This window comes from Streptomyces fulvoviolaceus, from assembly GCF_000718165.1.
GTDB classification, from domain to species: Bacteria; Actinomycetota; Actinomycetes; order Streptomycetales; family Streptomycetaceae; genus Streptomyces; species Streptomyces fulvoviolaceus.
In genome coordinates this window covers 57,672-114,166 of sequence record NZ_JOEY01000030.1, presented here as the reverse complement: position 1 = coordinate 114,166, position 56,495 = coordinate 57,672, and the positions used below count along the sequence as shown (strand labels likewise).

Sequence of the window (56,495 nt, the reverse complement as noted above, 5' to 3'; positions counted from 1 at the left end):
CACTGATCGGGCAGAGCGGACGGGTCGAGTCCGAGCCCAGCGAGGAAGGCCCTGTAGAACTCCGGCTCGATGGCGCCCACGGCGACATGGCGGCCGTCCTGGCAGGTGTAGGTGTCGTAGAACGGAGCGCCGCCGTCGAGCAGGTTGACGCCCCGTTCGTCGGACCAGGTGCCCTGGCCGCGCATCGTCCACATCATCTGGAGCAGCACGCTGGTGCCGTCGACCATCGCCGCGTCCACGACCTGGCCCTCGCCCGAGCGTTCCCGTTCCCACAGCGCGGCAAGAACGCCGGTCAGCAGGAACATCGAGCCGCCGCCGAAGTCGCCGACGAGGTTGAGCGGGGGCACGGGCCGCTCGCCGCGCCGTCCGATGGCGTGCAGGGCGCCGGTGAGGCTGATGTAGTTGATGTCGTGCCCGGCGCGCTGGGCCATCGGCCCTTCCTGGCCCCACCCGGTCATCCGCCCGTACACGAGACGGGAGTTGACCCGGTGGCAGTCCTCCGGACCGACCCCGAGGCGCTCGGCGACCCCGGGCCGGAATCCTTCGATGAGCACGTCGGCCCGCTCCACCAGACGCAGCACCACGTCACGGCCCCGCGGTGTTTTGAGGTCGGCCGCCACTGACCTGCGCCCACGCAGCAGGTGGTCGGGCTTGCCGCTGGTGAGGTCGAGCGTTCCTTGCGGGCGTTCGACGCGTACGACGTCGGCGCCGAGGTCGGCCAGGATCATCGCCGCGTGCGGACCGGGTCCGATCCCGCCGAGCTCCACGACGCGCAGTCCTGTCAACGGTCCCGTCATGCCCGATCACCTCAGCCGAGGCCGGCGAGCCGCGTGACGAACGCGCGGGCCCGGGCGGGGTCGTAGGAGCGGGCGATCTGCATCTTCTCGGCTTCCAACGAGCCTTCGGCATGAGTCGCCAGCACGGCCTGGTAGCCGCCGTAGTCACGAGCGGTCAGATCGCCGATGAAGTTGAGCATCCGCAGTCGCTGCTCGGCGGGGACGGCGGCGGCGTAGTACTTCTCGAGTACCGCGCGGATGTCAGGGTCGTCCCAGTCCTCGCCGCCGGGGCCCGTGATCAGCAGACCGCCGGAGAGGTCCATCAGTTTGGCGACGGCGTCGTGGTAGCCGTGGGCGAAGGTGTACTTGGCGGTGTTGACCGCGAGCGGGTCGGGCTGCTGGATTCCGTGCTGCCCCGGCCGCGACCGGACCGCGGCAAGCTCGGCGAGTCCGCGGACGGTCTCGGCGTAGGCGATCAACTGGGCGATCTTGTCCCGGACGTGGCCGGCTCGGCTGATGCCGTTGTACTCGGCGATGAGCGAGGCCGCCCCGACGAGGATGTCCAGCAGCGGCAGCTTGTAGTTGATGGCGGTGAAGCGGTGGTAGTCGACGAACGCGATCGCCAGCGGGCCGGCCAGCTCTGGGCGGCGGTCGAGGAAGACGCGCTCCTTGGGCACCCGTACGTTGTCGAACACCGTCAGGCTTTCGAGCAGCTTGTGCTTCGACGACAGCGGGAACTCGAAGTCGTTTCGCTCCCCGGCCGAGTACGGCGAGACGTACAGGTGCAGGCCGGGTGTGTCGATCGGGATGGCGAACGAGATCGCGTAGTCCCGGTCCTCCGGCCCCATGGCGCGGGTGGGGAGCACGATCAGTTCGTCGGCGTTCGCCGAGAAGGAGGTGTGGCACTTGGCCCCGCGCACCGTGATCGACTCAGCGTCCTCGTCGACGACGTGGAGGTAGAGGTCGGGGTCGGCCTGCTGGTGCGGGGGAAGTGAACGGTCACCCTTGACGTCCGTCTGCGCCACCGCGAGCGCCAGGTCCTCGTCGCACACGCGCTGGTGATACGCCCGCGCCTTCTCCAGGTCGACGCCGTCCAGCGACCGCAGCAGGGCGAACAAGGCGTCGCTGCCCACCTCCTTGAGCACGATCGTGCCGGCTCCGAGAGTGGACACGGTCTCGATGAGCTCACCCCGGGCGCGCAGTTCCTCCGCGTTCCGCGGAACCTGGTAGAAGGCCGAGTAGGCACCGGTGGGCCCCTGGGCGACGGCGAGTTCCGGGTGGGAGTCGGCGATGCCGTAGCAGAGTGCCGAGTGGTCGACCGCGGCGGACAGCTCGGGATCGTGGACGACGTCGGGGACGCGGCGGCCGCGGTAGAAGACGGACCTGCCGTCGCGCAGCCCTTCGCGGTACTCCTTGACGGTACGCAAGGTCATTGGATCGCTCTTTCTGAGTCGAGGAGAAAGGTTGCTTGCGGAGGGGATCGCCTAGAGGCGTTCGATGACGGTGGCGTTGGCCAGACCGCCGCCCTCGCACATCGTCTGCAGGCCGTACCGGCCTCCGGTGGCCTGGAGGTGGTGCACCAGCGTGGTGAGCAGCCGGGTGCCGGAGGCGCCCAGAGGGTGGCCGAGGGCGATGGCCCCACCGCGTGGGTTGAGGCGTTCGGGGTCGGCGCCGAACTCGCGCTGCCACGCCAGTGGTACCGGCGCGAAGGCCTCGTTGACCTCGTAGGCGTCGATCGCGTCCAGCGACAGGCCGGAGCGTTCGAGCACCATGTGGGTCGCCGGGATCACGCCGGTCAGCATCAGCAGAGGGTCGCTGCCGGTGACGGCGAAGGTGTGGAAACGAGCCTTGGGACGCAGCCCCAGAGCCTCGGCCCGTTCCTCGCTCATGATCAGCACGGCTGACGCGCCGTCGGTGAGGGGAGAGGAGTTGCCGGGGGTGACCTGCCAGGTGATCTCCGGGAAGCGCGCACTCAGCGTCTCGTCGCGGAACGCGGGCTTGAGGCCGGCCAGCCCCTGGGGCGTGGTCCCGACGCGTACCGTCTCGTCCGCGGTGACGTTGCCCTTGTCCGTCGGGACCGGGACGATCTCGGCGGCGAATCCACCGGAGGCGGCGGTGGCCCAGGCACGGGCGTGCGAGCGGGCCGCGTACTCGTCGAGCGTGTCGCGGTCCAGCTTCCAGCGTGCCGCGATCAGTTCGGCCGCCACCCCCTGGTTGACCAGTCCCTCGGGGTAGCGGGCCGCGACGGCCGGCCCGAAGGGGTCGCGGCCGAGCGCGGCGCTGCCCATGGGGACCCGGCTCATCGACTCCACACCACAGGCGATGGCGATGTCATACGCGCCGGCCAGCACACCCTGCGCGGCGAAGTGGGCCGCCTGCTGGCTGGAGCCGCACTGCCGGTCGACGGTGGTCGCCGGTACGTGCTCGGGAAAGCCGGCGCCCAGGACCGCGCTGCGGGTGATGTTCGCCGTCTGCTCGCCCGCCTGGCCGACGCATCCGCCGATGACGTCGTCGACGAGGCCCGGGTCGATGCCCGTGCGGTCGACGAGTGTCCGCAAGGTGTGGGACAGCAGGGCGGCCGGGTGGATCGCTGAGAGTTGGCCGCCCGGTTTGCCCCTGCCGGACGGCGTGCGAACGGCGTCCACGATGACTGCACTGGTCATGGTCGTTCCTCGGTGCCAGGGCGGCGGGCGGATGCCGGTGCCGCCGACATATCTAACGATCGATATACGGGTCGGAGCCTGTCAAGGCTTCCGGGTTCGACGAGACATCCATCACGATACTATCTATCGATCGATATAGAACGTCTAGTGTGCCGGGAGCATTGCAGGAACGGAAAGGAACCTTGCCATGGTGCGTACACGGTTCTGTGACGTGTTCGGAGTGGAGTATCCGATCGTCCAGGGCGGAATGCAGTGGGTGGGCCGGGCCGAGCTGGTCTCGGCGGTGGCCAACGCCGGAGGACTGGGCTTCATCACGGCGCTGACCCAGCCGACGCCGGAGGATCTGGCCAAGGAGATCGCCCGCTGCAGGGAGATGACGGACAGGCCCTTCGGAGTGAATCTGACGATCCTGCCCTCGATCAGCCCGCCGCCCTACGCGGAGTACCGGGACGTGATCGTCGAGGCGGGCGTGCCCGTGGTGGAGACGGCCGGGGCCAATCCTGCCGAGCACCTGCCGGTGTTCCACAAGGGCGGGGTCAAGGTCCTGCACAAGTGCACCAGTGTCCGCCACGCCGTGAAGGCGCAGGAGCTGGGCGTGGACGGGATCTCGATCGACGGCTTCGAGTGCGCCGGGCATCCCGGGGAGGACGACATCCCCGGACTGGTGCTGATTCCCGCGGCGGCGAAGGAGATCACCATCCCGATGATCGCCTCCGGCGGGTTCGCCGACGCCCGCGGGCTGGTCGCGGCACTCGCCCTGGGCGCGGACGGGATCAACATGGGCACCCGGTTCCTGGCCACCGCCGAATCGCCCGTCCACGAGAACGTCAAGCGGCGCCTGGTGGCGGCGACCGAGCGGGACACCGACCTGATCTTCCGGCCGCTGGGCAACACGGCGCGGGTGGCCCGCAACGCGGTCAGCGAGCAGGTCGTCTCGATCCTCGACGAGGGCGGGAAGTTCGAGGACGTACGGGAACTGGTGGCCGGCGTACGCGGCCGGAAGGTGTACGAAGTCGGCGATGTCGATCTGGGCATCTGGACCGCCGGAATGGTCCAGGGACTCATCCACGACGTCCCGACCGTCGCCGAGCTGATCGCCCGCATCGTGAGCGAGGCACACGCACTCATCAAGGGCCGACTCGTCGGCGTACTGGCGTAGCGACGAAGGAGAGAGAAGAGATGGACATCAGCAACGCGGTCGCCCTGGTGACCGGTGGAGCTTCGGGACTGGGGCTCGCGACCGTACGTGAACTGCACGCGCAGGGTGCGAACGTTCTCATCGTCGACCTGCCGTCCTCCGACGGCCACGCTGTCGCCAAGGAGCTGGGCGCGCGAGCCGCCTTCGCCCCGGCCGACGTGACCAGCGAATCGGACGTGGCGGCGGCAGTCGAGGCCGCCGGTGAACTCGGCCCCCTGCGCATCGCGGTCAACTGCGCCGGCATCGCGAACGGCATCAGGACGGTCGGCAAGAAGGGCGCGTTCCCGCTCGCCGACTTCACCAGGGTCATCAACATCAACCTGATCGGTACCTTCAACGTGATCAGGCTGGTCGCTGAGCGCATGGCCGCGACCGAACCCGTGGGCGAGGAACGCGGCGTGATCGTCAACACCGCCTCCGTGGCCGCCTTCGACGGCCAGATGGGACAGGCGGCCTACTCCGCCTCCAAGGGAGGCATCGTCGGGATGACCCTGCCGATCGCCCGTGATCTCGCGAGCCTGAAGATCAGGGTGGTCACCATCGCTCCCGGGCTGTTCCACACGCCGCTGTTCGACAGCCTGCCCGAGGAGGCGGTGAAGTCACTGGGTGCCCAGGTGCCGCATCCGTCGCGGCTGGGCTACCCGGGGGAGTACGCCGCGCTGGCGCGCCATATCGTCGAGAACCCGATGCTGAACGGCGAGACCATCCGCCTCGACGGCGCCATCCGCATGGCACCCCGCTGACGGGACGTCAGGGCGGCGGTTCAAGCGGCCGCTGCCCTGCATAGGTATCGAACGTCTTCGAACGGACGGTCACGCCGACCTGAGAAGATGGCCCCATGGCACGCACCCTGCTCACGCGACGGGAATTCTTCGAAGCCGCGAGTTCGATCCTGGCCGACGAGGGGGTCGACGGGCTCAACGCCGTCGCTCTCTGCGCGCGTCTCGGTGTCACCCGCGGCTCGTTCTACCATCACTTCGACAGCCTCGCGGTATTCAAGGACGCCTACCTCGACCACTGGGAGAACGTCGTCAGTCAGGAGCGACTCGACCTCGTGGACCGAGAGTTGGGGTTCGACGCGCGCAGCGACGTGTCGATCCGGAACGCGGAGAGCGCCGAATTCCGCACCGAGATGGCGTTTCGGGCCTGGGCGGTGTCCGACTCCGCGGTCCGGGACATGCTGCAGCGGATCGACCGCCGCTCGGTCGAGGTCGTACGAACGTCGCTCCTGAGAGCGGGAATGACCTCCCGGCAGTCGACGGTGTACGCCAACATGGCGGTCTCGATCTACGCGGGACTGGGCGGCCGCGAACAGGGCGGTGACGCCCGGCTGATCCGGGAGATGTTCAACGAACTGAGGTGGGCGGCGCTGCAACGCGTCGCGTCCAACTGACGAGCAGGGGGCGGCTGCCACCGGATGGCGGCAGCCGCCCCCTGCTTCGGCTTCGTACCGGAGTCGGCTACTTCTTGCCGAAGTCGGTCGGCTTGCTCGCGTCGTGCGAGTCGAAGGTCGCGCTCCGCAGGCCCTGCTTCTCGGCCAGCACCGCGGTCACGCGGTGGAACATGTTCTGGAACGGGTCGCCCTCGGCCGCTCGCGCCCGCATCCGCCGCTGCTGTCCCGGCCTGCGGTCTGCCCAGCTGGTGAGCCGTACGAGCGCCCCGCCCACGGTGCGGTACACCGTGCCGTACCTCCGCAGCTGCGAGCGGCTGAACCCGGACGTCCCGGCGGTCTGGTATCCGACGGGGTCGCCCCCGATGTCGACGATCATGCCGCAGTAGAGCGGGAAGAACGTCTTGTCCACGAGACGGTTCACCAGCCCGGAGTCCGAACTGGTGAACGCTTCGCGGGTGTACCTGAGCAGTCTCTCCGCGATCGCCTCGGACCACTGGCTGGGCTTGCCGAGGGTCGACAGGATGTAGTCGAACTGCTGGATCGCCTCGATGGCGTTGCGGGGCAGGATGTCCGCTGAAACCCCGAAGCGGTACGCGGTGTAGCTCCAGTACATGTTGACGGCCTCAAGGTCCGCCATTGTCACGCGAGCGCCCAGCAAGGCGTCGACGAGCAGGTTGACGACACCATAGGCCGGCACCCCCAGCGACATGTCGGTGTTGGAGATGGGGTCGCCGTGGTGGGCGTAGCCGTCCGCTCCCCACCTCCGCCGCAGGCCGTGCCGTACCTGCGCGTGCATGAGGCGCACGCGGACCGTCGTCTTGAACGTGTCCGAGAAGCGGTCCAGGGCGTCCGGCAGGGGTACCTTGCGGAAGAAGTCCTGGGTCTCCAGCTCCCGGCGGTAGAGGTCGCGCTCGACCCGGCCGGTGGCACCTGTGGCGGAGGACACCGCCTCGCCGTACGCCGTCATGATGACGTTCACGATGCCGCCGCCGAGCTTTCCGAACGGCGTGCCGTTGGCCATCAACACGCGGCCCCGCTCGTACAGTTCGGCGTCGAACCAGTCGGGCCTGCCGCAGAGCTGCTCGAACAGTGCGGTGAGTTCCTCGGGGGGAGAGTCGACCGTCTCGATGCCGTGCTCCAGAACGGTGTCGAGGAGCGACCTGAACTTCTCCGCGCCGACCCGCCGCGAGAGTTCCGCGACGGCGTCCATGAGCTCGTCGCCCTGCCAGAGGTGGTCCTGGAGGCGGCGGATGAGGGGGGTCTCCTCCGGGACCTCACGCACCTTGATCCAGGGGGAGAAGAGGCGCCGGCGCATGTGAAGCCACTCGGGGCTGTTCCCGGCCCGGGGCGGCGCGGGTCGCAGTTCCATGCCGGGGCGGTAGTAGTAGTCGTACGGGTGCTGTCGGCTGTCGCTGTGCGCGGTGGTGGCGATTGTCTCGGTCATCGTGTTTTCCCTTGTCACGCGTTCAGCCAACGGGCGCTTGCGTAGATGGACTTGTACTCCAGGTAGCTGTCGAGTCCTTCCGGGCCGAACTCGCGGCCGATGCCGCTGTCCTTCATGCCGCCGAAGGGTGCTCCCAGGTCGGTGCTGTAGTAGTTCACGCCGACCGTGCCGGTCCGGATGCGTCGCGCGATGCCGATGCCGCGCTCCTCGTCGGCGGTCCATACGGATCCGGCGAGGCCGTAGTTGCTGTCGTTGGCGATCCTGACCGCGTCCTCGTCCGTGTCGAACGGCATGACGGCGATGACCGGGCCGAAGACCTCCTCCTGGGCGAGGGGGCTGTGGTTGTCGACGTCGGCGAACACGGTCGGTGCCACGAACCAGCCGCGGTCCTGGCCGGCTACCCGTCCGCCGCCCGCCACCAGGCGGGAATCGGCCTTGGCCTGCTCGATGTAGCCGAGGACCCGCTGCTGGTGACGCTCGCCGGCCATGGGGCCGCACTGGACCGTCTCGTCCAGCGGGTTCCCCACTCGCAGCCCGGTGGCGTAGGCCGCCAGGGCATCGACCACCTCGGCGTAACGCGAGCGATCCACCAGCACGCGCGACTGTGTCGTGCACGTCTGGCTGTTGTTCTGGAAACTGGACGACGACAGACCGCCGAGGAAGGTGTCGAGGTCGCCGTCCCGCAGGAAGACGGAAGCGGACTTGCCGCCCAGTTCGAGCGTGCACCGGCGGATCAGCCGGCCGCACTCGGCGCCGACGACGCGGCCGGCCTCCGTCGAACCCGTGAACGCGATCTTGTCGATCTCGGGGTGGCGGACCAGGGCCATGCCGGCCTCACGATCGGCCAGGACGATGTTGAGGACACCGTCCGGAAGGCCGGCCTCGACCGCGGCGTCCGCGAGGAGGTAGCTGTCCAGCGCGGTGTCCGGGGACGGCTTGAGAACGAGGGTGCAGCCGGCCGCCAGCGCCGGCGCGACCTTGGACATGGCCAGGGCCAGCGGGTAGTTCCAGGGCACGATCGCGCCCACGACACCGACCGGCTCGCGCCGCACGATCGTCGAGCCCAGCGCCGCCGGCCGCGCCGCCTCCAGCGGAGTCTTCTCGATCAGATCGGCGTACATGCGCAGGAGCGCGGCGGGCGCGCCGCCGTTGAACGCACGGGACAGGCCGATCGGCATGCCGTTCTCGCGGCTGACGAGCACGCTCGCCGCCTCGGACCGTGCCTCGAGGGCGTCCGCGAACCGGCGCATGACCGCGGCCCGCTCAGCGGCGGTCGTCGCACCCCACGGCCCGTTCAGGGCGGTGCGGGCGGCGCGGACGGCGCGGTCGACGTCCACCTCGTCGCCCAGTGCCGCGACAGCGATCTGCTCGCCCGTCGCGGCCTCGACGACGCTGTGCCGCCCAGTGCCGTGGGGCGTCTGCCACGCCCCGCCGATGAAGAAGTGGACGCGGTCCGGGATCTCGGTCGCGCTGATGGGTGCGGAATCGATTGTGGTCATCTTTGACCTCCTGTGGAACGCGGCGGCTGCCTGTGGCCCTTCGAGGACCACGGCGCTCGGCCGTTGAGGAAGCGAAGCGAACGCTCTGGCTCGACTTCTATATAACGTTCGCTAACATACAGGCGTGTACGCTCGGCTTAACATACACCGGTGCATGTCTCAGTCAAGGGGTACGGAATGGACGACGGGTCCTTCGAAGTCCTGCTGGCGAAGTCGGGGCGTACCGTGCGGGTGCCACGGGGTGAGTCGGTGCTCGACGTTCTCGAAGCGCACGGGGTGGACGTGCAGTGGCTGTGCCGGTCGGGTATCTGCGGGACCTGTGAGACGGCTGTCCTCGCAGGAGAACCCGAGCACCACGACAGCGTGCTGTCGGGCGCCGAGCGCGCTTCCGGGCGCGTGATGATGGTGTGCGTGTCCCGAAGCCGGTCGGCGAAGCTCGTCCTCGAACTCTGAGCCCGGTGTGAGCCGGAGTCACTGAGACGGCTGGAAGCGCATCAGGTCCAGCGCGAACTGCACGTACTCGGCGGCGACCCCCTCCGGGGAGAGCTCGCCACCGGGCCGGTACCACTGGGAGAGGGCCGTGCACATCGTCACCACGGCGCGGGCCGCCTCGTGGGGGTGCCGGGTCCGGAACAGGCCGGCGGCGACAGCCTCACCGACCTCGTGGTCGACCATCGACTGCTGCTCGGTGCGCAGGCCGGCGATGATCCGGTGACTGTCCGGCTCCAGTGACCGCATCTCGCTGGCGCCGACGAACCCCAGTTCGCGGCGCCGGGTGTGGAACAGGGCGAGGTTCTCGACCAGCAGACAGAACCGCTCGGCGGGACCGCGGCCCTCGGCCCGCGCGGCGCGGGAGCGGCGCAGCAGGTCGGTCATCGTGAGGTCGAGTATCCGCCGCAGCATCTCCTGCTTGCTGGCGTAATGGTGGTAGAGCCCGGCGACCGACATGCCGCAGCGCTGAGCGATGCCGCGCACCGAGGTGCCGTGGTACCCGACCTCCAGGAACTCGGCCAGCGCCGCCTCCAGCACCGGATCGAAGGGGTGTGGCGGGTAGCTGCGCCAGTCCGGGTCCTCCTGGGCGTGCGCGGACCGCGACGTCGCCGTGGCTTGTCGGGGTGTCCGCGTCGGCGGCGCTACCGGTGTGGCGCCGTCGATCAGATCGCCCACGGTGGTCCCGAGCACCCGGGCGATCTCACCGAGTCTGCTGACGGACAGCCCGGTGCGCCCGAGCTCCACCTGGCTCATGGTCGCGGGGCTCACACCGATCCGGCCGGCGAGCGCCCGCAGACTCATCCCGCGGGCCTTCCGGGCCGCTCGCAGTCGGGCGCCCACCTGCTCCTGTGACGAAGTCTCCATTCAGGAATCCTAAACACTTCTTGAGCGGTGAGGGCAAGATCTGGCCCTTGCCCTCTTGCTTTTGCTGCTGAAAGGTTAAGAACATATGTCTGTTCGTGTACCGGCCGAACGATCGCTCGGCATCCGGGCATCGTCCGCTGAGTGGAGCAACCGATGACTTCGATCTACGACCAGCGCCCCTGGCTCGCCCAGTACGACACGGGTCGGCCGCACGACATCGTGCCCGAGTATGCAAACGCGCTGGAGATGTTCACCGCGTCGGTGCGACGCACGCCGGACGCGCCGATCATCCGCTACTTCGACGGTGTCATCACGCTGCGGGAACTGGACGCGCTCTCCGACGAGTTCGCCTGCGGCCTGCTCGCCGCCGGAGTGGCAGGCGGTGACCGGGTCGCGCTCTACCTGCAGAACGTGCCGCAGTACGTCATAGCGCTTCTCGGGGTCTGGAAGACCGGCGGGATCGCGGTGTCGGTGAACCCGATGTACAAGCAGCGCGAGGTGAACGAGCTGCTGCGCGACTCCGGAGCGAGCGCGGTCGTGTGCCTGGAGAACCTGTACGGCAACGTCCGCCCCGTCTTCGACGGCCTGGTGATCACCACCTCGGAGCTGCGCCACCAGAGCCGCAACGACCCGCGTGCCTTCGGGGGCGTCGATTCCGTCGCCTGCCCGGGCGCGCGGGACATGGGTGAACTGATCGCCGGGTTCGCGGGGCAGCGCCCTCCGGCGGTGTCACCGCAATCGGGCGATGTGGCGGTCCTGACGTACACGTCGGGCACCACCGGTCCGCCGAAGGGTGCGTTGATCACCCATGGCAACGTGGTGTTCAACGCACAGACGTACCGGGACTGGATGGGCGTGGGTGCCGACGACGTGGTGTTCGGCGTGGCACCGCTGTTCCACGTCACGGGCCTGATCGGGCACATCGGAGTCTCACTCCTGACGGGCGCGCCCCTGGTGCTCTTCCACCGCTTCGAGCCCACCCTGGCGATCGACATGATCCGTGAGACCGGGGCGACCTTCACGGTCGGTTCGATCACCGTGTTCATCGCGTTGATGAACGCGCCGAATGCCGACCGGGACGCCCTGGCCACGCTCATCAAGGTCTACTCCGGTGGCGCGCCGATCCCCCCGAGCACCGTGAAGGCGTTCGCGGAGCAGTTCGGCCCGTGCATCCGCAACATCTACGGGATGACCGAGACCACCTCTCCTTGCCACGCGGTGCCCCTGCACGCCGACGCCCCGGTGGACCAGGCCTCCGGCGCGCTGTCGGTCGGGGTACCGGTCTTCAACACGGTGGTGCGCATCGTCGGCGAGAACGGCGAGGAACTGCCGCAGGGAGAGGTGGGCGAGATCGTCGTCTCGGGCCCACAGGTCGTGGCAGGGTACTGGAAGAAGCCGGAGGAGACGGCCCGGGCGATCCGAGCCGGCGCGCTGCACACCGGCGACGTGGGCTACATGGACGCCGACGGCTGGTTCTACGTCGTCGACCGTAAGAAGGACCAGATCAACGCCGGCGGGTACAAGGTCTGGCCGCGTGAGGTCGAGGATGTTCTGTACGAGCACGAGGCGGTGCGCGAGGCCGCCGTGGTCGGCGTGCCCGACGCGTACCGCGGCGAGACCGTCAAGGCCTTCGTCAGTCTGAGGCCCGGCAAGGAAGTGACTCCCGAGGAGCTCATCGACTTCTGCAAGGCCCGGCTGGCGGCGTACAAGTATCCGCGTGAGGTGGAGTTTCTCGAGGAACTGCCGAAGACCGGCAGCGGCAAACTGCTGCGGCGTGAGCTGCAGGACCACGGACGACTACGTAGTGGCGCGTGAGCTGGAAGACGCGGACAGCGGACCGTGAGAGTCGGCGGGCCTGCACCGTGACCTTGTCCGAAGCTCCGGGTCGTGAGCTTCATTACTGGAGCCTGTCTTGGTGCGGCAGCAAACATCCACAGTGCGCGGCCACTTGGGCTGGGCCGTACCGGCCAGTCAGGTTGGTTGATCCTTACGCGGCTGCCTGATTGGCCGTTGCGAGGGCGCCGGGGGTGGGGTGCTGCGGGTCAGGGGCAGGCCGGTGCCGTGGTTGGTGTGGGGCGATGATTCGGCAGGCGCGCCGAGTGCCTGTATGCCGCCGGCCGGGTCTTCTGTGTCCCTGCGCATAACGGTGTCGAGACCGTGTACGAGTGACCAGGGCACAGCGAGGCTCAGCTCGGTGGCGCCCCACGGGCGAACCGGCCGTCGTTGGGTTCCGACCATGCCAACGCTGGCGCGATGGCCTCAACGCGGGTGGTTTCGCGGGGGCTGCCATCCATTGTGTTGTGTATTGCCGAAGTAGCTGCCTCCGAACATGCCGACGGATCCGTTCGCCCCGGGGAGTGCCCCACCTGACGACGGTGTCGTATCCGTCGCTTTCCCCGAGGGTGTAAGGCTCCCGGTCACCGTCCCGGGCGAATCGGCCCCTGACGTCCTGGCCGACGACCATGAATCCGCGCTTCGCCCTGCTGACCGGATCGACGGAGGAAAGCGTGCCGGGCTGGTACTTCCCATAGGGCAGACGGACCAGGAGCACCGGTCATGGGCCGCCCGAACCGGGCCGGTAGACATCGGCCCTCAATGGTGCAGCCGCGCAACTTGGCGTGCCTCCCAGAACACCGGTACACCCGGTCGGGGTACCCGGCCTTGGGGCAAGCTCCCCGTATGACATCTTCTCCCTGCCGTACGCGGAGCAATCGCGCTGGCGCACCCAGCGCCGCCCTCAGCATGCCGCCGCTCCGATGGTGGCTGACCTCGCACAGACCGGCTGAGGGCCCTTCAATGTCCGCGGCGAGCTTCTCGCCGACCTCGGCCCGCGGCCGGTGAAGATGACGCTCGCACCTTCTCGTACGGCAGTCTGCATGATGCCCGCGCCGACGCCCTGGCTGCTGCCGTTGACGAGGACGACCTTGTCCTCAAGCAGAGGGGTCTCAAGCAGCCTGCGCCCGCCTCGCGTACGTCGGCATCGACAACCGCGCGGCGGGCGCCACCGCCGCCTACCTGCTCGGCCAGTGGCTCGGCAACCGCCCCGGCAACGTGCTCACCACCATCAGCCGCAGCTCCTTCCTCGGCGAGGAGGAGCGCGAGATGGGCTTCCGCAGCGCCATGCGCCGCGCCTGCCAGATCATCATGCGTGCGCACAAGGCACTGCCCGAGGACGGCCCTTCCCTGCCCTCGGCGATTCAGGTGGTCACGCCGCTCAACATGCCGTCAGGGGCCCCGTCCGTGCCGATCGTCGACTGAATCCGTTGGTGACTACCGAGATTCCGTTTTTTCGACGGACACCCTGACGATCTCATCGATAAGGCGCGTGGGATCGGTCCCGGCCTCGTGTGACCAGTGAAAACGCTAATTACCCGGCCTTGGGTCAAGGCCCCCATGTCGGGGCCGCCGCGCCGACCCAGACATCGAACCGTGCGTGCTCAGCACCACCATGGAGGTGTACGGGGAAGTGGGTTGAGCCGGGTCCACCATGGACCTGGTGGTGCGCCGCGCCTGCGTGGGCAAGGCCGCGCTCTACCGGAGGTGGCCCACCAAAGAGGAGCTCATCGCGCCGCGCTCGAATCCCGCCTGGTGCCGGCCGAACTCCTCGACACCGGATCCCTGCGGGGAGACCTGCTGGTGGTGGCCAAGGGGATGCTCGCGAGGTATTTCGGCTCGGACGGGATCGTCCGCCTGCGCGCGATGATCGAGGCCAAGATCTACCCGGACCTGTTCGGTCAGGCACTGGGGGACCTGGAAAAGGAGGAGACGCGGCTGGAGCGCGAGGTTGTGCCGCCAGCCCTCCAGACGAACAGTGGCCGCTACGCCGAGCGCGTGGTCGGCTTCGTTCTCGGCGCGGCCAGTCACCGGCCCCAAGCCGACGGAACCATCCGCGCGCCTGGAGCCTGCCCCTCCCGCGAATGTCTCCCGTGGGCATCGTGCTGCACCGGAGGCTTCGCCGGCGGCCTTCGTCCCGATCACATGTCTTCCCTTGGCAACGGGCAGGCCGTCATGACGGCCCGCCCGAGCACCGGCGGTCCCATACATGGCACGCGCAACAGCAGCTGGCTGACGTGGGCCGTCTAACCGGCGGTGTCGGCACGCACCGCGTGCAGGAACAGATCCAGGAACTGTTCGCGGACGCCGTACGCGCTGACGCCGCGAAGCCGGGCGATGTGCGTGCTGAAGCCCGCGAGTGAGTTCGCGAAGGTCTCGGCGGCCACGGTTCGGTCAATGCCAGTGCGCAGTTCGCCGCGTTGCTGTGCGTCGTAGAGGACGTCTTCGACGACGGCGAGGGGCTGGTCGATGCAGTCGCGCTGGAACATCGCATAGAGCTCGGGGTAGTCCGGCAGTTCCAGGGAGCAGCGGGCCGCGATCAGCCACCGGGGGCTGTCCAGGGCGTCGGCGGTCTCGTCGAACAGGAGTCGCAGGTCGCGTTCGAGGCTGCCGGTGCGTGGTGAGCGCAGATGGACGCAGAGGGTGGACAGGCCCGCCAGGATCAGGTCGTCCCGCTCGGTCCAGCGGGTGTAGAGGGTTCGCTTGGCGACCTTGGCGCGGGCGGCGACGGAGTTGATCCGGAAGCCGGCGACCCCGGTCTCGGCGAGTTCGTCGACGACCGCCTGGAGGATGCGGTCGTCTGCGCCAGGGTCGCGGGGGCGCCCAGGCTTCGCCGCGACCGGTGATGTGCTTGCCATGTGTGTCTCCCACGTCTGCTCCCGGTCCAGTTTCGCAGGTGGAGCAAGGGAGCAGAGACGGCCGGAGTGGCCGGCCAGTTGTGCAGTGGGGCCTGTGGATGCCGCGTGACCTATTCCACTACCGAAACGGTTTCGTATTCATAGGGCTTCGGGTTACGGTCTTCTCGTACGAAACCGTTTCGTTCGAAGGAGGGGTCAGGGATGACAGCCGTGACTGGACGTACGACCTCGGCTGCTCCGGTGGAACCGCGGCCTGCGACAGGGGTGCGTCGCTCTCGCCTCACCCCTGAGCGCGAGGCCGAGTTGTACGAAGCGGTCCTTGTCCTGCTGCGGGAAGTCGGTTACGACGCAATGACCATGGACGCCATTGCCACGCGCACCCATTGCAGCAAGGCCACCCTCTACCGTCAGTGGACCGGCAAGCCGGAGCTGGTCGCCAAGGCGCTGCGCCACAACAAGGCCGTGGACCTCGCCGACATCGACACCGGCTCCCTGCGCGGTGACTTCCACGAGATGGTGCGGATGGACAACGGGCGGCTGGAGAAGGACTCCGCGCTGATGCGGGGCCTGATCCACGCCGTGAACTCCAACCCCGATCTCCTTGAGGCGTTGCGGCATCTGCTCATCGATCCCGAGCTGACCGGACTCGACGCACTGCTGCGGCGGGCAGTCGGCCGAGCTGAACTCCGTGCGGACACTCCCGCCCTGGAGTACGTCCCCCACATGCTGATCGGCGCCTTTTTCGCCCACCCGTTGACCGAGGCGCAGCCGATCGGTCCACCCTTCCTCCGCCGCTACATCGACGCCGTGGTCCTCCCCGCCCTCGGCCTCTGATCCTCCGTACACCGGCGTACGGCCCCCTCAGAACCTTCTTCAAGCCCTACCTGGCGCACCGCTCACGTCGTCGGGCTGATACCCCATGCCTTCTTTTGCTCCGAACGACCTGACCGGGAGTACGCACTCGTGGCCACCTTCCTCTACAAACTCGGCCGGTTCTCCTACCGCCGTCGACGACTCGTCGCCCTGCTCTGGGTGGCACTGCTCGCCGTCGTCGGAATCGGCGCCGCCAGCGCCAACACCACCGGCAACAACAGCTTCTCCATCCCCGGCACCGAAGCGCAGAAGGCCTTCGACCTGCTGGACGAACGCTTCCCGGACCTGCACGCGGACGGCGCCCAGGCCAACATCGTCTTCCGGGCTCCGGACGGACAGAAGATCACGGCCACCGACAACAAGGCGGCCGTCGAGGAGGCCGTGACCGAGCTCGGCCGCGGAAACAAGCAAGTCACCAGTGTCCTGGACCCGTTCAAGGCTGGCGCGGTCAGCGAGGACGGCACTACCGCCTACATCGCGGCGACGTACTCGGTGCAGTTCAACGAGTTGTCCGACACGTCAAAGGACACCCTCGACACGGTCCTCGAACAGGGCCGCGACGCCGGGCTGACCGTCGAGGCCGGCGGCACCGCGATGGCAGAGGTGCCGGAGACCGGTTCCGCCGAGATCATCGGGCTCGCCATCTCTGCTCTCGTCCTGGTCATCGCCTTCGGCTCGTTGGTCGCAGCCGGACTGCCGCTGCTCACCGCGATCATCGGTGTCGGTGTCGGTGTCGGCTTCATCATGGCGCTCACGGAGGTCCTCGACCTCTCCAGCACCACCCCCACGCTCGCCTCGATGATCGGCCTGGCGGTCGGTATCGACTACGCCCTGTTCATCGTCTCCCGCTATCGGGGCGAACTCGCCGAGGGGCGTGAGCCGCAGGAGGCGGCGGGCCGGGCGGTCGGCACCGCGGGTTCGGCTGTGGTCTTCGCCGGCCTGACGGTCGTGATCGCGCTGGTCGGCTTGTCCGTCGTCGACATTCCCATGCTCACCAAGATGGGGTTCGCCGCCGCGGGCACGGTCGCCATCGCCGTGGTCATCGCCCTCACCCTCATCCCTGCCCTGCTCGGCTTCGCGGGCAGGCGTGTGCTCAGCGGCAAGGCGCGCAAGAGGACCGACCAGGCCGTCGACCAGGACGGCAAGCCGAACATGGGCACCCGCTGGGCCAACTTCGTCATGCGCCGCCCGGTGACAGCGCTGCTGACCGCCGTGGTCGCCCTCGGGGTGATCGCCATCCCCGCCGCGAGCCTGAAGATGGGCCTGCCCGACGACGGCACACAGCCCACCAGCACCACCCAGCGCAGGGCCTACGACATGCTCGCCGACAGCTTCGGCCCCGGCGTCAACGGCCCGCTCCTCGTCACCGTCGACGCCGCGGACGGCGGCAATGTGAAGACCGAGGCTGCACAGGTGAGCAAGACCCTCACCGGGTTGAAGAACGTCTCCGCTGTCACCCCCGCCACGTACGACAAGGCCGGGACGACCGCCATCCTGACGGTCGTCCCGGGTACCGGTCCCGAGAGCACCAGGACCGAGGATCTGCTCGCCGGCATCCGCGACCAAACAGGCGACAACGTCATGGTCACCGGCCTCGCGGCCATGAAGGTCGACGTGTCGCAGAAACTCAACGACGCACTCGTGCCCTACCTCGGGCTCGTCGTCGGACTAGCCTTCGTGCTGCTGATGCTGGTCTTCCGCTCGATCCTGGTTCCGCTCAAGGCGGCGCTCGGCTTCCTGCTCTCGGTGATGGCCGCGCTCGGTGCCGTCGTCGCGGTCTTCCAGTGGGGCTGGCTCGCCGGCCTGATAGGCGTCGAGGAGACCAGCCCGATCATGAGCATGATGCCGATCTTCATGGTGGGCGTCGTCTTCGGCCTAGCCATGGACTACGAGGTCTTCCTGGTCACCCGGATGCGGGAGGCGTACGTCCACGGCGAGAGCCCGGGGCAGGCCATCGTCACCGGCTTCCAGCACGGGGCACGGGTCGTCACCGCCGCCGCACTCATCATGATCAGCGTCTTCGCCGGTTTCATCGGGTCGAACGAGGCGATGGTCAAGATGGTCGGCTTCGGCCTCGCCGTGGCGGTCCTCTTCGACGCCTTCGTCGTCCGCATGACGATCGTCCCGGCCGTGCTCGCCCTGCTCGGGCACCGTGCCTGGTGGCTGCCGAAATGGCTCGCCAAGGCACTGCCCAACGTGGACGTGGAAGGCGAACAACTGACCAAGCACCTGAGCGAATCATCCCAGGACCTGGGTCAGGGCCCGGACGAGAAGCGCGAGTTGACGCGCGTCTGAGTCCCCCACCACTCCGGGGCCGCGCTTGAGCGGCGCACGGCCCCGGACCGCGCCGGCCTGTGGGGACGGGATCGGCGCAACCCATGAGCCCAGCGGTGGCCTCTCAAGGTATGAGGCTGCCGCTGGGCGCCTTCCGTGTCTCGGCCGTGTCGGGAAGGGACGCGCGTCAGTGTGCGGGCAGCACCCCGACGGAGAGGACGCCGCTCATTGCTCAGGACCCCCTTCGATGAGGCGTCGCAGCGACGGCAGCAACGCGTCGATGTCCTGTCCGCTTCGGAACGCGACGACGGTGGTGCCGTCGTCGCCGGTAGCGGGTCGGGACCGAGGCGTGGGGAAGAGTGCGAGCACCTCGCGCATGGCCTCGTCCACCTCGCCGACGGGGTCGGCGGACTCTCCTCGGAGCCAGCGGCGCAGCACATGGTTGTGGGCCGCGACGACGGCCGCGGCCATGAGCTCGGCCCTGAGTGAGGCCGATTCCGCGGTGTCTCCCATCCAGTCCGAGATGAACTCGCGAAACAGCCGCTGGTAGCGAGCCACACTGGCGATCTCGCGGTCGCGGAGTGCGGACACCTTGCTGGTGAGCGCGTACCGCCGACGGGCCAGGTCGCCTTCGTCGATGTAGTGCAGCAAGACGAGGCGGACCGCGTCGGACACGGCGACCAGGGCGGTGCTGTGGTTCGAGGTCGCCAATCGGTCCCGGATGAGGTCGAGCAGACGGTCGTGGTCGGGGAAGATCACGGCTTCCTTGGACCCGTAGTTCCGGAAGAACGTCGTGCGTCCGACACCGGCCCGCTCCGCGATGTCGTCGACCGTCGTCTGCTCGTAGCCGCGCTCGTCGAAGAGTGCGAAGGCGGCGTCGGCGAGTCGGGTCCGTGCGGGTGGCTTGCTCATGAGCGCACATCCTTCCTGGTCTCCGGGCCTGACTGCCAATTTCTCGGGCTTGCCTCAATCGATGGTACTCAGTACCGTCTATAGGGGATCGAGTACCGAATGGAGGTTCCCCGTGGGTGCCGCTTCACGCAGCGAGTCAGATTTGCCGATCCAGCCGCTCTACGATGGCGCCGAACTGGACGGCTTCGACGCGGCAGCCAAGCTGGGCACTCCGGGGCAGTTCCCGTTCACGCGGGGTGTGTACCCGTCGATGTACACGGGGCGTCCCTGGACCATGCGCCAGTACGCTGGGTTCGGCACGGCGAAGGAGTCGAACGAGCGCTACCACGAACTGGTCGGCGCCGGTACGGGCGGCCTGAGCGTGGCGTTCGACCTGCCGACTCAGATGGGTTACGACTCCGACGAGGCCATCGCCCGCGGTGAGGTGGGCAAGGTCGGCGTCGCGATCGACTCGATCGAGGACATGCGGACACTGTTCAGCGGCCTGCCCCTGGACAAGGTGTCGACGTCGATGACGATCAACGCCCCCGCCTCCACCCTGCTGTTGATGTACCAGCTGGTCGCGGCCGAGCAGGGAGTCGCGGGCGACCAGCTGACCGGCACCATCCAGAACGACGTGCTCAAGGAGTACATCGCCCGCGGCACCTACATCTATCCGCCGAAGCAATCACTGCGGTTGATCAGCGACATCTTCGCCTACTGCCACCAGGAGATACCTCGCTGGAACACGATCTCCATCTCCGGCTACCACATGGCCGAGGCCGGGGCGACGCCCGTGCAGGAGATCGCGTTCACCCTCGCCAATGCCAAGGAGTACGTGCGGACCGCGCTTGCCGCAGGCCTGGACATCGACGACTTCGCACCTCGTCTGTCGTTCTTCTTCGTCGCCCGGACCACGCTTCTGGAGGAGATCGCGACGTTCCGTGCGGCACGACGCATCTGGGCCAGGATCATGCGCGACGAGTTCAAGGCCAAGAACCCCAAGTCGCAGATGCTGCGTTTCCACACCCAGACCGCCGGGGTCCAGCTGACGGCACAGCAGCCCGAGGTCAACCTTGTCCGTGTCGCCCTGCAGGGCTTGGGCGCGGTGCTCGGCGGGACCCAGTCACTGCACACCAACTCCTATGACGAGGCCATCGCCCTGCCCACGCAGAAGGCGGCGCGACTCGCCCTGCGCACGCAGCAGATCATCGCCTACGAAACCGATGTGACCGCGACGGTGGACCCCTTCGCCGGGTCGTACGTCATGGAGTCGATGACCGACGACATCGAAGCGGCCGCGCTGGAGCTGATCCAGGCTGTCGAAGACCGGGGCGGCGCTGTGTCGGCCATCGAGCAGGGCTTCCAGAAGGCGGAGATCGAACGCTCCGCCTACCGGATCGCACTGGAGATCGACAAGTCGGAGCGGACCGTGGTCGGAGTGAACAGGTTCGTCCTCGACGAGGAGGAGCCCTACGAGCCACTGCGCGTCGACCCCCAGATCGAGGTCGACCAGTGCGAGCGCCTCGCGGCCCTGCGCAAGGAACGCGACAACGACGCCGTCGACCGTGCCCTCGACGCCGTGCGCGTCGCCGCCCAGGGCACCGACAACGTCCTGGTCCCGATGCGCGAGGCCCTGCGACTGCGCGCCACGGGCGGCGAGGTCTCCCATGCCCTGCGCGACGTATGGGGCGTGTACGTGCCCCTCGACACCTTCTGACCCGCTGATCAACGGGATCAGTTTTCCAGGGCGCGAGTTCCGTGCCCCAGGTAGGAACGGGAGCAAGCGATGACCGCCGAGTTCACTCCAGTGGACGGCATCGACATCCACACGACCGCGGGCAAGCTCGCGGACCTGCAGCACCGCGTCGACGAAGCGACGCACGCCGGCTCCGAACGTGCCGTCGAGAAGCAGCACGCCAAGGGCAAGTTGACGGCCCGTGAGCGCATCGACCTGCTGCTCGACGAGGGCTCCTTCGTGGAGTTGGACGAGTTCGCCCGACACCGCTCCACCAACTTCGGTCTGGAGAACAACCGCCCGTACGGCGACGGGGTCGTCACCGGGTACGGCACGGTCGACGGCCGCCCCGTCGCCGTGTTCTCCCAGGACTTCACCGTCTTCGGCGGCGCCCTGGGCGAGGTCTACGGCCAGAAGATCGTCAAGGTCATGGACTTCGCGCTGAAGACCGGCTGTCCGGTCATCGGCATCAACGACTCGGGTGGTGCGCGGATCCAGGAAGGTGTGGCCTCCCTCGGCGCGTACGGCGAGATCTTCCGCCGTAACACCCACGCGAGCGGTGTCATCCCGCAGATCTCGCTGGTCGTGGGCCCCTGCGCGGGTGGTGCCGTGTACTCGCCCGCCATCACCGACTTCACCGTCATGGTCGACCAGACCTCGCACATGTTCATCACCGGCCCGGACGTCATCAAGACCGTCACCGGTGAGGACGTCGGCTTCGAGGAGCTGGGCGGGGCCAGGACCCACAACTCCGTCTCCGGTGTGGCGCATCACATGGCCGGGGACGAGAAGGACGCCGTCGAGTACGTCAAGCAGCTGCTGTCGTACCTGCCGTCCAACAACCTCTCCGAGGCGCCGGTCTACCCGGAGGAGGCGGACCTCGATCTCACCGACGAGGACCGTGAGCTGGACACGATCGTGCCGGACAGCGCGAACCAGCCGTACGACATGCACACGGTGATCGAACACGTCCTGGACGACGCCGAGTTCTTCGAGACGCAGGCGCTGTTCGCGCCGAACATCCTCACCGGGTACGGCCGTGTGGAGGGGCACCCGGTCGGCATCGTCGCCAACCAGCCGATGCAGTTCGCCGGCTGCCTCGACATCACCGCCTCCGAGAAGGCGGCCCGCTTCGTCCGCACCTGCGACGCCTTCAACATCCCGGTCATCACCTTCGTGGACGTCCCCGGCTTCCTCCCGGGCGTCGACCAGGAGCACGACGGCATCATCCGTCGCGGCGCCAAGCTGATCTACGCCTACGCGGAGGCCACGGTCCCGCTGATCACCGTGATCACCCGCAAGGCCTTCGGCGGTGCCTACGACGTCATGGGCTCCAAGCACCTGGGCGCGGACCTCAACCTCGCCTGGCCGACCGCCCAGATCGCCGTCATGGGCGCCCAGGGCGCGGTCAACATCCTGCACCGCCGCACGATCGCCGAGGCCGAGGCGAACGGTGAGGATCTGGAGACGGTCCGCGCCCGGTTGATCCGCGAGTACGAGGACACCCTCCTCAACCCCTACATCGCGGCCGAGCGCGGCTACATCGACTCCGTGATCCTCCCGTCCGACACCCGCCGCCACGTCGTCCGCGGCCTACGCCAGCTCCGTACCAAGCGCGAGTCCCTGCCCCCGAAGAAGCACGGCAACATCCCGCTATGACAGCCACCGCACCCACCGTGGAAGTCTCGGTGCCCGCATCCGGGACGGGGACCGCCCTGTGCACGATCCGACTGACCCGGGGCACCGTCACCCCTGAAGAGCTGGCTGCTCTGGTGACGGCTCTCCTGGCCGTCCGTCAGACGACCGCCATTTCTGTGCCACGTCGCGGCAGCGAATGGGCCGCCCGCAACCGCCTCCTGAACGTATCGCCGCGACCTGGCCCAGGTGCTTGGTATGCCTCTGTCCTCCCCAGCTGACCATTCCACCGGAGAGATCATGAAAGCCCTGGAAACCCGGAAACATCCCAGCGGCACCGCGACACCGCGTGCCCGGGTCCTGATCGCCAAGCCCGGACTCGACGGCCACGACCGAGGCGCGAAGGTCATCGCCCGGGCGTTGCGTGACGCCGGATACGAAGTCGTCTACACGGGTCTGCATCAGACACCGGAGCAGATCGTCGCCAGCGCCATCGCCGAGGACACGCAGATCGTGGGGCTCTCCATCCTCTCGGGTGCCCACCTGTCGATCGTGGCGAAGGTGATCAGCCTGCTCGCCGAGGAAGACGCCGCCGACATCCGTGTTCTGATCGGCGGCATCATCCCGGACGCGGACGCCCGCGCCCTTGAGGCCATGGGTGTCCACGCCGTCTTCACCCCAGGCGCGGACATGAGCGGGATCGTCGAGACTGTCGACCAGCTCAGCGTCATGATCCACGATGGCGCCTTGGAGTACGTGTGATGAACAAGGTGCTCATCGCCAACCGTGGCGAAATCGCTGTCCGCGTTGCCCGGGCCTGCCGGGATGCCGGGATCGCGAGCGTGGCCGTGTACGCCGAGCCGGACCGGGAGGCTCTGCATGTCCGCGCCGCGGATGAGGCGTTCGCCCTGGGCGGTGACACCCCGGCGACCAGCTATCTCGACATCGCCAAGGTGCTGCAAGCCGCCAAGGACTCCGGAGCGGATGCGATCCACCCCGGATACGGCTTCCTCTCCGAGAACGCCGACTTCGCCCAGGCCGTCCTGGATGCCCAGCTGACCTGGATCGGCCCGCCCCCGCAGGCCATCCGCGACCTCGGCGACAAGGTCGCCGCCCGGCACATCGCCCAGCGCGCCGGTGCGCCGCTGGTCGCCGGCACGCCCGACCCGGTCTCCGGCGCGGACGAGGTCGTCGCGTTCGCCGAGCAGCACGGGCTGCCGATCGCGATCAAGGCCGCCTTCGGCGGTGGCGGACGTGGTCTGAAGGTCGCCCGGACCCTCGAAGAGGTCCCCGAACTCTACGAGTCCGCGGTCCGCGAGGCGGTCGCCGCCTTCGGGCGCGGCGAGTGCTTCGTCGAGCGCTACCTCGACAAGCCCCGCCACGTGGAGACCCAGTGCCTGGCCGACTCCCACGGCAACGTGGTCGTCGTCTCCACGCGTGACTGCTCCCTCCAGCGCCGCCACCAGAAGCTCGTCGAGGAGGCGCCCGCGCCGTTCCTCTCCGAGGCGCAGGTCGCGGAGCTGTACTCCTCCTCCAAGGCGATCCTGAAGGAGGCCGGCTATGTCGGCGCCGGGACCGTCGAGTTCCTGGTCGGCCAGGACGGCACGATCTCCTTCCTGGAGGTCAACACCCGCCTCCAGGTGGAGCACCCGGTCACCGAGGAGGTCGCCGGCATCGACCTCGTGCGCGAGATGTTCCGCATCGCCGACGGCGAGGAACTCGGCTACGGCGACCCCGAACTGCGCGGCCACTCCATCGAGTTCCGCATCAACGGCGAGGACCCGGGCCGCGGCTTCCTGCCCGCCCCCGGCACCGTCACCACCTTCGCCCCGCCCACCGGCCCCGGGGTCCGCCTGGACGCGGGCGTCGAGTCCGGCAGCGTCATTGGCCCGGCCTGGGACTCGCTCCTGGCCAAGCTGATCGTCACCGGCGCCACCCGTGCCCAGGCCATGCAGCGCGCCGCCCGCGCGCTGGCGGAGTTCCAGGTCGAGGGCATGGCCACCGCCATCCCCTTCCACCGAGCCGTGGTCACCGACCCCGCCTTCGCCCCCGAACTCACCGCCTCCGAGGCTCCGTTCACGGTCCACACCCGGTGGATCGAGACGGAGTTCGCCAACGACATCAAGCCCTTCGCCGCTCCCACAGACACCGAGGCGGACGACGACACGGACCGCGAGACGATCGTCGTCGAGGTCGGCGGTAAACGCCTGGAAGTCTCCCTGCCCGTCTCGCTGGGCATGTCCCTGGCCCGCACCGGCCTCGCGGCCGGCGCCAAGCCCAAACGGCGCGCCGCCAAGAAGTCGGGTCCGGTGGCTTCCGGCGACACCCTCGCCTCCCCGATGCAGGGCACCATCGTCAAGGTGGCCGTCGAGGAGGGCCAGGAGGTCAAGGAGGGCGACCTGGTCGTCGTCCTGGAGGCCATGAAGATGGAACAGCCCCTCAACGCCCACAAGGCCGGCACCATCACGGGCCTCGCCGCCGAAGTCGGCGCCTCCCTCACCTCCGGCGCCCCCATCTGCGAAATCAAGGACTGATCCCCACCCGGGCGTCTCGTTTCCTTCGGTCCTCCGCCAGGACAAGGACCGCAGGATCGACCGCATGACCTGGGCTGCGTCACGCGTAACGGGCGTGGATCTCCTTGACTACCCCGCCGCGGGCCTCGGCCGCCGAGAGGTATGGCCCGTCGGTGGCCGGGGCGATGGTGTGTTCGGTGTGGGCGCGCGCATTGTGCCGCAGTTTCGGCGAGTGCCTCATTCGTCCGGTTCGCCAGCGCGGGAGACGATCTTCAGACCGGTGAACGTGGCGTCCGGGCTGACGATCAGAGTCTGTTTTGCTTCGACGGTGTCGAGGGACAGTTGAGGCAGCGTGATGTCCAACGGCAGGAAGTCGGGAATCAGATCGGCCGATAGCGAGATGCGCAGCGGCAGGCCGGCGATGCGTAGGACGCCGCTGAGTGAAGCCATGTACAGGTCCACGTCGTTCACGGTGACATCGAAGCGCAGCGTCAGACCCGGACCGGACTGGGCCGTGGTCAGTTGGTAGTTCGTCAAGGTGATCGACGTCGCGTGCAGCACGAGCACCTTGGTGCGTCCGGTGGGAGTCTCCAGCCAACGGCTGCCCTTGATCTGCAGTGCGTTGGCGTCGAGTCGGTCGGCGCTGATGGTGGGTGCGATGCGGGCGGGCAGTGGACCGTCGTCGGCCTGTTCCGTTGCGGGTGGAACCGGCTGGTAGGTGATGTCACCGGACGCCTTGGGGGCGGGAGTCGACTCGGAGGGCGAAGGAATCGGTTCGTCTGGACCGGGGCTCTTGGCCGGGGTGCCAGGAGCGTCAGCGAGGGACGGGGGAGCGGAAGTGGCTCCCACGTGCGGTGAGGCGGGTGGCGTCTCAGCCGGGTCGGGACTCCTCGGCGGCGCGGAAGCAGCCGCAGTAGCGGAAGTCTGTGACATGTCCCCAAGCGTCATCGGCCCGGTGCATGCGGGCGGAGCCGGACTCCACCAACTCGGCCACGGGATGCCGGACGGCAGGCATGCCTGTGCGTGGGCCGGTGCGGCTGCGATGACGCCCAGTGCCGTGACCGCTGTGGCGGCCGCCGCGCCGCGCAGCAGGCGCCGTCGTGGCTGTGGCTGTCGCATGCTCCCAAGCCGGTGCACGGGCCCCGGGTCTCCGGCGGCTGTGCCGGCGCCCTGTGAGGTGACGGAAATATCGAGGTCCACGACGCGCGTCGGATCAGGCTCGCCCGCGTCCCCGTCCGACGGAGGTTTTTCATCCCTACGCTCGTCGTCCGGGACACCCCACCGCCTTGGTTCGCCGCCGTCCGGCTGGTCCCCGGCTTCGCCGTCGTCCCGGGCACCCTCGGCCGGTGGAATCTCACGCCAGCCGAACGCCATGCTCGATCCGATGATGCCGAGGAGCATCCCGATGCCCAGGCCGCCGAAGTTCGTCGTCGCGAAGGAGATGACGGAGAACGCGGCCGCGACGACGGAGGTGAAGACGCGCTGGACCGGGCGGATCCAGAACACCACGCCCGCCGCGACGAGGATCACGCCGACGGCGACACCTGTTGTGACCGCGGGTCCGCCGGTGAGCATGGCTTTTATCGGTGCCAGCGGCGGCGCGATGATGAACATGCCTCCCGCCATGACGAACAGGCCGGCCCAGAAGGGCCGCGTACGCCGCCAGTGGCGGAAGGCCGCCCGTCGGGTCGTCAGCCGCATGCGACAGATCCGCGCTTGACGTTCAGATCGAGTCCGGAGAGCGTGAAGCTACCACTGGTCAGCGTTTGGGCGGTGGTCTCGAAGTCCTGGAGGGAGAGCGCCGAGGCCTGCAGTCCGAAGCGGCCCTGGGGACCACGTCCGCCTTCCACGGCCCGGGTCAGTCTCGAGGCGTCGACTCCGACCTCGACGTCGGAGAGCTTGCCCTTCTCGCCGAGGACCTGAGTGGCGTCGGCGATGAAGTCGGTGACGGCGACGGGTTCACTGCCTCCTGACTTCAAGGTGAGCGTGACATCTCCGATGAGCGGTATGTGGGCGACCTGAGTCAGGCAGAGTTTCTTCAGCAGTGCCGACTGGAAGCCGAGTCGGATCGTCTCGAGTTCCTTGCCGTCCGCGGACCTGACCGACGCAGGGAAGCCGGCCACCTGGCTGCCGTCGACCTGTGCGGCGGTGACCTTGAACTGCTGGCCCGAGACGCCGATGCTGGCCGCGAGTGCCCCTTCGGCCATGGCGACGGTCATCGCCGCGACCGCGGCGACGGACGGCAACAGCAGGAGACTTGACCGCCTCCACCGGGTGGCGCCCTCGCCCGGGGCCGGACGCCGGGATCGTCTCGTGAAGTTGGACATGGTGCCCTCCTGGAGGGGGAACGGACGGGTGCGGGCGGTGGGCGGAACTTCAGCGCACGGTCGGAGCGGCACTGGCCTTGGCTGCGTACGCGGCGTACATGGCCTCGATGTGCGGGGCATAGCGCTCGTTGATCGGGCCGCGCCGCAGTTTGCGAGTGTGGGTGAGGACCTCGCTTCCCGGCTCCCAGACCTCGGCGAGCACGGTGTGGTCGCGGACCTGCTCGGGTCCGGACAGCGCGGCGTTGGCGCGCTGTACGCCGGCCGTGACGGCCGCGAGCACCGTCGGATGCGCGGGCAGGTCCGCCGGATCGGCGTCCAGGGCATGCTCGGTGGCGAAGACGGTCAGCGCCTCGGGATCCGGCACCAGAAGCGCGGTGACGAATGGCCGGGCGTCACCGATCAGTGCGGCGTGGGCCAGCAGTGGGCAGTGCGACAGGAGGGTGCCCTCGATGGCCGACGGCGACAGGTTCTTGCCGCCGGAGCTGATCATCAGGTCCTTCTTGCGGTCCACGATGGTGACCGCGCCGTCCGGACTCAGCGTCGCGATGTCCCCGGTGTGCAGCCACCCGTCGTTGTCGACGGCGGCGGCGGTCGCCTCCGGGGCGTCCCGGTAGCCGCGCATGACGACTTCGCCGCGCACCAGGAGTTCACCGTCCTTACCGAGTGACACCTCGACGCCCGGGATCGGCCTGCCCACCGAAGCGGCGGATGCCTCGCCCGGCGGAGAGTAGGTCGTCGTGCCGGACAGCTCGGACATGCCCAGCACGTTGCTGACCGGGATTCCGAGACCACGCAGGCCCAGCAGGAGAGCGGGGGCGATGGGAGCCGCGCCCGAGATCGCCACGCGTACCTGGTCCAGTCCCATGCGGGTCCGTAGACCGGTCAGGATGCCGGCGTCGAGCTGCTGCCACATCGCCTTGAGCTCAGGGGTGAGACTTCCCTGGTCGAGCCCGGTCGCGTAACGCAGACCAATATCGAGTACGCCGGTCAGGGCCGCGCGCCGCGCCTCGTTGCCCTCGGTGGCGGCCGCCTCGTTCAGCACCGCGCGTACGGCGTTGTACAGGCGCTGCCACACCTGCGGTACGGCCCCGAACACATGGGGCCGGGCGTCGACGAGCGCTGCCGCGATGTCGCGCGGGTTGCCGACGGTCGTTACCTGCGTGCCCGCGGTCATCTGCGTGTAGTGCGCCGACCACCGGTCCGCGATGTGAGCGGAAGGTAGGAAAGAGACAAAGCGGTCGCCCGGCCGTACTCCGAACAGCTTGTTCGTCGCGGCGCACTCGGCGAGTTCGGCTCGGTGGGTGATCTCGACGCCCTTCGGCCGGCCCGTGGTGCCGGAGGTGTAGATCAGCGTGAGGATGTCGTCGGGCCGCACCGACCGCCAGGTGGCCTCGAAGTCGAATCCGTCGGCGGTGCGCGACGCGACGTCGGCGAGGTCGAGGGTGCCATCGGCGGAGCCGTCGACGGTGATGACGGTGGCACCCGAGGCGGCCGCCGGTGGGGTGACGACGGGCAGGAACAGCTGCTCGGTCACCACGACTCGGGTGCCCGACTCGCTTACGAGCCAGGCGACTTGCTCGGGCGAGGACGTGTTGAACACGGAGAAGGGAACGGCGCCCAGATGCATCGCGGCGGCGTCGACGATGTGGAACTCGGGCCGGTTGCGCAACATGATCGCCACGGTGTCGCGGTGGCCGACGCCCAGCGCGGCCAAGCCTTCGGCCAGCGATCGCACGCGCTGTGCGTAGTCGGTCCAGCTGACCGTCGTCGCGTCGCCTACCGTGCGCAGCGCGATCTCGGTCGGGTAGCGCGCGGCGGTCCGCTGGAACGCTTCGCACATGGTGCGGGGTTCAGGCTTCATCACTCGGTCGTCCTTTGATATCCCTGGGAGTACGGGAGTTGAGCAGACCCGCGACGCGACGCGTCAGGGCGATCGTGATCCGGGTCCGCCGCAGGGTCATGACGTCCATCCCGGGCGTCGAGAAGCGTTTGTGGGTGATGCCGCGCGTGCGGGTGAACTCCCGCAGGCCCTCGGCGCCGTGCACCCGGCCGAAACCGCTGTCCCGGCTGCCGCCCAGCGGCACCCCCGGAATGCCGGCGAAGGACATGACGGCGTTGACGGTGACGACCCCGACATCGAGCCGGGAGGCGATCTCCTGACCGCGTCGGCGGGAAAACACCGCCCCGGCGAGCCCGAACCGGCTCGCGTTGACCAACCGGACCGCCTCGTCGACATCGGCGACGGTGGTGACGGTGACCGTGGGGCCGAAGGTCTCCTCGGCGACGGCCAGACTGTCCTCCGGTGCGTCCAGCAGCACCAGGGGGTCGACATACCGGCCGCGGTCCGCCTGCGGGTTGCCGTGGACGGCCTTCGCGCCGCGCGCGAGCGCGTCGGAGACATGGGCACGCACGATGTCGGCCTGCTGTTGCGTCGTCATGGGGCCGTAGCTGGCGTTGTGGTCGGAACCGGAGTGGACGCCGGCGAGCGCTGCCCGCAGCCTGTCGACGAAGGCGTCGCGGACCGAGGCGACGACGTAGGCGCGCTCGACACCGACGCACGTCTGGCCGCCGTTGCTCATGGATCCCCAGGCGACGGCGTGCGCCGCGGCGTTGAGATCGGCGTCCTCGGCGATCACGACGGCGTCCTTGCCGCCGCACTCGAGGACGACCGGGGTCAAGGACTGCGCACAGGCCGCCATGACCGCCCGTCCGGTGGGAGTCGAACCGGTGAACGCGATCTTGTCGACGCCCGAGTGGCACAGCGCTGCCCCGGTCGAAGCGTCTCCGGTGACGACGGTGAGCAGCCCGTCAGGCGCCGACGGCACAGCCTCGGCGAACGAGCGCGCGAGCCACGCGCCGACGGCCGGGGTGTACTCGCTGGGCTTGAAGACCACCGCGTTCCCAGCCGCCAGCGCATAGGCGATCGAACCCATCGGCGTGTAGAGCGGGTAGTTCCACGGGCCGATCACGCCGATCACCCCGAGCGGCAACCGCTGCACCGTCGCCGAGTGGTTGACCATGAGCAGACCGGTGTTCACACGTCGTGTGCGGAGCACCCGTTCGGCGTTGCGCGCCGCCCAGCGCAGATGCTCCAGTGCCATGACGGTCTCGATCAGGCAGTCGTCCAGGGTCTTGCCGTTCTCGCGGTGCAGGAGATCGGCAAGCTCCTCGCGACGCGACCAGATGGCGCCCGCCCAGTCCAGCAGGTACCTCTCGCGCTCGGCGGGCCGGAGCCCCGTCCACCACACAGCCGCCGTGCGGGCTGTTGCCACTGCGGCGTCGATGTCGGCGGAGGAGCACACGGGGAATTCGGCGACCGTCTTTCCGGTGGCAGGGTCCGTGGAGGTGAAGGTCGCTGTGGCCTGCGCTGCTTCCGTTTCCGCTTCGGCTGAAGTCGTCATCGGGGTACCCCCGTTGCCCGGGTGCCGACGGTCGAATGGTTCGGGCCGGTGGCGTGCGTCGTCTCGAGTACGGCGGCCAGACACGCGGCCGGGTCGTCGGGGAAGGGCAGATGGCCGCAGCCGTCGAGGCTGACATGCCGCGCCCAGGGCACGAGCCATCGGGCGCGGCGCGCCTGGGTGGAGTAGGTGAGTAGCACGTCGCGTGATCCCCAGGCGATCGTCACGGGAATCTCGGTGAGCCGGCCGGGCGTCCCAAGGCGCCAGCGCCCGAATCCGTCGAGCGCCGAGTCCACACCCGCGGCACTCACCAGGCCCTCGACGTCGGCGAGACCGCGGGTCCTGTCGAGTTGGCGAGGCCTGCCGTAGAAGGTGCCGAACAACAGCCCACGGGCGGTGCGAGATCGGGCAAGTGCAGGGAGCAACGGTCGCAGGGGACGGGAGACCGCCCGCATCGTCCGTACCGCCGTCCTGGTCCAGATAAGTCCCGGCCGGCGCCAGAAACCGATGGGCGCGAAGGCTACGACCGATCGCGCGACACCGCGTCGTCCGAGTTCGAGCGCCACCGCGCCACCCATCGAGTTGCCTACGACATGCGGGTGTTGGATCCCGAGCTCCGCAATCAGTTCCTCGATACACGTCGCATACGCTTCGATGCTGCCGTCGGCGCGCGCGTCCGAAGGTGAGTCGCCGAATCCCGGGAAGTCCACGGCCACCACGTCGTGGTGGGCCGCGAGCAGATCGCTGACCGGCGACCACACGCCGCGCCGACTGCCAACACCGTGCAGAAGGATGATGGCCTCGCCGCTGCCGAAACGGTCGTGGACCAACGTCGATTTCGTGGGGCGTTGCGCGAGGCTCCGGGAGTCTCGGGCGGGCGAAAGGGCCGCAGTTGACGGCGGACGACCACGAGACACCGGCAGTCTCCTTCGAAGGATGGGGCTGACGGGCACGGCGCTGCCGGGCGGAGCCGGGCGACGGTGCCACGGGAGAGTGGTGTCACTGTGGGGCGCTTACTGGCGGGTCGTCAATAGAGCGGACAGGGATTGCCGAGACTTCTTGACGGGGCGCCAATAGGGCGCGAGAGTGACGAGCCCACAACGACGTTGTTCCGCCTGGAGTCCTCATGTCCACGGCCCGACCACACCCCACCCCAGCGCCCGAACCGGAGCGCGCGACCCAGTCGGCCAAGCCACCAACGCCAGTGCCCGACAACCGCTTTCACTACGACGTGATCGTCGTCGGCTCCGGCTTCGGCGGCAGTGTCAGCGCCCTGCGTCTCACCGAGAAGGGCTATCGCGTCGGCGTCCTCGAAGCAGGGCGCCGCTTCACAGACGACGAGTTGCCCAAGAACTCCTGGCACGTACGCGACTATCTGTTCAACCCCGCCGCCGGGTGCACCGGAATCTTGCGCATGACGCTGCTGAAGAACGTGCTCGTCCTCAGCGGCGCCGGCGTGGGCGGGGGCTCGCTCGTCTACGCCAACACCCTCTACATGCCGCCGGACAGCTTCTACTCCGACCGCAGTTGGGCGCACATCACCGACTGGAAGAGCGAACTCGCTCCGTACTACGACCAGGCGTCCCGCATGCTCGGCGTCACCAGGAATCCCGCCACGACACCGGCCGACCGCGTCATGCTCGACGTGGCCAAGGACATCGGCGTCGAGCACACCTACACCCCCACTCCCGTCGGGGTGTTCTTCGGCAAGCCGGGCAACGCTCCTGGCACGGATGTCCCGGACCCGTTCTTCGGTGGCGTCGGCCCCAGGCGCCGCAGTTGCACCCACTGCGGCGAATGCATGACGGGATGCCGGCACAACGCCAAGAACACCCTCGTCAAGAACTATCTGTACCTGGCCGAGCAGGCCGGGGCCATCGTCCACCCGCTCACCTCGGTGACCGCAGTGCGTCCGCGCCCCGGCGGCGGCTACGACGTCGAGTGCATCCGCACGGGTGACCGACTGCGCCGCAAGGAGGTCTTCACCGCTGGTCAGGTCGTCCTCTCGGCAGCGGCCCTCGGCACACAGCGGCTGCTCCACGACATGCGCGACCGCGGCGTCCTCCCCGGTGTCTCCCCGCGTCTGGGCTACCTGGCCCGTACCAACTCCGAGGCCGTCCTCGCCGCCCGCACCCCCAGCAGGAAGGCGGACTACACCAAGGGCGTCGCCATCAGCTCGTCCATCCATCCCGATTCCGTCACCCACATAGAACCGGTGAGATATGGGAAAGACAGCAACCTGCTCTCCCTGATCTTCGGCGTGCTCGTCGACGGCGACGGCCGCGGACCCCGCTGGCTCTCCGCGCTGCGCGAAATGGGGAAGATGCGGAAGCACTTGTGGACCATCCACAACCCCCGCCGCTGGTCCGAACAGTCGATCTTCCTGCTCGTCATGCAGACGCTGGACAATTCCGTCACCACCTATACCAGCCGAGGGCTGCTGGGCCGCAGGCGGATGACCACGCGACAGGGCGAAGGCGACCCGAATCCCTCATGGATCCCGGTCGGTCACGATGTCGCACGCCGTGCCGCGGCGAAGATCGGCGGTGTACCGGCCGGAGGGGTCGGCGACTTCTTCGACATCCCGCTCACCGGCCACTTCATCGGCGGCTGCACCATCGGCGATTCCTCCGACACCGGAGTTGTCGACCCCTATCACCGCCTCTACGGGCACCCGGGCCTGCACGTCGTCGACGGATCCACCATCAGTGCCAACCTCGGCGTCAATCCCTCCCTGACCATCACCGCCCAGGCGGAGCGCGCCATGGCCTACTGGCCGAACAAGGGCGAGGCCGATACTCGTCCGCCGCTCGGTGCCGGATTCGAGCGCATCCGTCCGGTCGCGCCCGGCCGTCCAGTCGTACCCGAAGCCGCGCCAGGTGCGCTTCACCTGCCCCTGACAGTCATCGAGCGCCCCGTGGCAAGATGATGCGATGACAGCCAGCACCGAACACGGCGGGCGAGTCCGTACCCGGATGGAGCCCGAAGCGCGCCGGGACCAGATCCTCGTGTGCGCACGCCGGATATTCGGCGAGCGGCCCTACGGGGCCGTGTCTCTCGCCGATGTCGCCCGGGAAGCCGGTGTCGCCCGGGGGCTGGTCGGCCACTACTTCGGCGGAAAGCGCGAGCTCTACCTCGAGGTCGTGCGCGAGATGATCGCTGTCCCGGACTCCGTGCTCGACAGGCTTCCCAAGGGAAGCCTCGAGGAGCGCGTCAGTGGTGTCGTCGACCGCTTCCTCACCGTCGTCTCACGCCACCGCGGTATCTGGCTCGTTACGGTCGACGTCATGTCGCACGGCCACGACCCCGACATCGAGGCCGTCATGCGTGAGTCGGAAGAGGTGACCGTCGACCAACTCCTGCGTGCCCTCGACATCGACCCCGACGCCGAGGGGATCGAATCCCTGCGCGCCATGTCCCGTGCCTTCGGCTCGATGGCGCGGGCCGCGACGAACGAGTGGCTCAACCGCGGCACTCTGACCCGCGACCAGACCGTCTGCCTCCTCGAACGCACCCTCCTCCTGATCGTCCTCGATCTTTACCCTGCCTGTCGGGACGATTGACCGCACTGCGACCAGCCGCCGACCGCGGCAGGGTCGGTGATGCCCTCCGGCGACCGGGGAGCGGCCCGGTGAGTCGTTCGCCGCATCGGACGTACTCGTCGCCAGGGCGATCAGGAACGGGCCGTCCTGAGCCGGGAAAGGCACCATGATGGCCTGACGACCGGCGATGTTGTCGGCGCCGGGGAACCAATGGGTCTGGCGGCCAGCACGGCCTTGGATGACGAGCGCACCCTGCTCCGCGGCGGCTTGATGACGAGCACAGCGTGCATCTCGCTGCCGCTGCCGTGCCGCAGAGCGCCCGGCACGTACGCGTGACCGGGTCTGGGCAGGCTCGCCCACGTGCGACAGGACCCTCACCCGCATTGATGGTCAACTCCATTCCCACGCCTCGGTATTGCCCACCGCCCACAGTCTATTGGCGACCCGTCAATAGTGTGCTAGGTTCCGCCACATCCTGCTCGCGCGGCCCTTGCCGAACATCTCCGCAACCCTCCGGCGCGCGAAGCGGCCGCCCCCGGCCGCCGGCAGACAATCCTCAGCCCCAGGGAGGCTCTCAATGTCCCCACGTGTCATCGTCATTGGCGCAGGCTTCGGCGGAATCGCCGTAGGCATCGGCCTGTTGCAGGCCGGCGTCGAGCATCTCACCGTGCTCGACAAGGGAGACCGCGTCGGAGGTGTCTGGCGCGACAACGACTATCCCGACTGCGCCTGCGACATCCCGGCTGTCCTGTACTCGTTCTCGTTCGCACTCAACCCCGACTGGTCGTGCCGGTTCCCGCCCCGGGCCGAGATCCAGAGCTACTTGGAAGACATCGTCGAGCGGTTTGGACTGCGGCCGCACCTCCGGCTGCGCACCGAAGTGACGGCGGCGACGTTCGACGAGGACACCCAGACGTGGTCGGTCGAAACCGCCTCGGGCGACCGTCTCGAATGTGACGTGCTGGTCAGCGCCGTGGGTCAGTTGGCACGACCTGTCACGCCGCAGATCGACGGCCTCGGGTCGTTCGGCGGCGCGAGTTTCCACTCCGCGGAGTGGGACGAGACCGTGGATCTGGACGGCCGCCGGGTGGCGGTCGTCGGAACGGGCGCCAGTGCCATCCAGATCGTTCCCGCGATCGCCGAACGGGCCGCCCAGGTCACTGTCTTCCAGCGATCGGCCCCTTGGACGCTGCCCAAGCCCAACCGCCGCTACGGGTCCGTCAAGCGGCTGGTCGGCCGCGCTGTCCCGGCCACCCTGAAGGCCGGCCGCGCGGCGACGTGGGCCGTCACCTCGGCGATGAGCCTCGCGGTCACCGGCAACTCGATCGCGGGCGCGCTGTTCACGGCAGTCTCGACGGGCCAGCGACGCCTGCAGGTTCGCGACCGCGCCCTGCGGGAGAAGGTGACACCTGATTACGACATGGGCTGCAAGCGGGTGTTGTTCACCAGCCGCTGGTATCCGGCGTTGGAGCGCAGCACCGTGGACGTCGTCACCGACCCAGTCGAACGCGTCACACCGTCCGGCATCGTCACCGCCGACGGCGTCGAACACCTCGCCGACGTGCTTGTCTTCGGCACGGGATTCGCGGCCACCGAATTCCTCGTCCCGATGACGGTGACCGGCCGCGGCGGGACACAGCTGGCCGAGTACTGGAAAGACGGCGCCCACGCCTACCTCGGCATGACGGTGCCGGACTTCCCTAACCTCTTCCTCGTCTACGGACCCAACACCAACACGGGAAGCACGTCCGTCGTTTACTTCCACGAGGCTCAGGCCCGCTACATCGTGCAGGCCGTACGCCTGCTGTCCGCCATGCGAGGGGGAACGCTGGAGGTACGCGAAGAGGTTGAGGGCGACTTCGACCGGGAACTGCAGACGCGCCTGGGAGGCATGGTGTGGAGCGGCTGTGAGAGCTGGTACCGCACCAGCGGCGGTCGGACCGTGACCAACTGGCCCGGCATGGCGGGGGAGTACCGCCGCCGCACAGCGCGTCTGGACCCGGCGGACTACCTCGTCACCGCGCCCGTGAACCGCTCGGCGCCCGCACCCGCGGCGAAGCCTCGCCGACGCGCGGGCGCTGCGGCCTCGTAGCGGCCGGCCCGGAACACGCCGTCTGTAGGAAGGCAGGTCTCCGTCGCGTCCGTCAGACGTCGGGCGCGACGGAACCGTGAGACACGGTCATCCGGCCCGATGCGCCTGAGCGCCCGTGAACGCGGGCACACTGCGGGCGGCGAATGAACGTATGCCTTCCAGCCCGTCCGCCGACCCCGCGCACTCGGCGATGGAACGCTCCTCCGCATCCAGCGCAGCGCGCAACTCCTCCAGCCTTCCCCGGCCGAGCAGCCGCCGCACTGTCACATGTGCCGTCGCGCTGCCGTGTGCCAGTTCCCGGGCCACGTCCGCCGCCTCGGCCCGGCAGTCCGAGTCGGTTGCGATTCGGCCCACGAGTCCCCATTCCAGTGCCTGCGGGGCGTCGATCACGCGGTTGGTGAGGATGAGTTCGGCCGCTCGGCTGGGCCCGAGCACGCGTGGCAGCAACTCGGTGAGCCCGCCGTCGGGTGACAGCCCGATCCCCGTATAGGCCGAACGCCATCGGGCGCCCGCCGCCCCGACCACGACGTCGGCGCGTAGCCCGAGTGCCATCCCGGCGCCCGCCGACCAGCCCTGCACGGCCGTGACGAGCGGGGCGGGCGCGGTGGCCAGCAGCCATACGGCTTCGTGGAAGGCGCGGGCCACGGCACGCACCGTAGCGGCCGGATCCGTTGCCGCAGCGAATGTTCGGGCGTCGCCGCCCACGCAGAAGTCCGGGTCCTGCGAGGTGAGCAGAACGCAGCGCACACCGGAATCGTGGGCGCCGCGCGCGGCTGCACGCCGCGCCCGCGCCGTGGCGAGGTCGATGGCGTTGAGGCGTTCGGGCGAGGCCAGTTCGACGGTGAGGACGCCGTCGGACAGCGCGGTCAGGACGCGTTCGCCGACGTCGGCGATACCGGGTGTGGACGATTCCGCGTCGTCGTCGGACGAGGAGTGGCATCTGTGGGACGGGCTCGGCTCTGGAGTCATGGACGGCAGGTTAATCATCCTATTGGCGACCAGACAATAATGCTGTCCCACTCTATTGACAGTGCGCCAATAGTGCTGGACGGTACTGCTGTCGACCGCGGAACGATGTCCGGAAGGGGTATTGACGCGTCGTCACATAACCACCACACACATGGGAGTTACGGGTATGGCAATGCCCCAGACGCCCCCTCGGCCCGTTGCCGGGCATGCGGACCGTGCCGAACTCGCGGATCTCCGCGCCCTGGCGCGTACGTTCTTCGAGACAGTCGTCATGCCGCACGAGGAGCGCTTCGAACAACAGGGCCGCCCCGACCGGGAGATGTACCGACGTGCCGGCGAACTCGGCCTGCTGTGTATGTCGGTTCCCACCGAGTACGGCGGCGGGGGAGGAACCTTCGAGCACGAGGCCGTGCTGTTCGAGGAGCAGACCCGGGCGGGCGAGAGCGCCCTGCAACTCGGCGTGGACACCGGGATCGTCCCGCACTACCTCCTGCACTACGCCACACACGAACAGCGCCTGGCCTGGATTCCCAAACTGGCCAGCGGTGAGTGGATCGGTGCGATCGCCATGACGGAACCCGCCACCGGCTCCGACCTCAAGAACATCCGCACCCGTGCCGTCCGTGACGGCGACGAGTACGTCGTCACGGGAGCGAAGACGTTCATCTCCAACGGCGCCACCTGCGATCTCCTCATCATCGCCGCCGTCACGGATCCGGGCGCAGGCGCCCGCGGGATCTCGCTGCTCGTCGCCGAGGTCGACGACGGCCCTGCCGGGTTCCGGCGCGGTCAGGTTCTGAAGAAGATCGGGCAGAAGGGCCAGGACACCGCCGAGTTGTTCTTCGACGGCCTGCGCGTGCCCGCCCGGAATCTGCTGGGAGGTACCCCGGGAAGTGGCTTTGCCCAGCTCATGCGGCAACTACCGCACGAGAGACTCATCGTGGCCACGGCCGCGATGGGAATGATGGAGGCCGCGGTCGAGGCGACGGTGGCCTACACCAAGCAGCGCCAGGCTTTCGGTGGCACCCTCTTCGACCTGCAGAGCACCCGGTTCACCCTCGCCGAGGCCGCCACCACCGTCGCCGTCGCCCGCGCCTTCGTCGACGCCTGCGTCGCCCGGCACGTCCGCGGCGAACTCGATGCCACGACCGCCGCGATGGCCAAGTCCTGGACGTCCGAGCAGCAGTGCCGCGTCGTCGACTCCTGCCTGCAACTGTTCGGCGGCTACGGCTACATGACCGAATACCCCATCGCCCGGATGTTCGTCGACAGCCGGATCCAGAAGATCTACGCCGGTGCCAACGAGGTCATGAAGGACCTCATCGCCCGCAGCCTGTGACGCGGGCCCGCACCTGCTCCTGCTCGGTCGCTCAGCACCTCGAGAGGAACACCTGTGACCGCTGACGCTTTCATCTACGACGCCGTCCGCACCCCACGCGGGCGCGGCAAGGCCGACGGCTCCCTCCACACGGTCAAGCCCGTGTCGCTCGTCGTCGGCCTCATCGACGCCCTGCGCGAACGCAACCCCGGCCTTGACCCCGAGTTCATCGAGGATGTGGTCCTGGGTGTGGTCACCCCCGTCGGCGACCAGGGATCCGACATCGCCAAGACTGCGGCACTGGCGGCCGGACTGCCGGACCACACCGGCGGCGTGCAGCTCAACCGCTTCTGCGCCAGCGGCCTTGAAGCGGTCAACCTCGCCGCGCAGAAGGTACGTTCCGGCTGGGAACGCCTGGTGATCGCCGGCGGCGTCGAGTCGATGTCCCGGGTGCCGATGAGCTCCGACGGCGGAGCGTGGGCGATGGACCCCGAGACGAACTACGACACGCACTTCGTGCCCCAGGGCGTCAGTGCCGACCTCATCGCCACCATCGAGGGATTCACCCGCGACGACGTCGACGGGTACGCCGCGCAGTCCCAGGAACGCGCCGCCAAGGCATGGCTGGGCGGCCTGTTCGACCGGTCCGTGGTGCCCGTCCGGGACCGCAACGGCCTGCTGGTCCTCGACCGTGACGAGCACCTGCGCCCCGACACCACGCCGGAACGCCTCGGCACCTTGCGGCCGTCGTTCGCCACAGCGGGCGAGGCGGCCGGGTTCGACGCCGTCGCGCTGCAGAAGTACCACTGGGTCGAGCGGATCGACCACGTCCACACCCCCGGGAACTCATCAGGCATCGTCGACGGGGCCTCCCTCGTCCTCATCGGCGACGAAAGCGTCGGTGCCGAACTCGGCCTCCAGCCACGGGCCCGGATCGTCGCGACCGCGATCAGCGGGGCCGACTCGACGATCATGCTGACCGGTCCGACACCTGCCACCCGCAAGGTGCTGGCCACCGCGGGGCTGACCGTCGACGACATCGACCTGTTCGAGATCAACGAGGCGTTCGCCGCCGTCGTCCTCAAATACGTACGCGACCTGAAGCTGCCCCTGGAGAAGGTCAACGTCAACGGCGGAGCCATCGCGATGGGCCACCCGCTGGGCGCCACCGGCGCCATGCTCATCGGCACGGTCGTGGACGAGCTGGAGCGGCGCGGTGAGCAACGGGCGCTGGTGACGCTCTGCGTGGGCGGGGGGATGGGCGTCGCCACCGTCATCGAACGCCTCTGACGCCTCTGACGCCGCTCCGTCGTACCAGCCCCCTCCGGCATGCCGCCCCAACGCGCGGCCCATATCACCGAGCAGACCGAGGACCCGGAATGGGTCCGCCACACCAAGGGACCCCGATGACTGAGCCGACACCTTCCTCCACGACCGCATCCACGGCCCTGCCCGACACGATCCACCGCCGGATCGATGCCGACGGGGTCGCCGTCCTGACCCTCGACGACCCCGGCCAGAGCGCGAACACCATGAACGAGGCGTTCGTCCGCTCGTTCGGGACCGCGGTCGACTGGCTGGAAGACGAACGCGAGCGCATCACCGGCGTGATCGTGGCATCGGCGAAGCCGACGTTCTTCGCCGGCGGGGATCTGGCCATGCTCATGGCCGCGACCCGCGCCGACGCCGCGAGGATCGCCGGCCTCCTGGACCACTGCAAGGCACTGATGCGGCGCCTGGAGACGCTGGGCAAACCGGTCGTCGCCGCGATCAACGGCGCCGCCCTCGGCGGAGGCTTCGAGATCGCCCTGGCCTGCCACCACCGGATCGCCCTCGACGCTCCCGGTACGTCCGTGGGACTGCCGGAGGTGACGCTCGGCCTGCTGCCGGGAGCCGGTGGCGTCACCCGCACCGTTCGCATGCTCGGTATCACCGCAGCGTTGCAGCAGGTGCTGCTGACGGGTACGCGCCACGCACCCGCCGACGCGCTCCGGCTCGGCCTCGTCGACGAGATCGCCGCGTCGCCCGAGGAACTCCTCACTCGTGCGAAGGCATGGATCGAGCAGAACCCGGACGCGGCACAACCGTGGGACCGCCCCGGGTTCCGCATCCCTGGTGGAACCCCGGCCCAGGCCTCCTTCGCGGCAAACCTGCCCGCCTTCCCGGCCACGCTGCGGAAGCAGCTCAAGGGCGCGCCGATGCCCGCGCCCAAACACATCCTGGCCGCCGCCGTCGAAGGCGCTCAGGTGGACCTCGTCTCAGCCTTCGCGATCGAGACGCGGTACTGCACCGACCTGGTGTGCGGCCAGACCTCCGCGAACATGATCAAGGCCCTCTTCTTCGACACACAGGCCATCGCCAAGGGCGTCAACCGTCCCCAGGACGTCCCACGGGCGACCGTTCGCAAGGCCGCCGTCATCGGCGCCGGCATGATGGGCGCCGGCATCGCCTACGCCTGTGCCCGCGCCGGCATCGACGTCGTCCTCAAGGACGTGACACCGGAGGCAGCCGCCTCCGGCAAGGCCTACTCCGAGCGGCTGATGGCCAAAGCCCTCGAAAAGGGCCGGACCACGCAGGAGAAGGCCGACGCGCTACTGGCCCGGATCACCCCCACAGCCGATGCCGCCGACCTCGCAGGCGCGGACCTCGTCGTCGAGGCAGTCTTCGAGAGCCCGGAGCTGAAGAAGGCCGTCTTCGCGGAGGTCGAGCAGATCGTCGCTCCGAACGCCTTGCTCGGATCCAACACCTCCACCCTGCCCATCACGCTCCTCGCGGAAGGAGTGCGCCGGGCCGAGGACTTCATCGGACTGCACTTCTTCTCACCGGTGGACAGGATGCCGCTCCTCGAGATCGTCGTGGGAGACAAGACCAGCGACACCGCCCTGGCCCGCGCGATCGACTTCGCGCAGCAGATCCGCAAGACACCCATCGTCGTCAACGACAGCCGTGGGTTCTTCACCAGCCGGGTCATCGGCCGTTTCCTGGACGAGGCCGTCGCGATGGTCGGCGAGGGCATCCCCGCGGCGTCGGTCGAACAGGCCGCCACCCAGGCCGGCTACCCGGTCGGAGCCTTGGCGCTCATGGATGAACTGACGCTCACGCTGCCCCGCAAGATACGCGTCGAGACGCGGCGCGGCGTCGAAGAGACGGGCGGAACCTGGGTCGAGCACCCGGCCGAAGAGGTCATCGACCGCCTCATCGACCAGTACGGACGCACCGGCCGCTCCGGCGGTGCCGGTTTCTACGACTACACGGACGGACGCCGCACCCGCCTTTGGCCCGGACTGGACGAGGCCTTCGAACCCGCGTGCACCCGGCCCCCGCTCAACGACCTGAGCGAACGCATGCTCTTCGCCGAGGCCCTCGACACCGTCCGTTGCCTGGACGAAGGCGTACTCCGCTCCGTCGCCGAAGCCAACGTCGGCTCCATCCTCGGCATCGGCTTCCCCGCCTGGACCGGCGGTGTCGTGCAGTACATCAACCAGTACGCCAGCGGTGTCCCCGGCTTCGTGGCCCGCGCCACCGAGCTCGCCCGTGCCTACGGGGACCGCTTCCTGCCCCCGGCATCTCTGCTGGACCTCGCACGCACCAACGGGAGCCTGCAATGAACACCGCCGCCTCCCAGCCAACCCCACCCACAGCACCTGGCCCTGGCAGCCACACCTGGCGGCTCCTCGGCGACGTACGCAGCCTGCTGCTACTGGGCCACACCGGCCTGCTCCAGGCGATGCACCCCGCCATCGGGTCGGCTCTCATCCATCAATCCGTGGCGTTCAAGGACCCGTGGAACCGGCTGCTCCGCTCGTCCGACCCCATCCTCGCCAGCGTCTACGGTGCCGACGCCGAGACCGTCGCGCACACCGTGCGCGACTACCACACCGGCATCCGAGGCACTGACGGCAACGGCCAACCCTTCCACGCCCTCAACCCAGCACCGTTCGTGTGGGCCCATGCCACATTCATCCACAGCCAGGTTGTGTCCGCGCAGTTCTTCGGCCGACCTCTGACCGCCGTCGAGAAGTTCGAGTTGTACGCGGAGGCGCTGGGATGGTTCCGCCGCTACGGCATGGGACTGCGTGAAGTCCCCAAGGACTGGACCGAGTTCAGCGCCTACCTGAACCGTGTCGTCGACGGGGACCTCACGCATGTGGAAGCAGGCGCGGAGGCCATCCGTTCCCTGTTGGTCGACAGCCCGTCCCCACTGCGCTGGCTGCCGGACCGCCTCTGGCGGCCGGTCGGCCGCCGGCTCGGCCGCCTTGAGGTCTGGGTAGCCGCCGCAACTCTGCCCCCCGTCATCCGGGACCGCATGTGCCTGACGTGGACCACACGCGACGCCGCGCTCTTCGCGGTCTTCCGCCGGCTGATACGCCTCCTGGCGGCCCTCCTCCCGCACGACGCCCGCTACCTGCCCCAGGCCCGTGCCGGCTGGCGCCGCCACCACACCACCCGGCAACCTGCCACCCCGACATCGGTACCCGCTCCAACGCGCCCCGAACGCACGCCAATTCTCTCGGCGCGAGGCCACCACGGGGCTTGATGTCTACGCCGACCGGCGGGGAGAGGCGCCGAGCGCGCGGTTTTCCGCGCTCTCTGAGCCCTGTGGGACCGACTGTAGAAGCACGGTGACGTTGTTGAACAGCAGGGGCCAGAAAGGGAGTTGGGTACGGGCGCCGTGGGTTCCGCAGGCGGCGATGACGGCGTCGAGTGCGGTGACCGCGTTGCCGAGGATCGCCGCCACCGGGTCATCGGTGTCAGGGCCTCGGCGCGGGAGACGATGGCCGGGTCGACGTGGTCCAGGTCGCCGCCGCGGCGGACGGTACCGATCACGGTGGCGCCGCCCCAGCGGCTGAGCTGGGCTCCTGGGGAGCCGATGCCACCGAGGACACCGCGTACGAGGACGAGCCGACCGTCGACGGGACCGTCCGCGAACACGACGCGGTGGGCGGTGATGCCGGGGATACCGAGACTCGCGCCGAGTTCGCCGGAACCCTTGCTCGGGATCCCCGCGAACTCCTCCTCGACGAACCCACCAACCACCTCGACGTCCAGCACCAACTCGATCTCATCGACGGGGTCACCGCAGCGCCCTTCACAGATTGGGAAGTTGACACCTATTTTCACTGTGGCGTCGCAGGCGAAGCACGTGAGCGGATGGAAGCGGTCCGGCGGAGGCCTCTCATCCCTCAGTCCGCGGGCGCAGGCTGCCCCGTGAGGTGACGGTCACGGTTCCGGCTGGGGCACCAAGTCCCGTCGTAAACCACGCCAATATTCCTCGTTATTTCCTGTCAGGAAATAATTCCTTGCCAGGGCCGGAGCATCCAGGCACAAAACTCTCCCCCTCAGCCGCCCTCTGACAATCGCAATTCCCCGATATCCTGATCGTTCATTCGGGCCGGAGAGGATTACTGGCCTGCGCTGAAGCCCGCCACACCGTCGCAGGTGTAGTCCCCGGGCGATGAGGGAGGGGCCCACGTGCTCATCGACACCTACGGCCGAGTGGCCACCGACCTGAGGGTTTCGCTGACCGACCGGTGCAATCTGCGCTGCACCTACTGCATGCCCGAGGAGGGCCTGCAGTGGCTGGCCAAGCCCGACCTGCTCACGGACGACGAGATCGTCCGCCTGATCGGCATCGCCGTCACCTCCCTCGGTATCCAGGAAGTCCGTTTCACCGGCGGTGAGCCCCTGCTGCGCCCCGGCCTCGTCGGCATGGTCGAGCGCGTCGCTGCCCTGGAGCCGCGCCCCCAGATGTCCCTCACCACCAACGGCATAGGCCTCAAGCGCACGGCGGCGGCTCTGAAGGCGGCCGGCCTGGACCGGGTGAACGTCTCCCTCGACACCCTCCGCCCGGATGTCTTCAAGACCCTCGCTCGCCGGGACCGGCACAAGGACGTCATCGAGGGCCTGCACGCCGCCCGCGAGGCGGGCCTGACACCGGTCAAGGTCAATTCGGTCCTGATGCCGGGGCTCAACGAGGACGAGGCTCCGGACCTGCTGGCCTGGGCGGTGGAGCACGACTACGAGCTTCGCTTCATCGAGCAGATGCCCCTGGACGCCCAGCACGGCTGGAAGCGCGACGGCATGGTCACCGCGGGCGACATCCTCGCCTCCCTGCGCACCCGCTTCGACCTCACCCCCGAGGCCGTCGACGAGCGCGGCTCGGCCCCCGCCGAACGCTGGCTGGTGGACGGCGGCCCGCACCGCGTGGGCGTCATCGCCTCCGTCACTCGCCCGTTCTGTGCGGCCTGCGATCGCACCCGCCTGACGGCCGACGGCCAGATCCGCACCTGCCTCTTCGCCCGCGAGGAAACAGACCTCCGTGCGGCGCTCCGCTCCGACGCCCCCGACGAGCAGATCGCCCGCATCTGGCGCGAGGCGATGTGGGGCAAGAAGGCGGGCGCGGGCCTGGACGACCCGACGTTTGTCCAGCCGGACCGGCCGATGTCCGCGATCGGCGGCTGAACGCTTTCGGGGATGTCGTAGCGCGCGCAGGTGTCAGCCCACAGCTTCGCGGGAGGCACGGTACGCAGTGTTGGTGGACCAGCGGGCGGGCCTGTCGATGAACCCCTCGTGCTCTACGCCTACGCTGGGTTGGTTCCAGTCGCGGTTGCCGGCGTGGAACGCCACATCCAACTCGCGGACTGTCTGGGATATGCGACCGTCACGGGCACGGACCACGCAGTGCGCGGCGGCGCGGTGGCCGGGGTCCCGGAGGACTTCAGGGCGACCGGGTAGATGGACTGGGTGACGTGCAGGACGACCCGGTCGATGGTGTAGTCGTAGAGCTGGTCGACGGTGCGGTAGTTGGTCTCCGAGGTGGCGATCCATTCGGTGCCTTGTTGGTCCACCTCGCCGTCCTCGTGGGCAAGTTGGGCGTCCTGCCGCATCCCTGAACGCTTCACGAACTGGGTGCCGGTACCGCGCCGAGTCCGCTGGGGAGGGCTCGACCAGTGCCGAGGAGGACAGTCCTGCGGGTATGGGTGTGGAGCCACTCGGACGATGTCCTGCGTGGTTTGTCGTTCATTTGGCAGTGGCCACGGGTCGGTGATGGGCTGGCTGCGGCCGACGTCCGCACGCGGCAAGCCGACCTGCACGGACTGGGCGTGCCGACGTCTGCGTGAGCGTACTTGGGGACCGTTCTAACAGGCCCCGACCCATTCCTCGGCCCCGTCCGAAAACTTCTGGCGCTTCCAGATGGGCACCTCGTGCTTGAGGTCGTCGATCAGCTGCCGGCAGGCTTCGAATGCCTCTGCCCGATGGGGACAGGAAACTGCGACAACCACGGCCAGGTCGCCAACGGTCAGATCACCGACGCGGTGCACCGCAGCCAGCGCGCGAATCGGGTAGTTCGCGACGACCTTCTCGGCGACGCGGCGCAGTTCGGCGGCGGCGGTCGGGTGGCACGAATAGTTCAGGGCGTCCACGTCCGCACCCCCGTCATGATTGCGTACCGTGCCGACGAACAGCGCCGTGCCACCGGCCGCATCGTCGCCGACCGCCCGGAACACCTCGTCCAGCAGGAGCGGTGTGTCCCGGATCGCGAGGAGCCGAATGGGATCTGGATGCGCCCGCTCGCCAGGATGCTCATGGACATCCTTGGTTGCTACGGCATTCATGCTGTCCCACATCCCCTGACCAGTTCATCAAAGCGGATCCCGCCATCGGCACCCAGATCTCTTGACTTTCGGCCCAGCATCCGGCAATGCGGCCCGGCAGCTTGAAACACCAACTGTCCGTAACCATGCCATCGGATTGACCGCGGTGGGAGGCAGACTTTTCTACCTGGCTGGAACTCTCTCCAGGTGCAATTCTCCTTTCACGACCCGGCAGAGTACGGAGCGGGCAGGTCGACGAAGGTGTGGCCGGGCGCCGCTCTGAATGAGCGAAGGGCTCAACCGGCCAACTGGGGTGCACGTCATGAGGTGCTGAGCCGACACGGTGCAGCCGCACGGGCGGCGCCCGGGAGAGCGCCTGGACGGTTCCGCCTTCCGGACGGCGTACGGCTGAAGAGCTGCCGTAGTCGCTCTCGTCGCGCTGTGTAGACAGTCCCGCAGCGGGACGACACGTCTGCGGAGCTGCTCGGTGCCGGGCGGGTCGAATCACATGGAATTCCCACATTGTGAACAGGTCGTCCCCCTGACGGGGATGAGAGGAGTCCATCGATGAGTGAGCTGTGGCGACCGAGCAGGGGCCGTCAGGGAGCTGACCTGGGTCGGCGCGGGTTCCTCGCGGCGGCAGGGATCGCCGGGTTGACCTTGGCCGGCTGCTCCAACGGCACCCAGGGCCAATCGCGCGGGCCGGCCGCCAACCCGTCTGTGTCTACGAGGCCGCGGGGGTCGGCAGCAGCCGGAGGGTCCGGGGTGCTGATCGCATACTTCAGTCGGACCGGGAACACACGGACGGTGGCCGAGTACGTCGCGGGCGAAGCCAACGCCGACCTGGTCCAGGTCGTGCCTCAGAACCCGTACCCGGAGGACTACGACGCCACGAACGACAGAGCGACCGAGGAGCAGGATTCCGACGCTCGACCCCGGCTGAGTACCCGTGTGGAGAACATGGCCGACTACACGACCGTCCTCCTGGGTTACCCGATCTGGTGGAGCACCATGCCGATGGCCATGTTCACGTTCCTTGAGGAATACGACTTCAACGGCAAGACCATCATCCCCTTCTGTACCCACGAAGGCAGCGGGCTCGCTGGTAGTGAGCGGGACATCGCAAAGCTGTGCCCCGGCGCGCAACTGCGCGACGGCTTGGCCGTCCGCGGACCCGGCGCACAGGACTCGCGTGGGGAGGTGGCATCGTGGGTCGAGGAGTCGAGACTGTCGGCCTGAGGCCTGCTCGCCCAATGCCACGGCGGCGTGGCCGATGGTTGTTCAGGATCGGGCTGGTCGCGGTGATGTTGGCCTTGATGTTGCTCGCGATGGCCCATCAGTGGACTGGGGACCTCTACCACGAGTTGATCGGTGTTGTGCTCTTCGCCGGGGTCCTCATCCACAACGCCATCCATCTGAGGTGGTATGCCAGGCTTCCACGCAACGCCCGCAACCGGCGCCATCGGCTCACCATCCTGGTCAACGTCCTGCTGCTGATCAGCATGACCGTCCTGCTTGGCAGCAGCCTGGTCGTCTCGCGGGAGGTCTTCGCCTTCCTGGGCCTGTCAGGCGGCGCGACTGGCCGACAGGTTCACATCCTCGCGGCGACAGCGACGTTGATCCTGGTGGCCATCCATCTCGGGATGTATTGGCAGACGGTGATGGGGGTGGTCCGCACCATGGTCGGGCGCCTTGCGTCGTCCCGCGCCGCCCTGATGGTCTTGCGCATCCTGGTGGTCGTGGCCGTCGCCTACGGAGTGAAGGCGTCCTTCGAGTTGGACGTCGGTACCAAGCTGGTCGGCTACTACTCCTTCGGATACTGGGACTTCGAGAACGACACGGTCGGGTTCTTCGCCGGCTACGCCTCGATCGTCGCTATGTACGCAGCGCTTGCCCACTACCTGCGCCGCTGGGGCGGCAAACGGCAGAGAGCGAAGTCATCGGTGACGTCGCGTAAGGCGCGGGGGAGGGGGGCCAGTTCTTCAACGTGACGGCCGCCGCCCGGGTTCTGCTGTGGCAAGTCGCCGACACGCACCACCTGCTGGACCTCGTCCGGGCCAACGGCGGCTACACGGCAGCCTCGTCTTCTGCCTAAGCCGCGCTCGTGCCGGTCGTTGCGATCGTCAGTGGGGTGCAGAGATGATCCGTTGGCACGAAGTTCCACGGGATCACTACCGTTGCAAGCCCTTACCGCCGGGAACTCGTCGTAACCCACCGGCTTGCACGAAACCCCGAGGCCGCGATCTCGTAACGCTCGGGGAGGTCCAGCATGAGGAATTCCTGGGTCTCGGCGGAAGTCCGTCAAGCCGGTGGGCCGTGGTGCTGTTCAGCGGCTTGCGCGGATCATCACGGTGAGGACGGGCGAGGCCACTGACGGCTGGCTCTGCCCGAGGTCTTCGTATCCCCACGACTTGTAGAGCGCGTGGACCTTTCCGTCCCCAGCGGCCGGGTTGACCATGAGCGTGACGTACGGCTCGTCACGTGTGGCGAGGAGGGCGTCGTGGATACGCCGGGCAGTGCCGGTCTTCCGCCAGGCCGGCCGGACGCCGATCTCCTTCAGGGCTACGACCGGACGCTCGGTGTACTTCTCGGCCGGCGTCGGGCTGGTGCGCTGCCAGTACCGGTCGCCGTGCTCGATGGTGTTGCCGTAGGCGTAGCCGACGGGATGTCCGTCCGCGTACGCGAGGACAGCCGCGAACCCCGGCTCGGTGCTGTGCCGGTCCAGGCGTTCGCCGAACGCGGTGACAGCGTAGTTCGGCAGGTGGAGGAGTGGGGCGCGCACTTCGGCGTACACGTCGAGGAGGTCGCCGCGGGCGGTGTCGAGGGTGGTGAAGGTGCGCAGTTCGATGGCGGGCGCCGTGGTCATGCGGCCATCCTCCAGGTGGCGGCGTGCTCGGTCCAGGTCTGCACGCTGGAGCTGCCCGGCGCGGTGGCGCGCAGTGCGGCCCCGAACTCCTGCAGCATGCGCGTGACCCGGGCGTGCTGGGTGGCGGCCTCGGCGGGGACCTTCATCGCGGTGGCCGTGGCAGCTTCGGGGGCACCCTGTGCGAGCTGGGCGTGGGCGAGCCGGGTCGTGGTGATGGCCCGGGACCGGATCATGTGGGGTCGGAGGGCGGAAAGGCAGCGGTGGGCGTGGTACTCGGCGGTCGAGTAGTCGCCGAGCGCCAAGTGCGCTGACAGGGCCAGGGAGTCCAGTTCGGCTTGGTCGTAGAAGGCGAGCATCCACACCGGCCGGTAGTCGGCGGGGTCGGCGCGCAGCATGGCGTCCTGGGCCTGCTCGAAGGCACGGCGGGTGCCGGTGCGGTCCTGGGCCGCGCCGTGGATGGCGCCTTGGCGGGCCAGGCCGAGGGATGCGAACAGAGGGTCTCGGCGGGTGAGGTGCAGGTTGCGGGCGACGTCGTTGGCGGCGAAGGCGTCGGCGGGACGGCCCATGTGCCGGTACATGGTGCCTGCGTGGCTCCAGATGCGGAACTTGATCGCCTGGTCGCCGGACATCTCGGCGAGGGCCTGGGCCTCACGCATGTGCCCCTTGGCGATGTCGTAGCGTCGGCCGTCGATGGCGGCCCACATCGCTGAGGAACGGAACGCCGCTGCGGAGGCGTAGAGGCTGCTGCGTACCCGTTGGCTGGCGCTGCCCGCGTTCTGGAGATTCAGGGCCTCGTCGGCGAGCGCGGCGGCCCGCTGCTCGATGCCGAGTTGGCCGCCGTGGCGGTGGTCGCTGGCGATGATCTCGGCGAAGCGCTTCTGTAGACGGTCGACGTCGCTCATGCCGATGCGGCGCGGGGATGCGGTGCCGGGAGCGGCGGCTGCTGCGGCGGCAGCCGCCGCGATGCCTCCGACGAGGGTACGGCGCTTCATGTCGGGGTCCTCCTGCTGCGGTGGGGCTGGGCTGGACGGAGTCCGGCCCCGTGGCACGAACCCTAGAGCGATGGTGGGCAGGCCGCTGACGTCCTCAAGTGCCTTGCGGGTAGCCGATTTGGGCCACGTGATCCGGCCTGCTTTCCAGTCCCGGACCGATGAACCGTCGAGGCCGCCATGTCTCCCGGTCAGTTCCTCTAAGGCCCTGTTCACAGCGTCAGCAAGGCTGTTGGAGCTGTAGCCGTGTTCGGCCATCCACGCCTCAAGAACGGTGTTGCGCGTGGTGTCCATGTCCGCACGGTAGTCCTCACCTCCCCTGGCTCGCCAGGTAAAGAGAAGGTCAAATCACCCTAGGTCCTTCCGATGGACGGACGGCTGATCGCCCTAATCACCTTGCGCGGGAAGGGAGTTGTCTTGTTGCCGGTCGCCCGCTACGCCAACCGTGCGGGCGGCTGTTGACGGCCCGGCCCGCCCCTGAGGTCCCCCGCGGGGGTGGGCCGGGCGCCGAGACGACACGAAGGCTCAACCCCAATGACGAGTCTCATTAAGCCAGTTCAGGCCGCCCCCACCGGCCACCCCGCCTACAGCCAGACCTTCCCGTGCGAGCCGTCCACGGCCAAAATCGGCCGCAAGCTCGTCCGTGACGTCCTCGGCGTATGGCATCTCGACAACCTTGCCGACGTCGCCGCGCTGATCATCTCGGAGCTGATCGCGAACGCCGTCAGGCACACCCCGTGCGACTCGATCCGCCTGATTATTGGGCGGCCGAGCGCGACACGGGTGCGCGTTGGGGTCGTGGACCGGGCGCCATCGCGCAAGCCGGTGCTCGGGCAGGTCGGGGAAGACGACGAGTCAGGCCGTGGCCTGCTCCTGATCGACGGCATCGCCGACCGCTGGGGCTATGACCTGCACGGCCCGGACGAGCGCCCACGGTGCAAAGAGGTCTGGGCCGAACTCTTCATGAAGGGCGACGAGTGAAGCCGGCCGTGGCGACCCCACCCGTGCCGGACGTCGCCCGCCTACGTCCCCGCCAGCAGATGGGCATGGAGTGCGCACGCTGCGCCCGGTACCTGGGAGCAAGCGGCGAGATCTTGGGCGATGTACGTCATCGGGGCCTGCTGTTCCGGCTCTGGGTGTGCGGGCCCACCTGCCGGTCGCCCACCCCTGGCCCGTGGACGGGAGCTGAGACATGACCTCCCGCGTGCATGAGCACTGGGTCACCGGTGACTGCTGGCTCGGGTGCGAGCGCACCGGAGTGCCCGTGATCTGGCTCGGCCCACTGCAATGGGACGGGCAGCACGCCCCGGTCCACGCCTGCAAGCCGTGCCTCGACCGGCTCAAGGCTCAGGCGCTCGCCTACTTCATGGAGCGGCGGCCGGCCGCCGTCTGACCAGACTCCCGCCTTCGGCCGTGCTCACTGTGCCGTACGGCCGGAGGCGGGCACCACCGCACAACAACATCTCAACCACTCAGAGGAGTTGGCATGACACGCAGCACCGTAGTGCCGAGCAGCACTCAAGTGAGCCAGCAGACCCCGAGGACGTCGGACGGCTTCGACCTGGACGTGTCCCTCGTCGAGGTCGCCGACCCCGCGGGCCTGGTCAACCTGACCGACGACAACTGCGGAAGCACCTGCGGCGCCTGCACCACCAACGTCGCCTGACCCGAGGCTCCACGTCGCTCCGGGCTGGTGCCGCCGCGCCCTGTGGCGTGGCGGCACCAGCCGCCCGTCCCTTTACCCACGGAGGTAGTGGTGGCTGCTCCGCGCCCAGCGTTCCGAACCGGCACGACCGCTATCGTACGAGCCGTTGCCCGGCCGACACTGCCGTGTCCTCCGCTTCCGGAGCTCAACGATCACTCTCCCAACGGGTCCGCCACCTGTGTCGCCTGGCTGCGCGAGATCTGGGCGAACGCCGACCTCGCCGAAGCCCTGAAACACGCCAGCCCGTTCCTGGCCGCGCAGGTACGGACCCTGTGCACGGCCGATGAGCCCTCGACGCGAGACGTCCGGCGCGCGGCACTGTCCGTGGCCCGCTACCTGCTGCGCTCCCAGCACCGGGCGACGCCATTCGGGCTCTTCGCCGGTGTTACCGTCGCGGAATTCGGTCCGCAGGCGGGCGCACGCTGGGGTGCGGAGCACGTAGCCATCGGCCATGCGGGCGCAGAGTGGTTGGCCGCCGTCGTCGAGAGGCTGGAGTCCTGCCCCGACCTCCTCGAACGGCTGCCGGTGGTCGTCAACAACACCGTGATGTTCCGCGGGGACCGGCTCATCGTGCCGTTTCAATCCGACGCCCAGGACGATCGGACTCGCGCGGTTGAGGCCTCCCTGGCCCTCACCGAGCCCGTACGCGCGGTCCTCGCCGCAACGCGGACGCCGGTCCGGGGCGGTGTGCTCGCGGACAAGCTCCAGGCGGAGTTCCTCGAGGCCGGACCGGAGAAGGTGCGCCGACTGCTGGTGGAGCTGATCCAGCGGCATGTCCTGATCACGAGCTTGCACACACCCAGCACCGAGACCGACACCCTCGGGTATCTACTCGACCAACTCGACGCAATCGACGCCGACAGCCTCCCCCCGGTCGCGGAGATGCTGCGCGAGCTGCGGGCGATCCGGACCGGCCTCAATGAGTGCACTTCGCGGGGCGGGCGGGACAGCGTCGCAGCGCGGATGAGGGCCCTCGTGCCAGGTCTGCGCCGCCACCCTGTCGCGCTCGACCTGCGCCTGGACGCGCAGCTCGTACTGCCGGACGCGGTCGCCCGCGAGATCGAGCGCGCGGCCCTGGTCCTGACCCGAGTCAGCGCCCGCCCGTACGGCACCGCGGCGTGGAGCGCGTACCACCAGCGGTTCTACGAGCGGTATGGCATCGGCACGATGGTGCCGCTCCAGGAAGTCGTCGCGGACAGCGGTACTGGCTACCCCGAGGGCTACCCAGGCACCCCGCCCGGCGCCCGTCGACCTCGCGTCTCAGCTCGGGATGACGCCCTCGTACGGCTGGCGCAGGCCGCCGCGCTCGACGGCCGCGACGAGGTGGTCCTCACCGACGAGTTGATCGACGCCCTGGACGTAGGGCCCGACGAACCCCGCGTGCCGCCACACCTGGAGGTGGGGGTGCGCGTCCATGCGGCAAGCGTTGGCGAGCTGCAGCGCGGGCAGTTCCGGCTGGAGGTCGTGAGCGTGTCTCGCGGCGCCGGCGTCTCCACAGGCCGGTTCCTCAGAGTCCTGGCCCCCGCCGACCGTGAGGTCCTGGCCGCCGAGCTGGCTGACCTTCCGACCGCTGACAGGAACACCGTGCCCGCGCAGCTGTCCTTTCCGCCGCTCCTGCCCGAGAGCGCTCACGTCACGCGCGCCCCGCGAGTCTTGCCCACCCTGATCAGTCTCCAGGAACACCGAGCCCCCGTCGACGATGTCCTCACACCTGCGGACCTGGCGGTGGGGTGCGACGGCCGCCGCATGTACCTGGCTGCCCCCGAGCGTGGCCAGCGCATCGAGGCCGTCGGGATGCACGCGCTTAACCTCCGCGCGCACACTCCGCCGCTGGTGCGATTCCTCACCGAGTTGTCGCGTGCTCAATGCGCGCAGGTCACCGTCTTCGACTGGGGCGCTGCGGCGGCGATGCCGTTTCTACCGCGCCTGCGGTGCGGGCGCACGGTGCTTGCCCCGGCCCGCTGGCGGCTGGAGGCGCCCGAGCTGCCTGGCCGCGCATGCCCTTGGGCCGAATGGGACGCCGCCCTCACCGACTGGCGGGCCCGGCGGCGGCTATCTCGGCGGGTCTACCTCGTGGAGGACGACCGGCGTCTCTTCCTTGACCTCGACGAGGCCGGCCACCGGACGCTGCTGCGCCAGCACCTCGACCGAGTGGGCCTGGCCGTGCTCGTCGAGGCGGCCGAACCGGGGGCGTTCGGTTGGTGCGACGGTCGCGCCCACGAGGTAGTGGTGCCGCTCCAGGCGATCCGGCCGCTGGCGTGGCCGGCGCTTCCCGCCCCCACCCCGGCTCGCGCCCTCTCCCCAGCCCAGATGCAGACCCCGGCGGCTTCGTCGGTGTTGTTGGCCACCTTGTATGGAGACGCTCGCCGCCAGGACACCCTGCTCTCCTGCCACTTGCCCGATCTGCTCGAACGGCTCGGTGGCCCGCCGTGGTGGTTCATCCGCTTCCGCGACCCCGAGCAGCACTTGCGTCTGCGCATCGCGCTACCCACGCCGGAGGCGTTCGCCGAGACGGCTCGAACCGTGAGCGCGTGGGCCGACGAGCTGCGCGGCGCCGGTCTGCTGGCGGACTTGCGGTACCCCACCTCCTATCGGGAGATGGGCCGTTGGGGATCCGGTCCGGCATGGGACGTGGCCGAGGAATTGTTCCGGGCGGACTCGCGCGCCATCCTGGCCCAGCTCTCGCAGCCGCGGCGCCCACACGAGCGCACGCTGGTGGCCGCACACACTGTCTCTATCGCCTCCGCGTTCCTCGGCAGCACTCAAGCCGGGATGCGCTGGCTGATCGACCACATCCCGCCCACAGCGCCCGTGCCCGTACCGCGCCCGCAGTTCACCGATGCCGTACGTCTGGCCGACCCTGGCGACGACTGGGCGGCACTGCGCGGTACCCACGGAGGAGCGGCGATCGTGTCGGCGTGGGCCGATCGCGACGCGGCGCTCGCCGCCTACCGGCCGCACCTGCCAGGCCCTCACACGCAGGGCATCGCCCTCGACGATGTCCTGACCTCGCTGCTGCACGTCCATTTCGTACGGCACATCGCGGTGAACTTCCCCGAAGAAGAGGTCTGCCTCTACCTCGCTCGCGCTGCCTCCCTGGCCTGGACCGCCCGCACCACTGGGAGGACACCATGACGGCACAGGCCGTGCTGGACCTGGCCGACGCCGTCGCCGAGCAGCTCGCCGACCCCTACACGGCGTACCTTGGGCCAGCGGTCTCTCATCGGCAGCACCTTGCCTATGGCTTGCTCGGCATCGCGCTCCTGCACATCGAGCGGGCTGCGGCCTGCCTGGGGCCGTGGCAGCGCGCCCACGACTGGCTCGCCGCCGCCTCCCGCGAGCCGCTCACCAGCGGTCCCGACAGCCACCCCTTCTACGGGGCGCCCGCCTTCGCGCACGCTCTGGCCTGCGCCGCCGATCACTTGCCCGGCGCCTACCAGCGCGCCCTTGACGCTCTCGACCGACAAATGGCTGACGACGTGAGCCGCCGCGTCGACGCCGCACACCGCCGCATCGACGCCGGACTCCTCCCAGCGCTCGCGGAGTTCGACACCATTCGCGGCCTTAGCGGATACGGCTCCTACCTCCTGCGCCGCAACCCTGGCAGCGCCGCCCTGCGTGCCGTACTCGACTACTGCGTACGCCTCACCCAACCGATCAGACACGACGGCGAGAACTTGCCCGGCTGGTGGACGGGCACGGGGCCCTCGGGCCGCCCGGACGACCGTTTTCGAGGCGGACACGCCAACAACGGCATGGCGCACGGTATCGGCGGCGTGCTCGCGCTCCTGGCGCTGGCCGCCAGGCAGGGCACCTTTGTCGACGGCCACGATGACGCACTGGGCCGGATCCTGGTGTGGCTGGACCGATGCCGAGAGGACACCGGCCGAGGCCCGGCGTGGCCGTACTGGGTCACCCGGGACGAGCTGCGCACCGGCCGCCTCACCTCGTCCACGCCGCGGCGGCCGTCATGGTGCTACGGCACCGCTGGCCTCGCCCGCGCCCAGCAACTCGCCGCGCTCGCCTGCGGCGACGACGGCCGTCAGCTGGACGCCGAGAACGCGCTCGTGGCCGCCCTCACCGACCCCGCTCAGCTCAAGGCCACGACGGACAACGCCCTGTGCCACGGCTTCGCCGGCCTCGCCCACGTCGCCGCCCGCGCGGCCGACGACGCCCACCCCTCGACCGCCGGACAGCTCCGCGCCACGATCCCGGCACTCCTAGCCGCAGTCCAACCGCCGGACACCGACCCCGCACACGCCGCCACGACGCTCATGCAGGACGAGGAGCGCGGCCCCGGCCTCCTCGACGGCGCAGCCGGTATCGCCCTGGCCCTCCTCGCGCCCAGCACCGGCGAACCGCCCCGATCCACCTGGGACGCCTGCCTGCTCATCGCCTGATCCCATCGACCGAAGGACCCCCGCATGCCCCCCGACCGCTCCGACCGCTGGCAGCAACACAACATCACCTTCGCTGACCGCGAGAGCGCCCAGCGCGCCATCGTCGAACGCATCGCCCCTGTCCTCCTCGCCGCCGAAAGGGACGGGCAGCTCACCGGCTGGTGGTTCATGAACAAGCAGCCCTGGCCGCTGCGGTACCGCGCGGACGAGCCTTCACCCGTCGTCGAAGCGCTGCTGAGCGACCTCGTACAGGACGGCATGGCCGTGTCATGGCTGCCCTACATCTACGAACCCGAGACCCACGTCTTCGGCGGAACTCGGGCCATGGACGTCGCCCATGACCTGTTCCA

51 protein-coding genes and 3 pseudogenes (2 of these 54 cut by a window edge) are annotated in these 56,495 nt (G+C 68.9%); 32 read left to right on the top strand and 22 right to left on the bottom strand.

Features of this window, described 5'->3' with window-relative positions; genetic code table 11:
• The 3 genes in view from IG08_RS0130630 to IG08_RS0130620 are tightly spaced (at most 51 nt apart) and all read right to left on the bottom strand, a layout consistent with a single transcriptional unit that may run on beyond the window.
• Positions 1-797, bottom strand: the 5' portion of a protein-coding gene (locus IG08_RS0130630) for a CaiB/BaiF CoA transferase family protein (protein ID WP_030609615.1). The gene continues 298 nt to the left of window position 1, outside the view; the window shows 797 of its 1,095 coding nt (coding positions 1-797); it begins with the start codon at positions 795-797; its stop codon lies beyond the left edge, outside the window.
• Between the two features lie 11 nt (positions 798-808).
• Positions 809-2,209 (bottom strand): 4-hydroxyphenylacetate 3-hydroxylase N-terminal domain-containing protein, encoded by a 1,401-nt coding sequence (locus IG08_RS0130625; RefSeq protein WP_030609612.1) that lies wholly within the window; start codon positions 2,207-2,209, stop codon positions 809-811.
• A gap of 51 nt (positions 2,210-2,260) precedes the next feature.
• Positions 2,261-3,439 carry a thiolase family protein gene (locus IG08_RS0130620; RefSeq protein WP_030609609.1) on the bottom strand — a complete coding sequence of 393 codons (1,179 nt, stop codon included), beginning with the start codon at positions 3,437-3,439 and terminating at the stop codon, positions 2,261-2,263.
• 187 nt (positions 3,440-3,626) lie between these two features.
• On the opposite strand from IG08_RS0130620, the gene IG08_RS0130615 reads away from it, so the two are divergent.
• From IG08_RS0130615 to IG08_RS56015, 3 genes are all read left to right on the top strand, one after another.
• Entirely contained in the window at positions 3,627-4,598 is a 972-nt protein-coding gene (locus tag IG08_RS0130615; RefSeq protein WP_030609607.1) for an NAD(P)H-dependent flavin oxidoreductase, read from the top strand.
• A gap of 20 nt (positions 4,599-4,618) precedes the next feature.
• A complete protein-coding gene (locus IG08_RS0130610) occupies positions 4,619-5,380 on the top strand; it encodes a 3-hydroxyacyl-CoA dehydrogenase (RefSeq protein WP_030609604.1) in 762 nt (253 codons plus the stop codon).
• Between the two features lie 95 nt (positions 5,381-5,475).
• Complete coding sequence (locus IG08_RS56015) at positions 5,476-6,030, top strand: TetR/AcrR family transcriptional regulator (protein ID WP_052424941.1); 555 nt, start codon at positions 5,476-5,478, stop codon at positions 6,028-6,030.
• 67 nt (positions 6,031-6,097) lie between these two features.
• Here IG08_RS56015 and IG08_RS0130600 read toward each other — a convergent pair whose 3' ends face one another.
• Positions 6,098-7,474 carry an oxygenase MpaB family protein gene (locus IG08_RS0130600; protein ID WP_052424940.1) on the bottom strand — a complete coding sequence of 459 codons (1,377 nt, stop codon included), beginning with the start codon at positions 7,472-7,474 and terminating at the stop codon, positions 6,098-6,100.
• A 14-nt stretch (positions 7,475-7,488) separates the two neighbouring features.
• Positions 7,489-8,973, bottom strand: coding sequence for an aldehyde dehydrogenase (locus tag IG08_RS0130595; RefSeq protein ID WP_078655814.1), 1,485 nt, complete (start codon positions 8,971-8,973; stop codon positions 7,489-7,491).
• Between the two features lie 177 nt (positions 8,974-9,150).
• Here IG08_RS0130595 and IG08_RS0130590 point away from each other — a divergent pair, with 177 nt between their 5' ends.
• Positions 9,151-9,426: a 2Fe-2S iron-sulfur cluster-binding protein gene (locus IG08_RS0130590; RefSeq protein WP_030609595.1), complete on the top strand. Its 276-nt coding sequence runs from the start codon at positions 9,151-9,153 to the stop codon at positions 9,424-9,426.
• 18 nt (positions 9,427-9,444) lie between these two features.
• Here IG08_RS0130590 and IG08_RS0130585 read toward each other — a convergent pair whose 3' ends face one another.
• The gene (locus IG08_RS0130585; protein WP_030609591.1) at positions 9,445-10,329 is read right to left on the bottom strand and encodes a TetR-type transcription factor C-terminal domain-containing protein; all 885 of its coding nucleotides are present in this window, start codon (positions 10,327-10,329) and stop codon (positions 9,445-9,447) included.
• 153 nt (positions 10,330-10,482) lie between these two features.
• On the opposite strand from IG08_RS0130585, the gene IG08_RS0130580 reads away from it, so the two are divergent.
• Positions 10,483-12,144 (top strand): class I adenylate-forming enzyme family protein, encoded by a 1,662-nt coding sequence (locus tag IG08_RS0130580; protein WP_030609588.1) that lies wholly within the window; start codon positions 10,483-10,485, stop codon positions 12,142-12,144.
• A 172-nt stretch (positions 12,145-12,316) separates the two neighbouring features.
• Here IG08_RS0130580 and IG08_RS59300 read toward each other — a convergent pair whose 3' ends face one another.
• Entirely contained in the window at positions 12,317-12,880 is a 564-nt protein-coding gene (locus IG08_RS59300; protein WP_234343011.1) for a CocE/NonD family hydrolase, read from the bottom strand.
• A gap of 247 nt (positions 12,881-13,127) precedes the next feature.
• Positions 13,128-13,267: pseudogene (locus IG08_RS63110) on the bottom strand (short-chain dehydrogenase); the annotation flags it as partial.
• Between the two features lie 20 nt (positions 13,268-13,287).
• Between IG08_RS63110 and IG08_RS0130575 the strand changes: the two are divergent.
• The 3 genes and pseudogenes from IG08_RS0130575 to IG08_RS59295 all read left to right on the top strand — a co-directional run.
• Positions 13,288-13,587, top strand: a pseudogene (locus tag IG08_RS0130575) (hypothetical protein); the annotation flags it as partial.
• 229 nt (positions 13,588-13,816) lie between these two features.
• Positions 13,817-13,882: pseudogene (locus tag IG08_RS63105) on the top strand (TetR/AcrR family transcriptional regulator); the annotation flags it as partial.
• 35 nt (positions 13,883-13,917) lie between these two features.
• On the top strand, positions 13,918-14,412 hold the full coding sequence (locus IG08_RS59295) for a hypothetical protein (RefSeq protein ID WP_030609583.1): 495 nt from the start codon (positions 13,918-13,920) through the stop codon (positions 14,410-14,412).
• Here IG08_RS59295 and IG08_RS0130565 read toward each other — a convergent pair.
• Positions 14,409-15,020: a TetR/AcrR family transcriptional regulator gene (locus tag IG08_RS0130565; RefSeq protein ID WP_030609580.1), complete on the bottom strand. Its 612-nt coding sequence runs from the start codon at positions 15,018-15,020 to the stop codon at positions 14,409-14,411. The genes IG08_RS59295 and IG08_RS0130565 overlap by 4 nt on opposite strands.
• A 264-nt stretch (positions 15,021-15,284) precedes the next feature.
• Here IG08_RS0130565 and IG08_RS0130560 point away from each other — a divergent pair, with 264 nt between their 5' ends.
• Both IG08_RS0130560 and IG08_RS0130555 read left to right on the top strand, forming a co-directional pair.
• Positions 15,285-15,854 carry a TetR/AcrR family transcriptional regulator gene (locus IG08_RS0130560; protein ID WP_030609577.1) on the top strand — a complete coding sequence of 190 codons (570 nt, stop codon included), beginning with the start codon at positions 15,285-15,287 and terminating at the stop codon, positions 15,852-15,854.
• A 129-nt stretch (positions 15,855-15,983) separates the two neighbouring features.
• Positions 15,984-18,188: an MMPL family transporter gene (locus tag IG08_RS0130555; RefSeq protein ID WP_030609574.1), complete on the top strand. Its 2,205-nt coding sequence runs from the start codon at positions 15,984-15,986 to the stop codon at positions 18,186-18,188.
• Between the two features lie 204 nt (positions 18,189-18,392).
• On the opposite strand, the gene IG08_RS0130550 is transcribed toward IG08_RS0130555, so the two are convergent.
• A complete protein-coding gene (locus IG08_RS0130550) occupies positions 18,393-19,079 on the bottom strand; it encodes a TetR/AcrR family transcriptional regulator (RefSeq protein ID WP_030609570.1) in 687 nt (228 codons plus the stop codon).
• 61 nt (positions 19,080-19,140) lie between these two features.
• Here IG08_RS0130550 and IG08_RS0130545 point away from each other — a divergent pair, with 61 nt between their 5' ends.
• The 5 genes from IG08_RS0130545 to IG08_RS0130530 all read left to right on the top strand — a co-directional run bounded on the left by IG08_RS0130545 (position 19,141) and on the right by IG08_RS0130530 (position 24,965).
• Entirely contained in the window at positions 19,141-20,778 is a 1,638-nt protein-coding gene (locus IG08_RS0130545) for an acyl-CoA mutase large subunit family protein (protein ID WP_106981053.1), read from the top strand.
• Positions 20,779-20,847: 69 nt separating this feature from the next.
• Positions 20,848-22,455: an acyl-CoA carboxylase subunit beta gene (locus tag IG08_RS0130540; protein ID WP_030609563.1), complete on the top strand. Its 1,608-nt coding sequence runs from the start codon at positions 20,848-20,850 to the stop codon at positions 22,453-22,455.
• Complete coding sequence (locus IG08_RS57520; RefSeq protein WP_078655811.1) at positions 22,452-22,712, top strand: acyl-CoA carboxylase epsilon subunit; 261 nt, start codon at positions 22,452-22,454, stop codon at positions 22,710-22,712. The genes IG08_RS0130540 and IG08_RS57520 overlap by 4 nt, the downstream gene beginning before the upstream one ends.
• A 19-nt stretch (positions 22,713-22,731) precedes the next feature.
• On the top strand, positions 22,732-23,193 hold the full coding sequence (locus tag IG08_RS0130535) for a cobalamin B12-binding domain-containing protein (RefSeq protein ID WP_052424939.1): 462 nt from the start codon (positions 22,732-22,734) through the stop codon (positions 23,191-23,193).
• Positions 23,193-24,965 (top strand): acetyl/propionyl/methylcrotonyl-CoA carboxylase subunit alpha, encoded by a 1,773-nt coding sequence (locus IG08_RS0130530; protein WP_030609558.1) that lies wholly within the window; start codon positions 23,193-23,195, stop codon positions 24,963-24,965. Before IG08_RS0130535 ends, IG08_RS0130530 begins: the two co-directional genes overlap by 1 nt.
• 216 nt (positions 24,966-25,181) lie before the next feature.
• Here IG08_RS0130530 and IG08_RS0130520 read toward each other — a convergent pair whose 3' ends face one another.
• From IG08_RS0130520 to IG08_RS0130500, 5 genes are read right to left on the bottom strand one after another with little or no spacing between them, the layout of a single operon-like run.
• Positions 25,182-26,645, bottom strand: a complete 1,464-nt coding sequence (locus tag IG08_RS0130520; RefSeq protein WP_030609554.1) for a DUF6114 domain-containing protein — start codon at positions 26,643-26,645, stop codon at positions 25,182-25,184.
• Positions 26,636-27,271, bottom strand: coding sequence for a DUF6230 family protein (locus IG08_RS0130515; protein WP_030609552.1), 636 nt, complete (start codon positions 27,269-27,271; stop codon positions 26,636-26,638). The genes IG08_RS0130520 and IG08_RS0130515 overlap by 10 nt, the downstream gene beginning before the upstream one ends.
• 49 nt (positions 27,272-27,320) lie before the next feature.
• Complete coding sequence (locus IG08_RS0130510; protein WP_043455594.1) at positions 27,321-29,132, bottom strand: AMP-dependent synthetase/ligase; 1,812 nt, start codon at positions 29,130-29,132, stop codon at positions 27,321-27,323.
• Positions 29,122-30,672, bottom strand: coding sequence for an aldehyde dehydrogenase family protein (locus IG08_RS0130505; RefSeq protein WP_052424938.1), 1,551 nt, complete (start codon positions 30,670-30,672; stop codon positions 29,122-29,124). The genes IG08_RS0130510 and IG08_RS0130505 overlap by 11 nt, the downstream gene beginning before the upstream one ends.
• Positions 30,669-31,499 (bottom strand): alpha/beta fold hydrolase, encoded by an 831-nt coding sequence (locus tag IG08_RS0130500; RefSeq protein WP_063757799.1) that lies wholly within the window; start codon positions 31,497-31,499, stop codon positions 30,669-30,671. The genes IG08_RS0130505 and IG08_RS0130500 overlap by 4 nt, the downstream gene beginning before the upstream one ends.
• Before the next feature lie 296 nt (positions 31,500-31,795).
• On the opposite strand from IG08_RS0130500, the gene IG08_RS0130495 reads away from it, so the two are divergent.
• The 3 genes from IG08_RS0130495 to IG08_RS0130480 all read left to right on the top strand — a co-directional run bounded on the left by IG08_RS0130495 (position 31,796) and on the right by IG08_RS0130480 (position 36,303).
• Entirely contained in the window at positions 31,796-33,598 is a 1,803-nt protein-coding gene (locus IG08_RS0130495) for a GMC family oxidoreductase N-terminal domain-containing protein (protein ID WP_078655810.1), read from the top strand.
• A gap of 4 nt (positions 33,599-33,602) precedes the next feature.
• Complete coding sequence (locus tag IG08_RS0130490) at positions 33,603-34,232, top strand: TetR/AcrR family transcriptional regulator (RefSeq protein ID WP_030609539.1); 630 nt, start codon at positions 33,603-33,605, stop codon at positions 34,230-34,232.
• A 556-nt stretch (positions 34,233-34,788) separates the two neighbouring features.
• On the top strand, positions 34,789-36,303 hold the full coding sequence (locus IG08_RS0130480; RefSeq protein WP_030609536.1) for a flavin-containing monooxygenase: 1,515 nt from the start codon (positions 34,789-34,791) through the stop codon (positions 36,301-36,303).
• Between the two features lie 87 nt (positions 36,304-36,390).
• On the opposite strand, the gene IG08_RS0130475 is transcribed toward IG08_RS0130480, so the two are convergent.
• Entirely contained in the window at positions 36,391-37,272 is an 882-nt protein-coding gene (locus IG08_RS0130475; RefSeq protein WP_052424937.1) for an enoyl-CoA hydratase/isomerase family protein, read from the bottom strand.
• A 166-nt stretch (positions 37,273-37,438) separates the two neighbouring features.
• Here IG08_RS0130475 and IG08_RS0130470 point away from each other — a divergent pair, with 166 nt between their 5' ends.
• From IG08_RS0130470 to IG08_RS0130455, 4 genes are all read left to right on the top strand, one after another.
• Positions 37,439-38,611, top strand: coding sequence for an acyl-CoA dehydrogenase family protein (locus IG08_RS0130470; protein ID WP_199820926.1), 1,173 nt, complete (start codon positions 37,439-37,441; stop codon positions 38,609-38,611).
• A 54-nt stretch (positions 38,612-38,665) separates the two neighbouring features.
• Complete coding sequence (locus tag IG08_RS0130465; protein ID WP_030609528.1) at positions 38,666-39,880, top strand: acetyl-CoA C-acetyltransferase; 1,215 nt, start codon at positions 38,666-38,668, stop codon at positions 39,878-39,880.
• A 116-nt stretch (positions 39,881-39,996) separates the two neighbouring features.
• Entirely contained in the window at positions 39,997-42,198 is a 2,202-nt protein-coding gene (locus tag IG08_RS0130460) for a 3-hydroxyacyl-CoA dehydrogenase NAD-binding domain-containing protein (RefSeq protein WP_106981052.1), read from the top strand.
• Positions 42,195-43,127 carry an oxygenase MpaB family protein gene (locus tag IG08_RS0130455; protein ID WP_052424935.1) on the top strand — a complete coding sequence of 311 codons (933 nt, stop codon included), beginning with the start codon at positions 42,195-42,197 and terminating at the stop codon, positions 43,125-43,127. Before IG08_RS0130460 ends, IG08_RS0130455 begins: the two co-directional genes overlap by 4 nt.
• Before the next feature lie 3 nt (positions 43,128-43,130).
• Here IG08_RS0130455 and IG08_RS63100 read toward each other — a convergent pair whose 3' ends face one another.
• Positions 43,131-43,328 (bottom strand): hypothetical protein, encoded by a 198-nt coding sequence (locus IG08_RS63100; RefSeq protein WP_030609518.1) that lies wholly within the window; start codon positions 43,326-43,328, stop codon positions 43,131-43,133.
• A gap of 50 nt (positions 43,329-43,378) precedes the next feature.
• Between IG08_RS63100 and IG08_RS63095 the strand changes: the two genes are divergently transcribed.
• Complete coding sequence (locus IG08_RS63095) at positions 43,379-43,807, top strand: hypothetical protein (RefSeq protein ID WP_030609514.1); 429 nt, start codon at positions 43,379-43,381, stop codon at positions 43,805-43,807.
• 255 nt (positions 43,808-44,062) lie between these two features.
• Positions 44,063-45,052, top strand: coding sequence for a GTP 3',8-cyclase MoaA (gene moaA / locus IG08_RS0130440; protein WP_030609510.1), 990 nt, complete (start codon positions 44,063-44,065; stop codon positions 45,050-45,052).
• 33 nt (positions 45,053-45,085) lie between these two features.
• Here the strand turns inward: moaA and IG08_RS61595 are convergent, their stop codons facing one another.
• The 3 genes from IG08_RS61595 to IG08_RS0130430 all read right to left on the bottom strand — a co-directional run bounded on the left by IG08_RS61595 (position 45,086) and on the right by IG08_RS0130430 (position 46,206).
• Complete coding sequence (locus IG08_RS61595) at positions 45,086-45,244, bottom strand: peptidoglycan recognition protein family protein (protein WP_234343013.1); 159 nt, start codon at positions 45,242-45,244, stop codon at positions 45,086-45,088.
• Entirely contained in the window at positions 45,172-45,477 is a 306-nt protein-coding gene (locus IG08_RS54560) for a hypothetical protein (protein ID WP_052424934.1), read from the bottom strand. The genes IG08_RS61595 and IG08_RS54560 overlap by 73 nt, the downstream gene beginning before the upstream one ends.
• Positions 45,478-45,729: 252 nt before the next feature.
• A complete protein-coding gene (locus IG08_RS0130430) occupies positions 45,730-46,206 on the bottom strand; it encodes a molybdenum cofactor biosynthesis protein MoaE (protein ID WP_030609507.1) in 477 nt (158 codons plus the stop codon).
• A 546-nt stretch (positions 46,207-46,752) separates the two neighbouring features.
• On the opposite strand from IG08_RS0130430, the gene IG08_RS62560 reads away from it, so the two are divergent.
• Together IG08_RS62560 and IG08_RS0130420 are read left to right on the top strand one after the other, a co-directional pair.
• Positions 46,753-47,424: a flavodoxin gene (locus IG08_RS62560; protein ID WP_078655808.1), complete on the top strand. Its 672-nt coding sequence runs from the start codon at positions 46,753-46,755 to the stop codon at positions 47,422-47,424.
• A gap of 77 nt (positions 47,425-47,501) precedes the next feature.
• Positions 47,502-48,176: a DUF4405 domain-containing protein gene (locus IG08_RS0130420; RefSeq protein WP_158812296.1), complete on the top strand. Its 675-nt coding sequence runs from the start codon at positions 47,502-47,504 to the stop codon at positions 48,174-48,176.
• Between the two features lie 335 nt (positions 48,177-48,511).
• On the opposite strand, the gene IG08_RS0130410 is transcribed toward IG08_RS0130420, so the two are convergent.
• Both IG08_RS0130410 and IG08_RS0130405 read right to left on the bottom strand, forming a co-directional pair.
• On the bottom strand, positions 48,512-49,051 hold the full coding sequence (locus tag IG08_RS0130410) for a GNAT family N-acetyltransferase (RefSeq protein ID WP_030609497.1): 540 nt from the start codon (positions 49,049-49,051) through the stop codon (positions 48,512-48,514).
• Entirely contained in the window at positions 49,048-50,334 is a 1,287-nt protein-coding gene (locus tag IG08_RS0130405) for an NsdA family TPR-like regulatory protein (RefSeq protein ID WP_078655807.1), read from the bottom strand. The genes IG08_RS0130410 and IG08_RS0130405 overlap by 4 nt, the downstream gene beginning before the upstream one ends.
• A gap of 240 nt (positions 50,335-50,574) precedes the next feature.
• Here IG08_RS0130405 and IG08_RS0130400 point away from each other — a divergent pair, with 240 nt between their 5' ends.
• The 6 genes from IG08_RS0130400 to fxlM form a co-directional block, all read left to right on the top strand.
• Positions 50,575-51,021 (top strand): ATP-binding protein, encoded by a 447-nt coding sequence (locus IG08_RS0130400; RefSeq protein WP_030609492.1) that lies wholly within the window; start codon positions 50,575-50,577, stop codon positions 51,019-51,021.
• Between the two features lie 211 nt (positions 51,022-51,232).
• The gene (locus IG08_RS0130395) at positions 51,233-51,433 is read left to right on the top strand and encodes a hypothetical protein (protein ID WP_030609489.1); all 201 of its coding nucleotides are present in this window, start codon (positions 51,233-51,235) and stop codon (positions 51,431-51,433) included.
• Between the two features lie 93 nt (positions 51,434-51,526).
• Positions 51,527-51,706, top strand: a complete 180-nt coding sequence (locus IG08_RS0130390; RefSeq protein ID WP_030609485.1) for an FxLD family lanthipeptide — start codon at positions 51,527-51,529, stop codon at positions 51,704-51,706.
• Between the two features lie 237 nt (positions 51,707-51,943).
• Positions 51,944-54,880 (top strand): lantibiotic dehydratase, encoded by a 2,937-nt coding sequence (locus IG08_RS0130385; RefSeq protein ID WP_030609482.1) that lies wholly within the window; start codon positions 51,944-51,946, stop codon positions 54,878-54,880.
• On the top strand, positions 54,877-56,145 hold the full coding sequence (locus IG08_RS0130380) for a lanthionine synthetase C family protein (protein ID WP_030609479.1): 1,269 nt from the start codon (positions 54,877-54,879) through the stop codon (positions 56,143-56,145). The genes IG08_RS0130385 and IG08_RS0130380 overlap by 4 nt, the downstream gene beginning before the upstream one ends.
• 24 nt (positions 56,146-56,169) lie before the next feature.
• A protein-coding gene (gene fxlM, locus IG08_RS0130375; protein ID WP_030609476.1) for a methyltransferase, FxLD system crosses the window boundary here: on the top strand, positions 56,170-56,495 show its beginning. 1,765 nt of this gene lie beyond the right edge of the window; 326 of the gene's 2,091 nt are visible here — the first part of the coding sequence; it begins with the start codon at positions 56,170-56,172; its stop codon lies beyond the right edge, outside the window.

Excerpts from the sequence above, each read along its gene's own strand:
- IG08_RS0130490 (WP_030609539.1), top strand. The coding sequence starts at position 33,603 with ATGACAGCCAGCACCGAACACGGCGGGCGAGTCCGTACCCGGATGGAG.
- IG08_RS0130405 (WP_078655807.1), bottom strand. The coding sequence starts at position 50,334 with ATGGACACCACGCGCAACACCGTTCTTGAGGCGTGGATGGCCGAACAC.
- IG08_RS0130395 (WP_030609489.1), top strand. The coding sequence starts at position 51,233 with ATGACCTCCCGCGTGCATGAGCACTGGGTCACCGGTGACTGCTGGCTC.
- IG08_RS0130590 (WP_030609595.1), top strand. The coding sequence starts at position 9,151 with ATGGACGACGGGTCCTTCGAAGTCCTGCTGGCGAAGTCGGGGCGTACC.
- IG08_RS57520 (WP_078655811.1), top strand. The coding sequence starts at position 22,452 with ATGACAGCCACCGCACCCACCGTGGAAGTCTCGGTGCCCGCATCCGGG.
- IG08_RS0130585 (WP_030609591.1), bottom strand. The coding sequence starts at position 10,329 with ATGGAGACTTCGTCACAGGAGCAGGTGGGCGCCCGACTGCGAGCGGCC.
- IG08_RS0130545 (WP_106981053.1), top strand. The coding sequence starts at position 19,141 with ATGGTACTCAGTACCGTCTATAGGGGATCGAGTACCGAATGGAGGTTC.
- IG08_RS0130530 (WP_030609558.1), top strand. The coding sequence starts at position 23,193 with ATGAACAAGGTGCTCATCGCCAACCGTGGCGAAATCGCTGTCCGCGTT.
- IG08_RS0130580 (WP_030609588.1), top strand. The coding sequence starts at position 10,483 with ATGACTTCGATCTACGACCAGCGCCCCTGGCTCGCCCAGTACGACACG.
- IG08_RS0130430 (WP_030609507.1), bottom strand. The coding sequence starts at position 46,206 with ATGAATGCCGTAGCAACCAAGGATGTCCATGAGCATCCTGGCGAGCGG.
- IG08_RS0130620 (WP_030609609.1), bottom strand. The coding sequence starts at position 3,439 with ATGACCAGTGCAGTCATCGTGGACGCCGTTCGCACGCCGTCCGGCAGG.
- IG08_RS0130550 (WP_030609570.1), bottom strand. The coding sequence starts at position 19,079 with ATGAGCAAGCCACCCGCACGGACCCGACTCGCCGACGCCGCCTTCGCA.
- IG08_RS0130505 (WP_052424938.1), bottom strand. The coding sequence starts at position 30,672 with ATGACGACTTCAGCCGAAGCGGAAACGGAAGCAGCGCAGGCCACAGCG.
- IG08_RS0130470 (WP_199820926.1), top strand. The coding sequence starts at position 37,439 with ATGGCAATGCCCCAGACGCCCCCTCGGCCCGTTGCCGGGCATGCGGAC.
- IG08_RS0130565 (WP_030609580.1), bottom strand. The coding sequence starts at position 15,020 with ATGGCAAGCACATCACCGGTCGCGGCGAAGCCTGGGCGCCCCCGCGAC.
- IG08_RS0130540 (WP_030609563.1), top strand. The coding sequence starts at position 20,848 with ATGACCGCCGAGTTCACTCCAGTGGACGGCATCGACATCCACACGACC.
- IG08_RS0130615 (WP_030609607.1), top strand. The coding sequence starts at position 3,627 with ATGGTGCGTACACGGTTCTGTGACGTGTTCGGAGTGGAGTATCCGATC.
- IG08_RS0130495 (WP_078655810.1), top strand. The coding sequence starts at position 31,796 with ATGTCCACGGCCCGACCACACCCCACCCCAGCGCCCGAACCGGAGCGC.
- IG08_RS0130400 (WP_030609492.1), top strand. The coding sequence starts at position 50,575 with ATGACGAGTCTCATTAAGCCAGTTCAGGCCGCCCCCACCGGCCACCCC.
- IG08_RS54560 (WP_052424934.1), bottom strand. The coding sequence starts at position 45,477 with ATGCGGCAGGACGCCCAACTTGCCCACGAGGACGGCGAGGTGGACCAA.
- IG08_RS0130600 (WP_052424940.1), bottom strand. The coding sequence starts at position 7,474 with ATGACCGAGACAATCGCCACCACCGCGCACAGCGACAGCCGACAGCAC.
- IG08_RS0130475 (WP_052424937.1), bottom strand. The coding sequence starts at position 37,272 with ATGACTCCAGAGCCGAGCCCGTCCCACAGATGCCACTCCTCGTCCGAC.
- IG08_RS0130610 (WP_030609604.1), top strand. The coding sequence starts at position 4,619 with ATGGACATCAGCAACGCGGTCGCCCTGGTGACCGGTGGAGCTTCGGGA.
- IG08_RS0130520 (WP_030609554.1), bottom strand. The coding sequence starts at position 26,645 with ATGCGGCTGACGACCCGACGGGCGGCCTTCCGCCACTGGCGGCGTACG.
- IG08_RS0130625 (WP_030609612.1), bottom strand. The coding sequence starts at position 2,209 with ATGACCTTGCGTACCGTCAAGGAGTACCGCGAAGGGCTGCGCGACGGC.
- IG08_RS0130410 (WP_030609497.1), bottom strand. The coding sequence starts at position 49,051 with ATGACCACGGCGCCCGCCATCGAACTGCGCACCTTCACCACCCTCGAC.
- IG08_RS0130480 (WP_030609536.1), top strand. The coding sequence starts at position 34,789 with ATGTCCCCACGTGTCATCGTCATTGGCGCAGGCTTCGGCGGAATCGCC.
- IG08_RS62560 (WP_078655808.1), top strand. The coding sequence starts at position 46,753 with ATGAGTGAGCTGTGGCGACCGAGCAGGGGCCGTCAGGGAGCTGACCTG.
- IG08_RS0130390 (WP_030609485.1), top strand. The coding sequence starts at position 51,527 with ATGACACGCAGCACCGTAGTGCCGAGCAGCACTCAAGTGAGCCAGCAG.
- IG08_RS0130535 (WP_052424939.1), top strand. The coding sequence starts at position 22,732 with ATGAAAGCCCTGGAAACCCGGAAACATCCCAGCGGCACCGCGACACCG.
- IG08_RS0130595 (WP_078655814.1), bottom strand. The coding sequence starts at position 8,973 with ATGACCACAATCGATTCCGCACCCATCAGCGCGACCGAGATCCCGGAC.
- IG08_RS0130510 (WP_043455594.1), bottom strand. The coding sequence starts at position 29,132 with ATGAAGCCTGAACCCCGCACCATGTGCGAAGCGTTCCAGCGGACCGCC.
- IG08_RS0130380 (WP_030609479.1), top strand. The coding sequence starts at position 54,877 with ATGACGGCACAGGCCGTGCTGGACCTGGCCGACGCCGTCGCCGAGCAG.
- IG08_RS0130515 (WP_030609552.1), bottom strand. The coding sequence starts at position 27,271 with ATGTCCAACTTCACGAGACGATCCCGGCGTCCGGCCCCGGGCGAGGGC.
- IG08_RS56015 (WP_052424941.1), top strand. The coding sequence starts at position 5,476 with ATGGCACGCACCCTGCTCACGCGACGGGAATTCTTCGAAGCCGCGAGT.
- IG08_RS0130460 (WP_106981052.1), top strand. The coding sequence starts at position 39,997 with ATGACTGAGCCGACACCTTCCTCCACGACCGCATCCACGGCCCTGCCC.
- IG08_RS0130455 (WP_052424935.1), top strand. The coding sequence starts at position 42,195 with ATGAACACCGCCGCCTCCCAGCCAACCCCACCCACAGCACCTGGCCCT.
- IG08_RS0130420 (WP_158812296.1), top strand. The coding sequence starts at position 47,502 with ATGTTGCTCGCGATGGCCCATCAGTGGACTGGGGACCTCTACCACGAG.